Here is a 54,883-nt window from a genome sequence, read left to right on the forward strand (position 1 = left end):
ACGCGTGCCCGCTCGGACTCCAGCAGCACGGGGAGCAGTCCGGCCGTGAGCGCGACGTGGCCCAGGTGGTTCGTGCCGTACTGCAGCTCGAAGCCGTCCTGGGTCGACCGCCGCGTCGGCGGGGCCATGACCCCGGCGTTGTTCACCAGGAGGTCGAGCGGCCCGCCCCACCGGTCGACGAGCGCACACACGGAGTCCAGCGACGCCAGGTCGAGATGCTCCACGAGGGCACCGCGGCCGATCTCGTCCGCCGCTGCCTGCCCCGCTGCCACGTCGCGGCACGCCAGGACCACCTGAGCACCGGCGCCGGCCAGCTGCCGGGCGGCGTGGAACCCGATGCCGCTGTTGGCGCCGGTGACGAGCACCGTCGCACCGTCGACGACGCTCAGGTCCTGGTGGTGTCGCGCCATGCTCGACTCCTCGGGTCCGGCTCCTCCGGGCGGACGAGCCGGACCCATCGTGCCACCGTCGCCCTTCAGCCCTCGACGGCCGACGTCCGTCGCGCTGACGATCGTTCCGCCGCCCGCGTGCCCGGCGTCGGGAACCAGCGCCACACCACGAACGACTGACCCAGCGTCCACACCTGGCTGAAGACCCAGTAGACGAGGAGCCCCACCGGCACGAAGGCGCCCGCCGCCAGCAGCCCGACGGAGGACAGCGTGGGCATCAGGCGCGTGGCCTGCTGCACCGCCTCCGGCATGCCGTCCGTCGTCGTGTTGGGCATGGCGAAGAGGTGCTGCGTCGCGAACGACACGGCCGCGGCCACGACGGCGAGGGTCAGCACCACGGCGAGGTGCGAGCCGTCCTGGCCGAGGACGCCGCTGTCGGCCAGGCCTGCGCCGAACAGCTGGGCGCGGTCGAACAGCGCCACCTGGTCGGCGTCCATCGACCCCACGGCCGAGCCCGCCGCGACGTCGGAGATCAGGTGGTACAGCGCGAACCAGACGGGCAGCTGCACCAGCACGGGCAGGCACCCGAGCCTCGAGACCCCGTGCTCGGCTGACAGGGCGCGCCTCTCCTCCATCATGGCGCGCACGCTGTCGGGGTCGGTGCGTCCCTTGTAGCGCTGGGCGATCTCCTGCAGGTGGGGCCTGGCGACCGCCATGCGCCGCGCGTTGCGCACCTGGTGGACCGTGAGCGGCAGCAGCAACCCCCGCACCACCACCACGATCGCGGCGATGCTGAGGCACCAGCCGACGGCACCACCGGGGTCGGCCCCGAGGTTCTCGGCGAGGGCGTGGGCGGTGGACATGAGGGTGGACAGGACGTGCTTCAACGGGTCGAGCATGGACATCTCCTGGTCTGAGGATCGGATCGGGCGCGTCGCCCGAAGGCGACCTCAGACCAGTCCGGGAGCGCGCGGACGCACCGGCTGACGCACCGGGTCCGCGATGCGCGACGAGAGCACGGGCACCAGGGCCGCGACCTCGCCGCGGACCACCCCGACTCCGCCTGCGCGGTGAGCCACGACCACGCGCGAGCTCGCGGCGACGAGCAGGGCCGCAGCGATCGCGACCGCGACGCCCACCGTGGTGGTGGACTCGCCGGTCGCGGTGAGACAGAGGACGAACGCGAGCAGCCCGGCCACCCGGCTCAGCATCGCGGTCTCTCGCATGCCGTCAGCATAGTGCGCGGCGCACGGCACCCGCCCGGCCTAGACCTCCTCGCCCCACCGTCCGAGCGCCTCGATCGCGTCGCGCAGGGCGAGTCCGCGCTCGGTCAGCTGGTAGGCCCGGGTGTTGTGCTTGAGGGGCAGGCGCGTCAGGACGCCGGCCGCCTCCAGCTCGCGCAGACGTGTCGCGAGCATGTTCGTCGGCGCCTGGAGGTCGCGCTGCAGGTCGCCGTAGCGGCGGGGTCCGTCGAGCAGGGCCTCCACGACCAGCAGGGCCCACCGGGACCCGACGACGCCGAGCGCCGCGGCGAGGTCGCTCACGCCTCGGGATCGGCGTCCGGCTTCATCCAGAACGGCGAGTAGTGGTATCCGTCGAGGTCGTCGAACTGGCGCTGGTACATGAACGGGTAGTCGTCGATGTCCCCGATCCGGCCTCCCGCACCGGCGGCCCGCTCCACGAGCGCGTCGACCTCCTCGCGGCTGCCGAGGTCGAACGAGACGGTGACCTTCGAGAGGGTGTCGGCGCCGCCGACCAGCTCCTCGACACCGCCGACGGCCGCGTACATCTCGCGGCTGCCGAGCATCACGTACTGCGCGGACCCGATCTCGAAGCACGACACGTTGTGGTCGGACATCTCCTGGTTGAGGGACCAGCCGAGGGCGGCGTAGAAGGCCGTCGCACGCTCGACGCTCTCGACCGGGCACGTGATGAAGAGGCTCATGCCGTTTGATACTTGCAAAATGCAAGTGCGCCGTCAAGGCCTCCCCCAGCTCGAGGGCCGAGTCGCGGCGGTCGCCGCACGAGGCCACCATCGTGACGGTCACCGACAGGGACCCCCACGGGCCGAGGATGACTCGTACGCTGGTCCGATGACCACCGACGGCCGTCCCGCCGACCCCCGGGAGGAGCTCCGCGCCCAGATCCGCGAGTTCCTCTCGACGCGACGTGCCCGCATCACCCCCGCGCAGGCGGGCCTGCCCGCCTTCGGGGGCGAGCGTCGCCGCGTGGCCGGCCTGCGTCGCGAGGAGGTCGCCGTGCTGGCCGGCGTCTCGCCGCAGTACTACATCCGCTTCGAGCGCGGCGACGCCACCGGCGTCTCCGACAGCATCATAGACGGCGTGGCCCACGCGCTGCAGCTCGATGCAGCCGAGCGCGCCCACCTGCTCGACCTGCTGCGCGCGGCGAGTGCACCCCGGCGCGCGGCCGCACGCCGGAAACCCTCCGGCCCCGTGCAGGTGCGCCCCGCGATCCAACGCCTCCTGGACTCCATGAGCGACTCGCCCGCGATGGTGATGAACGGTCGCCTCGACGTCCTCGCCGCCAATGCCGCCGGACGGGCACTGTTCTCGCCCGTGTACGACTACGACGGCGAGATCCCCAACACCGCGCTGTACGTGTTCCTCGGGCCCGACGCCCGTCGCTACTTCCGCGACTGGGAGAAGGTCGCGAGCGACACCGTCTCGATCCTGCGCGCGGAGGCGGGCCGCGACCCGCACGACCGTGACGTCTCGGACCTGGTGGGGCGATTGTCGACCTGCAGCGACGAGTTCCGCGTCCGGTGGGCCGCACACGACGTGATGATCCATTCCCACGGCGTGAAGCGGTTCCACCACCCGATCGTCGGCGACCTCGACCTGCCCTTCGAGACGCTCCCCCTCGGCGACTCCGTGACGTCCGTGGTGGCCTACACCGCCGAGCCCGGCTCGCCGTCGCACGACGCCGTGGCACTCCTCTCCAGCTGGACCGCGGACGAGACCGACAAGGTCACTCGGCGGTCCTGAGACGAGCACCGCCGTCCGCGCACGAGGGAGTCACCGGCGGTGACCCTCACGAGCGGGACTGCCGCGCTGCGGATGACGGTGGTGTCGTGGTCACTGCGGCCGATCGGTCGGCCTGACCTCCCAGAAGGACCAGCACCATGACCTCTGTCCTCGGCATCATCGGCACCGGCGCGATCGGCGGAACTCTCGCCCGCCTCGCCATCGCTGCCGGCATCGACGTCGTCCTCGCCAACTCCCGCGGTCCCGAGACACTCACCGAGCTCGTGGAGCAGCTCGGTCCAGGAGCCCGGGCGGCGACCGTCGCCGATGTCGCTCACGACGCCGATGTCGTGGTCGCGGCGATCCCGCTGAATGCCCACACGGACCTGCCCACTGACGCGCTCGCCGGCAAGGTTGTCCTCGACACCACCAACTACTACCCCCAGCGCGACGGCCGGATCGAGGCGCTCGCCGACGGCTCCTCGACCGCGAGCGAGCTCGTGCAGTCCCACCTCGCGCACTCCCACGTGGTCAAGGCGTTCAACAACATCACCTTCGCGAGCCTGGGCAACGGCGCGCGCCCGTCCGGCGACGAGGACCGCGTGACCCTCCCCATCGCCGGTGAGGACGCAGCGGCCAAGGCGCGTGCCGCCGAGCTGCTCGACACGCTCGGCTACGACGCCCTCGACATCGGCGGCCTGGCCGACAGCTGGCGCACCGAGCCCGGCACCCCCGCCTACTGCGACCCCTACATGCCCGCCTGGCCCACCGAGAGGCTCACCCTCGACGAGCTCGTCGCCTGGCTCCTCGCAGCCCCGGTGATCCCGCAGTCCGCCGAGCAGGTCGACGCATTGGTGGCGAGCGCCGTACGCGGCCCCGCTGGTGGCTTCTTCCCCGACGTCGCCTGATCCCCCTCTCTCACGACACGAACACCAACACGAAGGACATCCCATGACCGACCAGCAGACTTGGCTCATCACCGGCGCCGGACGCGGCCTCGGCACCGACATCGCCCGCGCGGCCCTCGCTGCAGGACACGCCGTCGTTGCCACGGCACGCCGCGCCGAGAGCATCACCGAGGCACTCGGCGAGCACGACCACCTCCTGGCCGTCGCCCTCGACGTCACCGACCCGCAGGCCTCCGAACGAGCCGTCGCCGCCGCGGTCGAGCGCTTCGGCAGCCTCGACGTGCTCGTCAACAACGCCGGCAGCTTCCAGGCCGGCTTCTTCGAGGAGATGGCCCCCGAGGCGTTCCGTCTGCAGCTTGAGACCACGCTGTTCGGGCCGACCCACACCATCCGCGCCGCTCTGCCACAGATGCGCGCCCAGCGATCGGGGCTGATCGTGACCGTGTCGTCGACCGCGGCGATCGTCGTCAACGGCGTCTTCCAGACCGCCTACGCCGCGTCGAAGTTCGGGATCGAAGGGTTCATGGAGGCTCTGGCGTCGGAGGTCGCGCCCTTTGGGATCCGCACCCAGACCGTGGTCCCCGGGTTCTTCCGCACCGAGCTGCTCAGCCCGCAGTCGACCCAGTACGCCGAGCCCTCGATCGAGGACTACGCCGACACCACGCGTGCCACGGTCGAGGCGTGGAAGGGCATGGACGGCCAGCAGGGCGGCGACCCGGCCAAGCTCGGCCGGGCCATCGTCGACCTGGCGGCCCTCGAGGAGCCCCCCATGCGCTTCATCGCCGGAGCTGACGCCGTGGCCGCCACCGAGGCCAAGGCACAGACCCTCCTCGACCAGGCCGACGCCCACCGCAAGCTGTCGGCGTCGCTGGGTCACGACGGCTAGCCCTCCATTCCGCACCACGCTGGGCATGAGCCCGCACCACCTCCCAGGACGAAGGAACCATGAAGCACCTCTCCCTCAACGGCCTCGACGTCTCGCGCATCGGTCTCGGTGCCATGACCATGGCCGGCACGTACACCTCAGAGGGCGGCCTCGACGACGCCGAGTCGATCCGCACCATCCGCCGGGCGCTCGACCTCGGGGTCACCCACGTCGACACCGCCGAGATCTACGGCCCGTACCTCAGCGAGGAGATCGTCGGCCGGGCGGTCAAGGGCCGCCGCGACGACGTCAGGATCGCCACCAAGTTCGGCCTGGTCTCCCACGCAGGCGACGGCCCGGGCGTCATCGACAGCAGCCCGGCCAACGTCCGCAACGCCGTCGAGGGCTCCCTGCGACGCCTCGGCACCGACCACATCGACCTCTACTACCAGCACCGGGTCGACCCCGGCACCCCGATCGAGGAGACCGCCGGCGCCGTCGCCGAGCTCGTCGCCGAGGGCAAGGTGCTGCACTTCGGGCTCTCCGAGGCGTCACCGGACACCATCCGTCGCGCCCACGCCGTGCACCCCGTCTCGGCACTGCAGACCGAGTACTCGCTGTGGACGCGGGACGTGGAGGCAGAGATCCTGCCGCTCCTGCGCGAGCTCGGCATCGGCTTCGTGCCGTACTCGCCGCTCGGACACGGCCTGCTGACCGGGCAGATCACCTCGGTCGACGACTTCGCGGACGACGACTGGCGCAAGACCAACCCGCGGTTCGTCGGGGAGAACTTCCGGCGCAACCTCCGTCTCGTCGAGGAGGTCAAGGCCATCGGCGCCGAGGTCGGTGCCACGCCGGCCCAGACCGCTCTCGCCTGGATCCTCACCCGCGGCGACGACATCGCCCCGATGCCCGGGACCCGACGCGTCGCCCGCGTGGAGGAGAACACGGCGGCCGACCGGGTACAGCTCGCCGCCGACCAGATCCACCGGCTCGAGTCGCTCGAGGCACCGTCCGGAGCCCGGCACGACGACGCGAACATGGCGTCGATCGACCAATGAGCTCGTCTCGGTGAGGTCACGGCGAACCCCCGGACGGACGGGAGATCCAGTCCCAACCGGGGGTTCGTCGTCGGCAGTGGCGGTGGGAGCCGTCGCTCCTCCCACATCCCCAGCACCCGGGGACGACGAAGGCCCCGAGCACAGAACGCTCGGGGCCTTCGTCATCGGCGGGGTACTTACACAACTCCAAAACGCGCTAACCACGGGCCAGAATTCTGGATCGCCGAGAGTTGTCACACATTTTTTGCCGTTTGACCACACATTTCGCGTTCAATCTGGAATGCCAGACCCGACACCTTCGCGGGTGCGTGTCGCCGAGGTTGTCCTTGCGCGCCGCCAACCGAGCGTGGTGGGCGACGAAGTGTGGTCTGCCTGAGGGTGGAGCCACGCCGCCAGCCCTACGCTGCGCGACCCTCTAACGCACCACGCGCAGTTGTGGCCGAGGGTCGTCGACCGCGCCAAGAAGTTGCCGGACGCGTCGGGGCTTCCAACGAAGCTCAGCGGCGAGGGTCCCGGCGGTGACGCCTCGCGCTTCGGCGAGCTCGAACGCCGCACGCAGCATTGAAGGAACCTCGCCGTCGTACTCCCGGATAGGGCGTGCGGTCTGAGGGACCTGCGCCAATCGGATGTACCCGCGACGAGCCGTGCTTTCGGAGTAGATGCCTAGCTCCTTGCCCCTGAAGATGAGGCTCGTGACGGAGACTCCCCACCGTTCGCTGAGGTTGTACAGAGTCGGGAAGTGGAGACGGCCGGGCAGTTCTTCACGCAGCTTGACGGCCGGCGTCAGAAATTCAGCCGCGAAGGCATCGGCCTGACGCTCGAGCCAGGTCTCGCCAGAGGGAACCCCGTGGTGCAGAACTAGGTGTCCGAGTTCGTGCGCCGCGCTGAACCGGTGACGAAGAATGTCGTCGGCCCGATCAGCGGTGAGCACGACCACAGGACGAGGGAACTTCAGTGTCGAGTAGGCGTCGATACGCGCCACCCCGGCGGGTGTCTGCGGCGCAAGGCAGCAGATGACGCCCCGCGACTCCAGCTGCGCCACGAGGTGCCCGACGGGCTCGCTACCGAGCTCCCACGAGGCGCGCGTTGCGCGGGCCGCGGCCTCCGGTGTGTAGGTGATGTCCGCGGGACTGTGAGGGTTGGGCAGATCGATCTGCGGGAACCGCACATGAGTCTCGAGCGCGTGCGAGAGCTCCCATACCTGTTCAGCAAACGACGTGGCTGCGTTGCGCTGCTTGGCCGTGGTCGCGCGCAGGCTCTCGAAGTAGGTGTCGCTCGTGTCCAGAGCCTGGAGGGGGCGCCCCGGCTCGAAGAACTCGACGGGTACATCGAGTGCATCGGCCAGCCGGATCAGAGTGTCCGGGCGCGGGGTCGAGATGCCGGCCTCGTACTGCCCGATGGCGGCGGCCGAGACCCCACTAGCCTCAGCCACCTCCTTCTTGTTCAGCAGGGCGACTTCCCGGGCCTGCCGGAGGCGCCCGGGCTCGAAGAAGATGCTGTTCGACATCGCTCCTACTACTTCTGCTCGGAAACTTCTCCGCCGAGCGCGGGCTCCTCCTGGAGTTCGAGGCGCGGCATCGGACGAGGGGCCGTGTCGAACGTATCGCCCTTGACGGATGCGACGGTTGGGAAGGGGATGGGGGTGTCGAGTAGCGACAGCTTCTGACTGTCGGTGAAGTCGATGAACCCATCGGCGTCGAACGTTGCGATGCCTACCTGGACAGCCCTCAAGCCGGTGCTCGGGCCACACTGGAACGCCGCTACAACAAGCACGGACGCGATGGCCTCCACCGATGCCCGTTCCCTCTCCAGCTCCTCCAGCGCAGCCACGACCACCTCGCCTGCGGCATCGCTGTTGTCCTGATCAGCGTCGAAGAGAGACTGCTGCTCGACTCCAGGCTTGTTGACGCTGGCAAGACGAGCCCGCAGATCCGAGACGCTGGCACGCATTCGGCCGTCGCGTGTACCGCCCTCGATGACCTTCACCGGCAGGATGGCATAGCCGTCCTTGATGAGGATGGAGTACGGCGCTCCGGGCACTGGCACCACGTGCGCACCCTCCAGCTCCGACCCGACGCGATCGACGATTTCCTCAGCAAGCGCGAGCCAACAGGTACCTCCGTAGGCATGGTTCGTCTTCAGCTGGGACGCGACTTTCGCTTCCAAGGAGCGGTTGTGCGCCTCAACACCCGCCGCCACGAATGCGCGCTCGATCTTCGCCGCGTCTCCACCGAAGGCCGTCTCGAGAAAGGATCCCGTGCTGTTCATCTGCAGTCCGTTCGTCGTCTTCGCCACCTGACCTACGACTGTACATCACAACTTCAGTTTTTGGTCCACTTTCGTCACTTTGAGGATGTTCGACATAGCGCGACCTCCTCAAAACCCTAACCTTCGACTTCCCAGCATCCAAAGGATCGCCACGGCACCTTCGCTCCCTACCCAACCGAACGGTCCACGCGACGCGCCTGCCGCGCCTGACCTCCTCGAACACATCTCCAGGCGGTCGCCCATCTGCCTGGAGAAGATGACCTAGGTCTCGATGATGACCTGGCCGTCTTCACGACGGCGGTGTCGCGGAAACGTTTTAGCGCCGAACTTGGCCTCAACCATTCCCGTCATTGCGTGAGGCCGGTGCGCCGTCACCGTGCTGCGTGAGGGCTTCGGCCACTCCGCGCATGACCGAGGACATCCAGGTCCGAGGCAGCGCCCACGCCCCTGGAGGGCCACAAATGAAGACAAACGACTGGAGTCAGAACGTCCCCGATGGGGTCATCCGGTTGAGCGACGTCAAGGCGCGTCGACGCAGGGACGTCCTGCTGATGATGCGGCGCCGGGTCGCCATCACCGCGGCCGAGCACCGGTCGCACTCCCTCGACGACGCGACCGCCTTGTGGTCGCTGCAGCTGGAGCTCGAGCAGACGATCCAGGACGAGTTCCCGGACCTGCACGAGGAGCAGTTCGGACTCTGGGCCGTGGAGGAGCTCTCCTACGAGCACCCGCCGGGAGTCCTGACTCCCGGGTGCAGCCTGTGCGAGGCCATCGCGGCGGAGGTGCAGATCAACTTGGAGCTGCCCCAGGCAGCCTAAGACCGAACGACCAAGGGTGGGGTGAGCATTCGTGCTCACCCCACCCTTCTGGCGCTCACTGCGCCCACAGGCGGCACCGAGCGAGCCGGTAGTTCGCCCCAACCGTAGACCCACTTGACGGAACCTGTAGAGCTTCCGGCGTCTGCTTGCGGGCACCTCTGGTCGGCTCCTCGCGAGCTCTGCCCCTCGGCCACGGCTACGGCTCAGTTGCGCATCGAGTCGAGTTCGGTGTCGTCCTCGGCAGCGTGCGCGGACCGGTGCTCCCATGGGAACACCCAGCGAAACAGGCTCAGGCCGGGCTTGCGGCACCAGCAGTCCTCAGCGCAGCCGCAGCGCATCGCGCCGAGGTGCTCCGCGATCCTGTTGCCGGCTGCAATGAGGACGTAGGCCCCGATCAGGACGAGGACCGCGCGTCTCACGGCAGCACCGCGATCAGCTGGTCAGTGGTGGGTGTGCCACTGAGCCCTGTCGGTGTGGTGTAGACCCGGCAGGCGAGCCCCACGTGCTCGGTACCGGACGCGAACGGGTCGATGCCGTCGATGCGGATGCTTGGAGACCCCAAGAACCCCACCGCCTCTGCCTCCTCCACGGTCTCGACCCGGCGACGCTCCACGATGACGTCCTCGTGATCCGCGGCCCGAAGCGCTTCGGACAGCCGCCCGTCGGCGACCGTCCAGTTCGGGCATCCATCGAAGTACAACAACTCAACGCGCATCGGACGCTCCTCCTGGCCGGCGGGTTCGCTTCCTACTGTGCCACCGCCGTCACCAGTAGACGCCCCGATCGCGTCCAGGCAGTCGCCGTGGACGCGGTGATGTCTGGGCTGTCGGCGTGGTCCGCAGCGCCAGGTCCGCGTCCTTGCCGGGTGCATGCTCGGCGCGGCCCATCTCATGCGCGGTCGTCGTGGTGTCTACCGCGTGATGGCTGCTGTGGCGGCACCGTTGCGGCGTGCCAGGACCGCGGCGACCGGGTAGCCGGTGGCCAGGCCGAGAACGATGCCGATCTGCATGAGGAACCAGAACGACCCCTCCGAAGCGGGGGGCATGTACTCGTTGAAGTGCAGCAGCAGCATCCAGCCGGCCATGCCGATGTCGAACGCCAGCACGGTCAGCACCGCTGCGCCTGCTGCGGCGCCGACGCTCAACCCTGTCGCGGCGGTTCGCTCGAACGTGAACAGCAGCACGATGGCCAGTGCCCCGATGACCAGCAGCATGACCCACAGGTCGATGCCCGCGATGGTCAGGCCCGAGGCCAGGACCAGGGGCACTCCGACGAGGTGCGCAACGGCGCTGGCCGCCCCGCCGGGCAGGCTGACGCTCGCCGCCGACGCTGCGGAGTCGCGGTCGACGTGGCCGGTGCGGGCAGGAGCTCGACCGCTCTTGAAGTACAGCCATAGTGCTGCGGGTCCGAGGTAGAGACCAGAGCACACCCAGACGACCTCGGTGGCGACGGTGCGGTGCCGGCGTCCACGGCCGTAGATGTCGATGGCGATGAGAGCTGCGCTGAGCACCGCAAGGGCGATGAACGCCCAGGCGATGGGTGTGAGCCAGTCCGGGACGTTGTTGGTCATGTTCATATTCATCAGGGTTCCTTCGGTTGAGGGTTGGTGGCGGTTGGGGTGGGGTGTGGTCGGTTCTGCGCTCGAGCCCACAGCTCGTGCGGGTCGTCGCGAGCCCACACCGGTGGCGACGTGTGCCCCTCGAGGGCGAGCCCGATGGCTGTTGCTGCGGCCTGCTCGACTGAGCTAGGTCGGACGCTCCATGCCAGGCGCCGTGCGCCTGTGGTGTCCGCGAGATCTTGTAGTGCCTGGGCTACTCGGTGTGCGGTGTCGAGGTCCTTGAGGTCGGTCCAGACTTCGAGCGTTGATGACCCGTGGTCGTGCCGTATGTCCGCGACTCCGGCGGGCGAGCCGTCTATGGTGACGGTCCCGAAGCCGTCGTGGGGTAGACGCACCCCGTGCTCGTGGGCATGTGGAAGCTGGGCCGATGGTTTTGTGGAGCGGTGCAGGACCCGTCGGCCGCGTCGAACGGCCACTCGCGCGAACGGCAACAACATCGGGGCGAACGCAGAGAGCGTCGCCACCCGTGCCCGGCCGGCCACTCGCGTCGGCGGGCTAGGCGCCGTCTCGACCCATGTGGTGCGGGGGAGCCACCAGATGTCGTGGTCGGTCGGGACGCCGTCGTACGGGCGAAGCTGGTTGGCGGTCGCGCGTCGGGTGAAGCCGAGCTCGGTCAGCATCCGCCCCGGGGCTGGGTTGGTGACTGCTACGGGTGCGACGACGCCGTGGATGGTGGCCGGCAGCCCGACCACGTGGGTCAGGGCGGTGCGCCACGCCCACGCGCGTGCTGGTGCTGATGTGTTCGCGGACAACCAGATCGACAGCTCGGCGACACCGGTGCGGGGGTCGATGGCGAAGGAGATCTCGCCCAGGACATCTCCGCCACCGTTGACCAGGACGAGAGGGACCAGCCGCCCGGCGCGTGCCGCGGCCCGCTGAGCGGCAACCTTGTCGGCCCACGAGGTCAGCGACACCGACGCGTCCCAGTCCACGTCCGCAGACCCGATCGACGGCTGGAGGCGGTCGGCTTCGCGCAGACACGTGTGGCGCCAACTTGGGCCGTCCAGAAGCTGTGGCGGCCGCAGGACGAGATCGTGGTTCCCAAAGCGTCCTGTCGTGTGGACGGAGGCCGCTCGTGTGGACGCTGAGTCCAGGGTGAAGTCCTTCGGGGTCAGGGACCCGGGGCGTGGGTCGCAGGTCATGGCCATGGGTTCGCCGCGCATCCGTCCAGGCCCAGGGTCTGCTGGAGCATGACCGGTGCCTTGGCGCCAGGCGCAGGGCATGGTTGGTGGTTGAACCCGAGGGCGTGTCCGACCTCGTGGTTGATGACGTACTGGCGGTACTTGCCCAGGTTGTCGTAGGAGTCGACGCCCTGGACCCACCGTTTGCCGTTGATGACCACGTCGTTGCCGTTGCGACACGACACTTCACCCCGGGTGCGTAGCGGCGCGCACAGGCGATCGGTCGTCGCCGGGCTGGCCAGCACCACACGCAAAGCCGCGTCTGGGGTGCGACGGAACGAACGTTCGCCGGTGGCGGTCCAGCCCCGTCGGTCACCCAAGGTGGCGTCGACGGCGCGGGTGAACCGGCTGAGCTTCAGCCCAAGCCCGTCCTCAACTTCCACCCGGTACGTGATGACGGTGCCGGCCTCACCCACGCGCTCACCCGTGCTCGTGGCCGCGGTGAACGTGCCGTCGGCTGCCTTGGGGACGGTCGTGGGATCAGGGGCTGGCGTTGGCCTCGCCGCGGCTGGCTCTGGCGCCTTGGTGGCAGGTGTTGCGGGGGCTGGTGGTGTGCTGAGGGAGGGGGCGATCCGGGCGGCGGGGTCGGGACGTGGCGGTGCCGTCCGGCCTGCGACGCCGGCGGCCACCAGCAACGTCGCCGCAGCGAGTGCGGCCACGGCTACCGATAGCCGCCGAACCGTCAGCTCACTCTTGGTCGGGTGGCGCCGCCGAGCGCCGCTCACAGCATGGCCTTCCAGGTGGCCCCGTCGTCGGTGCTCTCGTAGATGCCGGTCGTGGTGGCGGCGTACCAGGCGTCGTCGTTGGCCGTCAGCGCTTGCGGCTGTCCGGGCAGCTCGCCGCGGCCCTTCCAGGTCTGACCGTCCACCGAGGACCACACGAGCCCGGCCGGCGAGATCCCGGCCAGCGTGGTGTCGCCGTCGATGTAGACCAGCGGCGGCGCAGTGCTGACTCGTTCGGTCTGACCGCCAATGACCTGCCCCAGTGTGTAGTTGGCGCCGGTGACCAAGACGCTGTCGTCTGGGCCGATTGCCACGTCAATGGCCGGCAGCTGCGCCAGCGGGGTGAAGGCGCGTCCGTTGTCGGTGGACTCGACAACGGTCTGAGTGACCGCGTCGTAGGCCACGACTCTGGTTCCGGTGGTGTCGATGGCGTGCAGGTCGGCCTGCCCGGTCAGGCTGATCGGGTCGAGGGTGCGGCCGGCGTCGCTGCTGGTGACCAGTCCCATCGGGTTGGTCGCGCCGGCGGTTGCGGGGTGTCCGCTGGCGGCGAACTGGTCGGGACCGGTGACGGTGAAGCCCATCAGGTCGTGCGGGGCCTGTTCGACCCGTTGGGGGTTGCCGTCGTCGAGGGTGAACAGGCCGTCGTGGGTCGCTATCCATAGCTCGCCGGTTGCTGGGTTGGGGCCGAGGCCGTGGACGTGCCCGAACGCTAGAGCGGTCGGGGCGTCTTGGGCTGGCTGCGAGCAGGCAGCTAGCAAGGTGAGCATCAGGGTCAGCGCTGTCGCGCCGACCCGAGCGGGAAGGTGTGTGTGAGTCATGGCGTCGTTGACCGTCCGACCCGCGCCCACACCCTGTTGCCAGGGTGAGCGCGGGCCGAGGTGTCGGCTCCTAGGAACCGAGCAGGTCCCGCATCGTGGCGATCTCGGCGGTTTGGTCCTTGCGGATCGTGCCCGCGAGCGCCTTCGCGTCGGCGTTCTTGCCGTCGCTCTGCTCAGCCTTGGCCATCTGGACCGCACCCTCGTGGTGCGCCAGCATCATGGTCAAGAACATCTGGTCGAACCCCGCGCCGGAGGACGCTTCGAGCTCGGCCAGCTGGTCGTCGCTCATCATGCCCGGCATCGAGCTGGAGTCGCCACCCATGTTCGAGTGGTCCATCCCGCCCATGTCGTCGCCCTCGGCGGGGACGTCCTTGCCCCACTTGTTCAACCAGCCGGTCATCGTGTCGATCTCCGGGCCTTGGGCGGCCTCGATGTCCGCGGCAAGCTCCAGCACTGCGGCGGTGTCGGTGCGGGTCTTGGCCAACGCTGCCATCTCGGTGGCCTGGCGGTGGTGCGGGATCATGTCCTGGGCGAACGAGACGTCCGCCTTGTTGAAGTCGGCATCGGCCGACGAGTCGTCACTGCTGGAACAGGCGGTCAGGGCTGCTGCCGCCACGGCGACCAGGGTCGCCACCTTCATTCGGGTACGCACGAGCTGTTCTCCTTGGGGTCTGCTCGACAGGGGTCGCTTGAACGGCGTGAACCCGCAGGATCACGCCGAAAGCTGCCTGTCAGCAGCGGATGACAGTGGTGCGTTGTCGCGCCGTCATGGCCTCGAACGCACTGCGTAGCGTTCCTAGCCGTACCGATGTCGGCGGCGGGCGCTGCCACAGCACCCACCGGAACACCCCACGGGGCCACCCGATCAACGCGACGAACGAGACCAGCAGAGCCAGGCACATCGCCATCAAGCCGCTGCAGTCGGCCATGCCGCCCTCGGTGCCTTGACCCATCGGATCGCCGCCGTCCGGAGCGGCCACCATGGCCACCTGTGCGACGTCGGAGTGATGCGCCGGCGTCGCCGACGAAGCCATCTGGGCGTGAGCGTCGTGCCCGCCACCGGACGCCGGCTCGAGCAGAAGGCTGTGCATCAACACGATGCCCAGGATCAGCGCAGGGGCCAGCAGCGCCATCAGCCACCGGGGGCCGACGGACGCTCTCACGCGTGCAACGGTGTACGACATCAGCCTCATCCTACGGACCCGCGCTCCAACCGGCCCGACAGAACGAGAACAGGCCATCGTGGTCTCGAACACTCGCCACCAGAGACCTATACCCCCCGGGGGTATGCTTGAGTGACCAGACAAAGGGCTCAGGAGGACGCGATGGACCAGCACGGCACACACCACCACCACGACATGGACCACACCGGCCACGGCGACGCGGGGCACAGCGGTCATGGGGGTGGCGTGAACTCGATGGCGGCCAGCGCGACACTGCACTGCCTGACCGGGTGCGCCATCGGAGAGATCCTTGGTCTGATGATCGGGACCGCGGCGGGCCTGTCCAACGGCGTCACCATCGTCATCTCGGTGGCGCTGGCGTTCGTGTTCGGCTTCTCGCTGTCCTCGCTGCCGCTGGTGAAGGCCGGCCTGGGAGTGGGTGCTGCGTTGAGCGTGGTGCTGGCCGCGGACACGCTGTCCATCGCGACGATGGAAGTCGTGGACAACCTGGTCATGGCTGTCATCCCCGGTGCCATGGACGCCGGGTTGGTCAACGTGCTGTTCTGGGTGGGGATGATGATCTCGCTCACGGTGGCGTTCTTCGCCGCCTACCCGGTCAACCGGTACCTGCTCCAGCGAGGCAAGGGCCACGCTCTGACGCACGAGTACCACCAGGCCGCCCCCGCGGCTACCGGGTTCCGGCGCTTCATCCCGTCCATCCCGACCAACGCCCTGGTCGCGGTCATCGTCGCCTTCATGCTCGGCGGACTCGTCGTGTCGATCGCTGACGACCTCGGAGCGGGAAATGACTCGCACTCGGCCGCAAGTGCCGGACTGCTCGACCGCTGAACCACCAAGGCGTCCGCCCGTCGGCGCCTTGACCTTACCCGGAGCTCACCAGACTGCGCTATCATCGCCGCATGACGATGACATTGGATACAGCCGCTGCGACAGCCGAAGAGCCTCTGACCGCTGCTGCGTGCCTCTTTCACGGGTTCAGTGACCGCTCGCGCCTGGTGATCTTGCAGCACCTGTTGTCCGGCGAGCACCGGGTAGTTGAGCTGACCGAGCACCTGGGCCTGGCCCAGTCGACCGTCTCCAAGCACCTTGCTTGCCTGAAGGAGTGCGGTCTTGTCACCTCCCGACCGCAAGGCCGAGCGTCGGTGTTCAGCGTCACCCACCCAGAAGCGACGACCCAGCTGCTGGCAGCGGCCGAGACGTTGCTGGACCTGACCGGCTTCGCCGTCACCCTGTGCCCGACCTACGGAGTCAACCGATGAGCACCCTCGATCTGGCAACCAAGCAGCGCCTCGGACGTCGCGCCAAGATGCTTGCCGGCCTGTCTGTGACGTACAACGTCGTCGAGGCCGTCATTGCCATCACCGCTGGCGTCGTGGCCGGTTCCGTGGCGCTGGTCGGGTTCGGCCTGGACTCGGTCGTGGAGGTCTCAAGCGGCTTGATCATCTTGTGGCAGTTCTCCCACCGCATCCCGGAGTCCCGCGAGCAGCAGGCGCTGCGACTGTTGGCGTTCTCGTTCTTCGCCCTGGCCGCCTACGTCGGGTTCGAGTCCATCCGCAGCCTGCTGACCGGCGCCGAGTCCGACCCATCGACCGTGGGCATCGTCCTGGCAGCGGTGTCGCTGGTCGTGATGCCGTTCATCTCTTACGCGCAGCGCCGCACCGGCAAGGCCCTCGGCTCGAACGCGGTCGTCGCCGACGGCACCCAGACCCTGCTGTGCACGTACCTGTCCGCGGTGCTCCTGGTCGGTCTGGTCCTCAACGCCACGCTGGGCTGGTCGTGGGCTGATCCCATCGCCGGGCTCATCATCGCCGGCGTCGCCGTGCGTGAAGGACTCGAGGCATGGCGCGGCGACGGCTGCTGCTCACCCATCAGCCGAGACAGCGACGACAACGCCGGATGCGGCTGCACCGACTGCCAGGACCACTGCTGCGCACCGGCCGCCGAACCCCAGGTCCTGCAGCTCGGCACAGACAGCAAGCCCTGATGGGATCCGGGCATAGCCACGGGCCCCCGGCAGGACACGCCGGAGCCCGCTACCGCGGCAAGCTGGCCATCGCCTTCGGCCTCATCGCAACGTTCTTCGTCGTCGAGCTCGTCTACGGCCTGCTCGCGGACTCACTGGCCCTGATCTCCGATGCCGGCCACATGGCAGCCGACGTCGTCGCCCTAGGCGCGGCATTGGCCGCGACCAAGATCGCGACCCGCAAGGACACGACCGGCCGCCGCTCGTTCGGGTCCTACCGGGCCGAGGTCTTCGCGTCCGGCCTGACCGTCCTGCTGATGCTGGCAGTGTCGGTCTACGTGGTCATCGAGGCCATCAGCCGCATCGGCAGCGACCCCGACGTTTCCTCGGGGCCCATGGTCGTGGTCGGCGGGCTCGGTTTAGTCGTCAACATCGTCGTGATGCTCCTGCTGCGGGCCGGGTCCAAGGAGAGCCTGAACGTCAAGGGCGCCTACTTCGAGGTCGTCGCCGACACCGCCGGGTCCGTCGGCGTCGTCGCCGCCGGCATCCTCATCGCGACCACCGGGCAGGCATGGTGGGACACGGTCGTCGCCGTGGCCATCGGCGCGTTCGTCGCCGTCCGCGCCGTCATCCTCGGCCGGCAGGTCCTGGCCGTCCTGGGCCAGCACGTCCCAGAAGGGATGGCCATCGACGCCGTCGCTGACGACCTGGCCGCCATCCCCGGAGTCACCAACGTCCACGACCTGCACATCTGGGTCCTCACGTCGGGCATGAACGTGGCCACCGCCCACCTCGTCGCCGACGACACCGACGAGTTCCCCCGCATCCTCGAACACGCCCGCACCACGTTGAAGACCACCTACGCCATCGAGCACGCCACCCTCCAGGTCGAACGCACCGCAGCACGCGAGTGCCACGAGATCGACTGGTGACCCACACCCAGGAACGAGACGACCGATGAAGAGCATGACCAGACAGACCAAGATCGCGATCCTGTTCGGGCTCATCGCAGTAGCCCTGTTCGGCGGGGCGTTCGTGTACCAGAGCCTCGCCGGCACCGAACCCGCCGACGCCACTGAACGCGAGAACATCACCGTTCGCGCTGACAGTCACCGTCTCGACACCGCCGACGACGGCAAGGTCACGCTCGTGGAGTTCCTCGATTTCGAGTGCGAGGCCTGCCGTGCCGCGTACCCGTTCGTCGAGCAGCTTCGCGAGCAGTACGACGGCCAGGTCACGTTCGTCCTGCGCTACTTCCCGATCCCAAGTCACACGAACGCGAACAACGCCGCGTATGCGGTAGAGTCCGCCGCCCGTCAGGGCAAGCTCGAGGACATGTACAAGCGGATGTACGACACCCAGGCCGAGTGGGGCGAGTCCCAAGACTCCAAGGCCGACCTGTTCCGCAGCTACGCCCAGGAGCTCGGCCTCGACATGGCTCAGTACGACGCCGACGTCGCCAGCCGCGATGTCGCAGCGCGCGTTGCCAAGGACGTGGCAGACGGGGAGCGGCTCGGCGTCACCGGTACACCGTCGTTCTTCCTCAACGGCGAACCCCTGACCCCGTCCACGACCGACGAGTTCATCGACGCCATCGACGGCGCCCTCGCGAAGTAGGACACCGGTGAACCTTCTTACAGGTCGCACCGCTGCCCCGGCGCACGTCGGTTCATGCGTGAACGCATGAGCATGAGCCGTCCGGACGCGACCGCGTCATCGCTCGAGCGCGCGGTCCATGCCGCCGAGAAGCACCAGATCGCCCTGTACCTGGTTGCCATCGCAGCAGCAGTCGCCTTTGGACTCGCCGCACCCGAAGGTGCGGGGGCGTCCTTGGAGCACGCGATCGAACCGGTGCTTGCTGCGCTGCTGTTCGCGACGTTCCTGCAGGTCCCGTTCCTGGACATGGCTGCCAGCTTCCGCGACGTCCGCTTCCTCGGGGCCGTGCTCGGTCTGAACTTCCTCGCCGGGCCTCTGGTCGTGTGGGGTCTGATCCAGTTCCTGGGCGACGACCAGGCCGTGCTGGTCGGGGTCCTGCTGGTCCTGCTGACCCCGTGCATCGACTACGTCATCGTGTTCTCCGGCTTGGCCGGGGGAGCGGAGGACCGCCTTGTCGCCGCGGCACCGCTGCTGATGCTCCTGCAGCTGGTGCTGCTGCCTGTCTACCTGTACCTGTTCGTCGGGTCCGACCTGGCCGACATCGTCGAGCCCGGACCGTTCCTGCACGCGTTCATCGTGCTGATCGCCATCCCACTGGGGCTGGCGGCGCTCACCCAAGCGCTGTCCAGGCGGTTCGCAGCTGCCAAGGCCGTGGAAGCACTGATGGCTGTGGCGTTGACCGGGTTCGAGCAGACGCGCTCGGTCGCAGCAGCCATCGCAGGCGACCACGAAGCCGCCGCCCGAGTCGAGCTCACCCTGCCCGACACCGGCGTCTGCGGTGGTGCAGGGACGTTCGACGACCAAGCTGCGGCCGACGGCGGCTGCTGCGGTGCGCCGGCCGCACCCGAACTCATCACGCTGGGTCGACCCAGCCTGTGACACCCACAGCCCGCAGCTCGGCGACATCGCGCGACCACGAGCACTTCGGACGCATCGCCGGCCTCATGACCTCGTCACGGCGGGCGGTGCTCGAGGCGTTGGCCGAGTGCGGGCCGATGACCGCCGCGCAGATAGCGGACTGCTGGAAGGACCGGGACCCTTCCTTGCGACCGCTGGTCGTCCAGGCGTTGCCGTCCATGGTGTCGCAAAGCCTGTGGAAGCTGGACAACCTGGACCTGGTGCGTGCGGTCGACAAGGTCGTTGCCATCACCGCACTGGGACGCCAGCATCTGGGCGAGGAAGGTGGACACGATGGCACCAGCGGCTGAAGACGTTGTGGTGGTGCCGATGACCGTGCAGGACTGGCCACACGTCGAGCGCATCTACTCTGCTGGCATCGAAGCGGGCCATGCGACGTTCGAGTCGACAGCACCCACATGGGAGCAGTTCGACAGCTCCCGGCTGGTCGACCACCGCCTCGTCGCCGTGGCACCTGACGGGACGGTCGTGGGCTGGGCCGCGTGCGTGGCTGTGTCCGCACGTGCGGTGTACGCCGGCGTGGTCGAGCACTCGGTCTACGTCGCACTTGGTGTCCGCGGTACCGGCATCGGAGGGCTGCTGCTCGGCGCGCTCATGACCTCGACCGAACAAGCCGGCATCTGGACGATCCAGTCCAGTATCTTCACCGAGAACACCGCCAGCCTCAAGCTCCACGAACGCCATGGGTTCCGGACCATCGGCATCCGCGAACGCGTCGCCAAAGCCACCGTCGGCCCGGCGGCCGGACGCTGGCGCGACACGGTCCTGGTCGAACGCCGAAGCTCAGTCACGGGCAGCGACTGAACGTAGTGCCGCGTGCATCCAGCGCGAAGCTGCTGCCGAGACGTGAGGTGCGTCAACTGCAGGCCTCTGGATCCGCGAGCGGCACAGGAGCAGACTGAACGCATGAGCGTTGTCCCGCGCAGAAGTGGCGCAGAACTGGCCAAGAACGACGCCATCGGCGAGGCGATCGTCCGTGCGGTGGAAAAGGCCCACTTCGGCGACATCCTCGCTGCGAGGGGCATCACGACCGTCGCGTTAGACGAGGACGGACGCATGGTCGAGTACCGGCCCGATGGCGGCACCACCGTCCTGAGCTGAGTCCGTGTCCACTGAGTCTGTCGGTGGCCGGAGCCACGATGGAACGGTGACCGACCCGACTGAGAAGTGGCACCAAGCGTTTCGTGACTTCCAGGCGCGTCTGCTTGAGTCCGGTGCACTGGACCTCGAAGCGCTGCGGTCCCGTCGGGACGACTCCAGCATCGCCACCACCGCAGCCTGGGCGCGGAGCCAAGGAAGCGCCGTCTTGGTCCTCGTTGACGCCGGTGGTCCCGTCTACCCGGCTTTCCAGTTCACGGATACCGGCGACCTACGACCCGAACTGTCTCCACACGTAGCCCTCCTCCGGGACGCTGGACTGTCGCCATGGATGACCTGGGCTTGGCTCACTGAACCCGCCGCTCTGCTGTCCGGCCACATCCCGGAGCAGGTGCTGGTCTCCGACCCGCGCGGTGGCGGTCGAGCGGTCCAGCGGCGCGCAGATCGACATCGCGCCGTGGGGTGAGCGGTACCTACCCTCGCGACGGTCCGCACTTGAGGGCTCCCCCTTCCAGACCTGGGCGTGGACGAGCCACCGTCGCTCGGTCGAGGCACGACATTGAAGCGACGGATTCCCGTGGCTTACAAGAGGTTCTTCACATCCCCGGCAACGGCAAGCTCCAAGCCCCGTGCAGCAGCGGGTGCCGCCCTGACGGCTTGTCGGACTGGACCTAGCAACTCTTCCTACTCCAGTAGCTCAGCGGCGGACAGCAAGCCGTCGTCCGACCGGTGGGCGCAGTGACTCGGCCGCACAAACTCGGCTGATGCTCCAGCGCAGAGTTCGTCCGCTTTCGGCCGTGCGCGATTGAGAAGCGTCAGACGTCCGGGACGAGTCCGGTCATGAACGAATTCCCCGGAGAGCTCACACCCACCCCTGGCGCAGGCCCCGTTCCGTCTGGAGGGAGGGTTCCGAACGAAGTAAGCCGGATGGTGACGGCGTACAAGCCGCGACTGCTTGACGCAGCAGCCTGGGCCCTCGCAGGCGAGATCGTCCGCGACTGTGTCCTGGCCGCGAACCCGCAGACGGTCAACGCGGCTCGTCTTCAGCTGCAGAACCTCGTCGGGTATCTGGCGGGCCCATCTGAATGGGACCGATCCACGACTCCAGACCTGTCCGTGCTGCTGACGGAGGGCCGTATCCGTGACGCGTACTCCGACCCCAGCCTCGGCGCGAAGTCCACCCGACGCGCGCGCATCGAGTCCCTGGGCACGTCTGCGCGCGCCATCGGCGTGCGTGAGAAGCTCGCTCCGAAGCGAGCCGTCCTAGACCTGACAGCGACCAGCCCGACCTTCGATTTCCCACCGGTCCCGAACGCGCCTCAGGCACAGGCCGCCACCAAGGTCCGCCAGCGCATCAAGCAGTACACGCCTCGTCGGCTCGACGGGGCGAAGTGGAAGCTGGCCGGACCGGCGGTATGGACTCTGGTGACCGCTTCGATGCCGACGACCATCGACGCCGTTGATCAACGTGTCAGCGCGTTGGTGGGTTTCCTATGCGACGTCCGCGTTTGGAGCGGCACGACTACCCCGGTCCTGGACGAGCTGGTGACGGTCAAGAACATCACAGCCCACATCCAACGGACGCCGTTCAAGAGCCAGCACGCGAAAGCCCACCACCAGAAGACTTTGCTCGCGCTAGGGCGCGCCCAAGGAACCGTCCCGGTCGACGCCCCGCTTCGCAGCCGGTCGAAGGTCTACGACCCGTTCCTGGCATCGCTCGTGATGCTCCCGGTGCCGGTCAGTTCCCTCGCAGCGGCGCGGCGCCTGGCCGAGCCACCGCTGGTCGGGAAGTTCACGTTGGACTACATCGCGCAGAACATCGCCGAAGCCCGAGATGTCACTGCACAGGGCATGGCGGGCAGCACGGTCTGGGGTGCCGACGCTCTGGTGGCGTTGGCCGAGGTAAGCGACCATCCCCTGGGGGTAACCGTGACCACCTCCTCCGCAGCCGGATCCTCTCCGGTCTCGAAGGCACCCAAGTCCCGCCGTGCACTTCTCGCCGCGGCCACCGACGCCCACGCACGTGCCACGCGGGCAGCGACCGTCGAGGAAGAAGGAACGCGCGCCGTTCTTCCCGATTCGTCTGCCGTCAGCGACGACGTACGTGCGGCGGTCGCCAGGTACGTCCCGCTCTTCAAGGCACAGCGCGGCGTGTGGGACACCAACCGCGACGTGGCCGAGCGCCTCGTCTACGCCTACCAGCCCAGCAGCTCCCGCAACGCCCAGAACATCTGCGCGAACGTGAGCCCGTTCCTCTACTGGCACGCCACCCGCGGCAGCCGCGACCCGAAGCGCCCACTCGACCTGAACGGCATGTTCGAGTCCGACACCATCGAGGCCTACCTGGCTGCGTCGTCGTGGTCCGACGCGTCCCGGAGCGGCGCCCGGTCAGTGCTTCGACGCATCAACAAGAAGCTTCACCCGCACCGCGCACCCGTCTCGTTGTCCCACCAGGAGGTTGGCGCCCCCTACACGCAGGCCGAGTGCGAGGAGTTCGTCCGGTTGGCATGGCACCAGCCAAGCCTGCAGTCCCAACGCAGGCTCGCGTTCGTCTTCGCGCTCGCACTCGGCGCCGGGCTGGACGCCCAGGACCTGCGCGGGGTGCGTCGCTGCCACATCAGCACCGTCATGGTGGCCGGCACCCAGATCACCGTCGTCACCGTCGCCGGTAGCGGCAACCGGTCACGCACCGTTCCCGTGCGGACCGCCTACGTGCCGCTGCTGGAACGCGCTCTCGCAGCCCACGATGCGCATGGCCTCAGCGGCGACGCGCTGGTGGTGTCGGACGTCGCCACCACCATCAACATGGTCTCGCGAGTGGTGGGTCGCGCGAAGGCCGAGGGCAAGACCTACACGATCAAGACCGCCAGGCTCCGGCACACCTGGCTGGTCGCTGTCATGAGCTCACCTGTCGCACTCGCCGACCTTCTCCAAGCCGCGGGCCTGCGCTCGGCACGCACGCTCACCGACCTGCTCCAGTACTGCCCACCGGCCGATCACGATGATGTGGCGCTCGCGCTGGGATCCTACGAGCGGGGCCAGCGATGATCCCCCGCCGCGAGTTCGAGATGTACCTCGAGCTGGTCCGGCGCAGCGAGGTCCACACCACCATCGAGGAGGAACTGCGCAAGGGAACCGGCGGGGCACCACGCCAGCTCGACGTCGACGTGTTCCTCGCCGCGGGGATACTCACCGCTACGCACCACAGGACCGCGAAGCTGACCCGGGTGCGCAAGCTCATGACCAGGGAGCTGTCCCTGAGCGTCCAGCACTCCTACGGCATCCGCTCGCAGGAGCATCAACTGGTCACCATGCGTCAGATCTACTACCTGGTCGACCGTATCGCCAACATGTACGAGTTCTCCGACAAGCGCCTCCCCGACCTGACGGTCAACGAGCGCACCCGGCGCGAGGAAGCCTTCACGTCCCTCATCGACCGGCTCATCAGCTCTCCCAGCATGTACCTCGACCCCGCGGACAGGTACGCCGTGGACGCGACGTCGATCGAGTCAGCTGCTCGAGGCAAGTTCAGCAGCAAGAAGCTCGCCCAACTGGACAAACCCACGTTGGACAAACGCAAATGCCCCGTCCGCGGCGTCTGCGCGGACATGGATGCCCGCTGGGGCTACCAGACCGAGACGTACGACAACAAGACCAGCATGTACTTCGGATACCACATGATGGCCTTTACCCGGGTCGGAGCCGCCGGCGAGAAGGACGTGCCCGTGCTCATCGAACACATGCGCATGGTCCCGGCCAACTCCGACGGCCTGCAGGAGACCGTCGACGTCATCGAGGCGCGCCACCTCACACCCAACCCCATCGCCGAGATCCTTTCGGACCGAGCGTTCTCCTTCTCCGTCGTCGAGAACTGGGCCAAGGTCCTGTCGGACCTAGGCGTCATGCAGGTCATGGACATGCACGACAACGACCGTGGCGCTCGCCCCCACCCGACGGACGGCTACGTCATGATCGACGGCTGGCCGCACGCCGCGTCCATCCCTGACCACCTGGTACGAATCGCCCGACCGACCAACCTCTCCGTGGGACCGGCACGGAAGAACGCCACGAAGCGCAAGAAGGCCAAGCGCGCGGCGCTCGTCGCTGAGGTCACGAAGTTCCGCGCACTCATTGCCGAGCGCGCCACCTACCGCTTCGAGCGCCACGGCAAGACTGCCGGCGGCAACTACCGGTACGAGTCGCCCGCCAGAGCGGGAAAGCTCCGCTGCGCCGGCTACCCCGAGTCGCTCCACCTGCCCGCCGACACACCCGAGTGCGTCCACCCCGCCGGGCAGCCCATTCCCAAGGCCTGTCGTCAGAGGACCATCACGGTCTCGGAGAACGTCGGTCTCAAGCTTCGCCAGGAGCTGTACTGGGGCTCCGACGAGTGGATCGAGTCCTACGCCCGGCGCAGCCGCGTGGAGTCGAGCTTCGGCCTGCTCAAGGCATCAGACGGCGGCGGCATCAAGCGCGGCTGGACCCTCCACACCGGACTCATCCGCACCACGCTGCTCCTCGCCCTCCAAGTCACGGCCTCCAACCTCAGGGTCCTGCTGAGCTGGGCCAAGCGCAACGGATGGACGGCCGACCCACTCACCAAGGTGGACCTCACGGACCACGGCTTCATCGAAGCCGGAGCTGACGGCCTGCCCCTCACCGAAGCGACCACCGGCCCTCCCCGCGAGGACCAAACAGCCGCCTGAACGCGGCGACCACCTGCACAACCTGACGACCCGCACGACCCAGCCCGACGGCCCTTGGCCCGAGGGCTACACGTGTTGCTGAGCAAAGGCTAGGGACCGAGACGAGCCCGCTCTCGACGCAATCGCACGGGCCAACACAGCGACTGCCGGCGCCAACCAGTGCCAAGAAGCTCCCGAAAGCACGAAACTCCGCCCAGATCAACATCTGGGCGGAGTTTCGTCACTTACTAGGGCACAGTTGTGTAAGTACCCCTCGGCGGTGGCGGTGGGATTTGAACCCACGGTGGGTTTGACCCCACACATCATTTCGAGTGATGCACCTTCGGCCGCTCGGACACGCCACCGCGGGGTACCTTACCGGACCACCGCAGGGCGACCGCAGCGAGGTCAGCGGGCGATCGGGGCCGCGCCCGAGGTCAGCGGGGTCGCCTTGTGGGCCTTCCACGCGGCGTCGCCGACCTCGGCGACGATGGTCACGAGCGCACCCACCACGATGCCGAGGTTCACGTACTCGAGCACCTGCGAGCTCATGCCCACGGCGTCGACGAAGGCGGGGTTGAACAGCGACTCGTCCCACGCCAGCCAGGCGACCGGCAGGGCGAACGCGGCGGACACGACGGCCATCGCACCCACGAGCGGCCACGTCCAGCGGCCGACCCGGTAGCGCCACACCTCGAGCGCGATGTTCAGCACGAGCACCCCGATGAGGGACGGCAGCCAGCCGGACCACAGGTCGGGGTCGAGCACCGCGACGTCGTCGCCGTCAGGCCCCTGCACCCAGCTGCGGAAGTTCTGGCCGATCAGCACCATGATGAAGAAGGCGATGAACACGATCGACGCCATTGTGTCGACCAGGGACACGTCGCGCTCCCGCGGCGCCTCGGGCAAGGAGTCGACGGTCCAGCCCGGCAGGCCGGGGTCGACATCGACCCGCTCGAGGATCGCGAACACGAGGGTGGTCCAGAAGGCCACGTGCAGTGCCGTCTCGATCCCGGCCGCGATGCCGTCGCCGATCGCGGACGCCGCGTCGGGCTCGGTGATCAGGCTGACCGCCGCCACCACGACCGCGACCGTCGCCGGGATCCAGGCCAGCAGCCTGAGCAGCAGCCGCCAGTAGGTGAGGAAGTAGCGGGGGCCGATCAGGTGCAGCGGTCGGTCGGCGTACTGCGCGGCGAGCAGGCCCGGGTCGCCGAGCTCGGTGAGCACGCCACGCTCCGCGTCGGCCTCGGGCTCGCCGGCATCCGTGCGCGCCTCGACCATGTCGGCGATCGAGGCACGCAGCTCGCGGCCGATGTCGTCGCGTCGGTCCTCGGGCACCGAGCGCAGCACGGCGTGCACGTAGCGGTCGGTCAGGGTGGTCGTCTGGGTGGTCATGGCAGATGCCCTTCCGTGAGGGACTCGATGGAGGTGCGTACGGCGTCGAGGTCGGCCAGCAGCGCGGCGAGGAGCTGCTCGCCGTCGCGGCTCGTCCGGTAGACCTTGCGGGGCCGGGACTCGGTGGTGTCCCACTCGCTCGTCAGCAGGCCCTGGTCCTCGAGGCGCCGCAGCAGCGGGTAGAGCGTGTTCGCGTCGACGCTGAAGCCGGCGTCGGCGAGGGTCTGCAGCAAGCCGTAGCCGTAGCCGGGCTCGCGCAGGGCAGCGAGGCTGGCCACCACGACGGTGCCGCGGCGCAGCTCCTGCAGGTGGGTGCGGAGGTGGTCGTCCCAGGTCATGTCGTCACATTACTGTGTGACACACAGTATGTCTAGGCCACACATCATCGTGCCCCGGACGCCTGCCGGTGCGCGATGCGGGAGAATGCCGGACGTGGACCTCGACGACCTCGCCGCGCGCGTCACCCGACTGGCCGACGCCGCTGCGGGACGCCGTGTGCTGGTCGGCGTCGTCGGCGCCCCGGGCAGCGGCAAGTCCACGCTCGCGAAGCGGCTGGCCAACCGGCTCACCGCCGACGGCTGGCCGGCCGTGCGCGTGCCGATGGACGGCTTCCACCTGGCCGACGTCGCCCTCGTAGAACGCCGCCTGCTCGACCGGAAGGGCGCCCCGGAGACGTTCGACGCGCACGGCTACCTGAACCTGCTGCGACGCCTGCGCGCCGAATCCGGCCACGACGTGCTGGCCCCCGGCTTCGAGCGGGACCTCGAGCAGCCGATCGCCGCCTCGATCACCGTGGCACCGTCGCACCGCGTCGTCGTGACCGAGGGCAACTACCTGCTCGACGACGCCGACCCGTGGCCCGAGGTGCACGCCGAGCTCGACGAGGTCTGGTTCGTCGAGCTCGACGACGGTCGTCGTCGATCACGCCTCGTGGACCGCCACGTCAAGCACGGCAAGACCCGCGAGGCGGCACAGGCGTGGGTCGACGAGGTGGACGAGCCCAACGCGCGGCGGGTGCTGGCCCGGAGCGGGACCGCCGACCTCGTCGTCCCTTCGCCCTGACCGCTCAGCCGGGTGCGGTCCGACCAGGGAGCCCCGCCACGGCCGCCGCCCACTCGAGCGACCGAATCGTCCCGAGCGCGTGGCGTTGCGCGGGCCGGGTGGCGTGGTCGATCAGCAGGCGGCGCAGCACGTCGGTGCGGTCGCCCAGGTAGGCGGACGGGATCGGGATCGCGCGGCCGCTGCGGTCGGTCGTGTCCACGCACCACCACTCCCCCCGACGAACTCGTTCGAGGCCGGGCGTCCGCTCCAGGCCGAGCGGGCCGACGATCTCGAGCGACTCCCACGAGACCCGCGTGGACGCCGGCCCCCACACGTGCTCGACACCCTCGGCCGTCAGGTACAGCCCACCCGCCTGCACCCCGCGCCGCGCCATCCAGAGGTTCGGCACGAGCAGGAGGACCACGAACCCCGCGCCCAGGAGCGTCCAGGCACTGCTGTCCCCGAGCACCCAGGCCACGCCCTCGCCGACCACCACGATCGAAAACGCCGCGACGACGGCCCACGGTCGCGCCAGGGCCCACCCCGGCCGGAGCCATGCGGTGGCGGGACGTCCGGAGGGAGCCGTGGCGAGCACCGGTCCGTCGTCGGCGTGCGGCGCACGGATCCACCGCCCCACCACGTCGACGGCCACCACCCAGCCGCTCCAGCACGCGAGGCCGAAGACCAGCGAGAGCAGCGGGCGTCCCATGGCCACGGTGACCGCCCAGACGACGGTGAAGAGCGACGAGAACAGCGTCGTGCCCAGCATCAGCAGCACCGCCCGCCAGGTGCGCCCGGCGTCGAGGGCGCGGCGGACGATGCCTGGCCCGTTGCGCGCACCCCAGGCGGCGGGCGCGACGAAGTGCGCCACGAGTCGATCCCCGCCCTCAGTCGAGCACGGCGCCGAGCCGGGCCAACGCCTCGCGCAGCACGTCGGGCGGGGTCGCGTAGGTCAGTCGCGCGCGCCCATCACCGACGCCGGACGAGCCACCGAATGCGAGTCCCGGTGCCAGCGCGACGCGGGCCGACTCGAGGAGCGTGGCCGCCGGATCCGCGCCGAGGTCGTACGGGCGCAGGTCGAGCCAGGCGGTGTAGGTGCCAGGACCGGCGAGCAGGCCGGCTCGCGGGAGGTGCTCGGCCACCAGCTCGCCGAGCAGCGCGCGGTTGCCCGCGATGTCGGACTGCAGCGCGTCGAGCCAGTCGCGGCCCTCGGTGAGCGCCGCGACGTGGGCGATGGTGCCGAGGTGGCTCGGCCCGTGGCTCACGATCTCCGGCACCGAGGCGATCTCGTCGGCGGTGGCCGCGCCACCGGCCACCACGGCCGCCTTGGCGCCCGCCAGGTTGAAGGCCTTCGACGCCGACAGCACGGCGTACGCGTCGTCCGTGCCGTCGACGGACAGGTAGGGCACGAAGGCGTCGTCGTCGGTGGAGACCGGTGCGAGAGGCGCGTGGATCTCGTCGACGACCACCCGGACCCGGTGCTCGTGCGCCAGCCGGGCCACGGCGCCCAGCTCCTCGGCCGTGTGCACGACGGCAGTGGGGTTGTGGGGGCTGCACAGCAGGTACGTGGCGCCAGGGTGCTGGGCGAACGCGGCGGCCAGGGCGTCGAGGTCGAGGCGACCGTCGTCGCCGAGCGGCACCTCCACGAGCGGACGGCCCACATGGCCGACCGCGTCGAAGAACGGCTGGTAGACCGGCGGGTTCACGATGACCGGCACGTCGGCGGCGCCGGTGAGCCGCAGCACCTCCTCGATGCCGACCATCACGTCGGCGACGGCGAGCGTGCGTGCCGGGTCGAGCCCGGTCCAGCCCCAGCGGTCGGCGGCGAAGTCGGCGAGGGCCTCCGCGTACACGCGCGGCTGCGGGTAGCCGGTGTCGCCGCGGGTCACGGCGTCGCTCAGCGCACGCGCCACGGGCTCGGCGAGCGGCACGTCCATCTCGGCCACGAACATCGGGATGACGTCGGGGTCGTGCATCGTCCACTTGATGCTCGTGCGGCGGCGCAAGTCAGTCAGGGTCAGCTCGTGCAGCGGGTGCATGCGGCCAGCCTGCCATCGCTCGGCTCACTCCGCGTCGGGCACTCACCCTGGTTCTCCCTCACTCACCTCGGAGGGCACGCCATGGTGAGTGGGGGATTCCGCCGGGGAGCTCGTGATTCCCATCAGCTGATGGGAATCACGGTCACGGGGCCGCCGGCGGGGGTGTCTACGGTGGGGGCATGGAGACGTTCGGGGACCTGCTGACCGAGGCGGCGGCGCGGGAGGCCGTGGCCGCCGCACCGCTGATCGACGGGCACGACGACCTCGCCTGGGAGATGCGCGAGAGCGCCGGCTACTCCGTCGACGGGCTCGACGTGGACCGCGCTGCCGCCGGCGAGGACCCGGCGTTCCAGACCGACCTGGTCCGGCTGCGTCGCTCGGGGGTCGGCGGCCAGTTCTGGTCCGTCTACGCGCCCTGCTCGCAGCGCGGGGCCGACGCCGTCACGTACACGCTCGAGCAGGTCGACTGGGTGCACCGGCTCGTCGCGCGGTACCCCGACCGGCTCGCGCTCTGCCGCACCGGCGACGACGTGCGCGACGCGTGGGCCTCCGACCGGCTGGCGTCCCTGCTCGGCGCCGAGGGCGGCCACAGCATCGACGGCTCGCTCGCCGTGCTGCGTCAGCTCGCGAGCCTCGGCGTCCGCTACATGACCCTCACCCACAACGAGAACACCCCGTGGGCCGACTCCGCCACCGACGAGCCCGAGCACGGTGGCCTGACCGACTTCGGCCGCGACGTGGTGCGCGAGATGAACGCGCTCGGCATGCTCGTCGACCTGTCCCACGTGGCGGCCACGACGATGCACGACGCCCTCGACGTGACCACCGCGCCGGTGGTCTTCAGCCACTCCTCGTGCCGGGCCGTCACCGACCACCCGCGCAACGTCCCCGACGACGTCCTCGAGCGGCTCCCCGGCAACGGCGGCGTCCTCATGGTCACCTACGTGCCGCCGTTCGTGAACGCCGACTTCGGCGCCTGGTTCGCCCACCGGGAGGTCGACCCCACCGGTGCCGGGCCCATGCCGCGGGTCACCGTCGACGACGTCGTCGCGCACGTGGAGCACGCCCGCGAGGTCGTCGGCATCGACCACGTGGGGCTCGGCGGCGACTACGACGGGTTCGAGCTCTTCCCCGAGGCGATGGGGGACGTGACCGGGCACGCGACGCTGCTCGACACGCTCGCCCGGCGCGGGTGGTCGGCCGACGACCTCGCCCGCCTCACCGGGAAGAACGTGCTGCGGGTGCTCGACGCGACGTCCTGAGTCGTCCCACCGAGCGCGTGGCAGACTCGGCGTGAGCCAGGACACACCGGGCTCGGACGTCACGTCGGCCGGCACGTGGGGGGACACGATGGACCAGCGACTCAGCCAGACCGCAGGCAGCGCCGAGGTGCCGCTGCTGGAGACCACGATCGGCGCCGACCTCGCCGCCACCGTCGCGCGGGTGCCCGACGCCGAGGCACTCGTCGAGTGCGCCACCGGCCGACGCTGGACCTACCGCGAGCTGGCCGCCGACGTCGAGGTGGTGGCCCGCGGCCTCGCGTCGCTCGGCATCGAGAAGGGCGACCGGGTCGGCATCTGGGCACCGAACTGCGCGGAGTGGACCCTGGTGCAGTACGCCACGGCCCGGCTCGGCGTGGTGCTCGTGAACGTCAACCCCGCGTACCGGGCGCACGAGCTGGGCTACGTCGTGGGCCAGTCGGGCATGCGCGCGATCGTGGCCGTCCCCGAGCTCAAGGGCAGCTCGTTCGCCGCCATGATCGACGAGGTCCGTCCCGACCACCCCACGCTCACCGACGTGCTGCTCATCGGCTCCCCTTCGTGGGAGGGTCTGCTCGACGCCGGCCGCGCGAGCGACCTCGACGTCGACGCGGTCGAGGCCACGCTCGACCCCACGGACCCGATCAACATCCAGTACACGTCGGGCACCACCGGCTTCCCCAAGGGCGCCACGCTCTCGCACCGCAACATCCTCAACAACGGCTTCGCCGTGGGCGAGCTGCTGCACTACACGTCCGACGACCGCATCGCCATCCCTGTGCCCTTCTACCACTGCTTCGGCATGGTGATGGGCAACCTGGCGGCCACCTCGCACGGCGCGACGATGGTGGTCCCGGCGCCGATGTTCGACCCCGCCGCGACCCTGCGCGCGGCCGCCGAGGAGCGGTGCACGTCGCTCTACGGCGTGCCCACGATGTTCATCGCGATGCTCGCCGACCCGTCCTTCGACGACCACGACCTGTCGGCCCTGCGCACCGGCATCATGGCCGGCTCGCCGTGCCCCGTGGAGGTCATGAAGCAGGTCATCGAGCGGATGGGAGCCGAGGAGGTCTCGATCTGCTACGGCATGACCGAGACGTCTCCGGTCTCCACGCAGACCCGCACCGACGACAGCATCGAACGACGCGTGAGCACCGTCGGTCGGGTCCACCCGAACCTCGAGACGAAGGTGGTCGACCCGGCCACGAGCGAGGTCGTGCCGCGCGACACGGCCGGCGAGCTCTGCACACGCGGGTACTCGGTGATGATCGGCTACTGGCAGGAGCCGGAGAAGACGGCCGAGGCCATCGACGCCGACGGGTGGATGCACACCGGGGACCTGGCCGTCATGGACGACGACGGCTACCTGAGCATCACCGGGCGCATCAAGGACATGGTGATCCGTGGCGGCGAGAACATCTACCCGCGCGAGATCGAGGAGTTCCTGATCACGCATCCCGACGTCCTCGACGCCCAGGTCGTCGGCGTGCCCGACGCGAGGTACGGCGAGGAGCTCATGGCGTGGCTACGCATGCGCGACGGCGCCGAGCCGCTCACCGTCGAGGCCGTCCGGGACTTCTGCACCGGACGCCTCGCGCACTACAAGGTTCCGCGCTACGTGCACGTGGTCGAGGAGTTCCCGATGACCGTCACCGGCAAGGTGCGCAAGGTGCAGATGCGCGAGGACGCCCGCGCGCTGCTGGGCCTCTGACCCGTCACTCCTGCGACGTCGGCCGCACCCAGGTGTCGGCGTCGATGCCGTAGACCCAGCGACGGCCGGGCCACTCCGTGAGCGACCACAGCTGCCCACGCTGCGGCCACCACGTGATGTCCTCGGGCCCGGTGGGCAGCACGCCGCGGCGGCGCGTGAGGGCGCCGGGCCGCCCGATCCACAGGTCGCCCGGGTTGTCCTCGCCCGCGCTCGCGGTGATCACCCACGTGCCGTCGACCAGGACGGCACCCTGCATGCGTGGCGCGACCGCGTCGTGCACCTCGATCGGCACGGCCGGCTCGGTCTCGCCCGAGCGCAGCAGGTGGGTGTCGCGGTCGAGCTCGTAGCGGACCATGCGATGGCTGCCGCCCTTGCGGCCGTACTCGCCGGCGACGAGGTGGTCGACGTCGCCCCGGCGGTCGAGCGACATGAACGAGTAGGTCATCGGTCGGACACCGGCGTCGGTGTCGGCGGCGTAGTGGGTCCGCTGGGGCAGCACGTACCGGTAGCCGCGGGTGCGCCAACGGTTGCGCACGCGGATCACGTCGTCGAGGGCGAACACGCGGACGCCACCGGAGCTGCCCGCCACGAAGAGGTGGTCGCCGTACCAGACGATGCCCCCCGCGTGGACCCGCACGGGACGCAGCAGGTGCAGGCCGAGCACCCGACGCGGTGCCACGAGCAGCACGTGCCGATAGCGGGGCGCGGCGTCGTCGGCGTGGTCGATGACGGAGATGCGCGAGCCCAGCGTCAACCAGCCGAGGACGCCGTGCGCGTACCAGCTGACGACGACGACCGGGCGACCCTCGAAGGTGCCCGACTGCGGGTCGGGGCCGTAGGCGTCGGCCGACGTCGTGATGCCCTGCGGCCACCACCGCTGCGACGTCGCGTCGCGCTCCTCCCACTGCATGCCGCCGACCGCGGCCTCCCCCGGGACCTCGGCGCGGCTGCCCCGACGGTCGAGGTCGGCCAGGACGCCGCGGAGTCCGACGCGCCGGAACCGTCCGAAGAAGCGCTCGGAGAGACGCCGCGACGGCGGTGCCGGCACGAGCCGGTACGGGACGGGAGCCACCTCCTCACCGTAGGCGCTCGCGGCGACGTCGGCCGAGAACAGCGGTAGCGTCGAGACCCGGGACGGACGACGAGAGGACGACGTGCAGAAGGCCAGCTCACGCCTGCGTGCGGTTCTGCACACCCTCGGCCGAGTCGTCCTCGCCCTGCTCCTCGCGGTGGCGGCCCTGGGCCAGCTGGTGGCGTGGACGTCACCGTCGTGGTGGGTCCCGCTGCTGCAGTACTGGCCGGTGCAGTACGTCGTCCTCGCCACAGGCGTGTGGCGCGACGCGCTCGGCGTGTGGAACGTCGTCCTCGTCGCGATCCTGCTCGGCCTGCTCCTGGCCATCGGTCGGGCCCGCGGCAGCGGCCTGCTGCGACCGGCCACCGTGGTGGCCGCGGCGGTGCTCGCGTCGTCGCTCGGCCTGTGGTCGTACCAGGTGGTCGACGCTAAACAGGCGGGCGCGGACGTCGGGGTCTTCGCTCCTGTCGTCCCGTTCCTGAAGGGGACGGTCGCCCCCGATCGCAGCGTCACCGTCGGCACGGTCGACGGCACGGACCTCGACGCGGACCTCTATCTCCCCGACGGGGCCGACGACGGCGACGGCGTCCCGGTGGTCGTCTACGTGCACGGAGGCGGCTTCACGGGTGGCGCCCCGGCACCCAGCCCGTACTACCCGCCGCTGCTCGAGCGGGGCTATGCGGTGCTCGACGTCAGCTATCGCCTGGCCAGCCCCGAACGTCAGACGTGGGACACCGCCGTCGCCGACGTCGGCTGTGCACTCACGTGGGTCACCACCGAGGGTCCCGGCGTCGGCCTGGACCCCGAGCGGGTGGGCACCATGGGCGACTCCGCCGGGGGGCAGCTGGCGATCAACGCCGCCAACCTCGGAGCCCTCGAGGAGCTCGACCCGTCGTGCCGGACCCGCGGCGAGCTCCCGGAGGTCTCCGCGGTCGTCGCCGGCTACCCCGCGGTGGACGGTTCGGCCGCCTACGACCAGTCCGGGCTCGGCCGCGCCTACGGCGACCAGTACGTCGGCGGCCCGCCCGAGGAGTACCCCGAGCGCTACGCGCTCACCGACTCGGTCAACCACCTGTCCGGCGACGGCCCGCCACTGCTGATCTACCAGGGCAGCGCGGACCACCTGATCCTCCCGGGGCCGGTGCGCGACTTCGCCCGCGCGTCGCAGGAGGCCGGCACCACCACGCGCTACGTCGAGCTGCCCGGCCAGGAGCACACGACCGGGGGCGGCCTCGGCACCCTGTCGTTCGGCGACCTCGTCGGCCGCGACCTGACGACGCAGTGGTTCGTCGAGCACCTCTGAGGTAGACGGGCCTCGAGAGCGTCGCGCCCTGCCCGCTGCCGGGCTTCGTCGGGCTGCGCCGGCGCGGCTCCCCGTGGGCGCGGGGCTGCGCCGGCACGGGTGGGCGTGGGGCTCGGTCTCCGAGAGGGCCTCGACCGGGTGACTCCCAGCGCGTCGGCCGGGCCTGCGGGCCTCCGTCGCGCTGGTCCACCCCGAGCGGTGGATCCTCAACCGCAGCAACCCTTCTGGCGTTGAGGATCCACCACCCCACCCCGTCCGGCCCCCCTCGGTGGAACTTCAACCGCAGCGCCGCTCCTGAGGTTGAGGATCCACCGATGGGGGCGCGGCCGGCGGGCTCGGTCGCGCCGACGGCCCCTGCACCGTCGAGGCCTTTCGGAGAGCACATCGACGACGAGCTGCGGCAGCGCAGCCCCACCCCGAGCCCGACCCACAGCAGCGCAGCCCCACCCCAGGCCCGACCGTCAGCAGCGCAGCCTCGCCACCGAGCGCCTAGCGCCTAGCGCCGAGTGTCCGTACGACGCGCCCTACGCCGACTCGACGGCCGTGCGGATCCGCACCTCACGCTCCATGCGCTTCTCGTGGCGCGCGCGACCCTTGAGCGCCTCGGCCTCACGGCTCTTCGGCGGCGCCTTGGTCACGAGGCCGTCGAGGAGCGTGCGCGTGGCGGCCGCGATCTCGTCGATGGCCTGCTCGAACGCCTCGGCGTTCGCCTGCGAGGGTCTCGTCGACCCGCTCACCTTGCGCACGAACTGCAGGGCGGCCTCGCGCACCTCGTCGTCAGTGGTCGGCGGCTCGAAGTTGTGGAGCACGCGGATGTTGCGGCACATCCTCCGACGGTAGCCCCGGTGGGCGGGACGCGGAAGGTCCTCAGGCGCCGCGGCTCGGATCGGAGATGCTCAGCATGGTCTCGCTGAACAGGTCGATCTCGTCGTCACGCGTGCGTCCGGTACCCGCACCGCCCAGCAGCGACATCAGCTCGCCGACGGCGCGGTCGACGCGCGACGTGAGCGCACCCTCGCCCTCGGCGCTCCAGTCGTGCGGCGACGCGAACACGCCGGTCGGCACGGGCACGGCCTGCAGGTAGGCCATGAGCGGACGCATGGCGTGCTCGACGGCCAGCGAGTGGCGCGCGGTGCCACCGGTGGCGCCGAGCAGCACCGGCTTGCCGATCAGCTGGTCGGGCTCGAGCACGTCGGCGAACGACTTGAAGAGTCCGCTGTAGGACGCCTGGAAGATCGGCGTGACGAAGCCGAGGGCATCGGCCGCGCCCAACTGGTCGATCACGTGCTGCAGACGCGGCGACGCGAACCCGGTGAGCGTCGCGTCGACGACGTCATGGGCGAGCGGTCGAAGCTCGACGACCTCCACGGACGCGCCCGGCTCGGCTCGACGGACGCCCGCGGCCATCTGGTCGGCGAGCAGCCGCGTGGTCGACGGCGAGCCGAGCCCGGCCGAGACGATGACGACGCGGGTCATGCGTGGGCTCCCGCGTCGAGGTCCCGCTCGGCCTCCGCCGCGTCTCGCGCCGCCACGCGCGACGCGTGGGTGGGAGCATCGGGGACGCCGGCCGGACGTCGCGCCTCGAACTCCGCCCGCAGGGTGGGCAGCACCTCGCCGATCATGTCGATCTGGTGCAGCACCTCCTTCAGCGGCAGACCGGCGTGGTCGACGAGGAACAGCTGGCGCTGGTAGTCACCGAAGTAGTCGGCGAACGTCAGCGTCTTCTCGATGAACTCCTGCGGGCTGCCGACGGTGAGCGGCGTCTGCGCGGTGAAGTCCTCCAGGCTCGGGCCGTGGCCGTAGACCGGCGCCTTGTCGAAGTAGGGGCGGAACTCCCGCATCGCGTCCTGGCTGTTCTTGCGCATGAACACCTGACCGCCGAGCCCGACGATCGCCTGCTCGGGCTCGCCGTGGCCGTAGTGGGCGAAGCGCTGCCGGTAGAAGTTGATCAGCCGGATGTAGTGCTCCTTGGGCCAGAAGATGTTGTTGGCGAAGTAGCCGTCGCCGTAGTACGCGGCCAGCTCGGCCACCTCGGGCGTGCGGATGGACGCGTGCCACACCATCGGCGGCACGCCGTCCAGCGGGCGGGGCGTGGCCGTGAAGCCGCGCAACGGCGTGCGGAACTGGCCCTCCCAGTCCACGACGTCCTCGTCCCACAGCCGTCGCAGCAGCTGGTAGTTCTCGACCGTCAGCTCCACCGCGCGCGTCGGGTCCTGCCCGAACCAGGAGTAGACGGGGGCGGAGTTGCCGCGCCCGAGCATGAGGTCGACGCGCCCGTCGGACAGGTGCTGCAGGACCGCGTAGTCCTCGGCCAGCTTGACCGGGTCGTTCGTGGTGATCTGCGCGATGGCCGTGGAGAAGACGATCCGCTCGGTCTGCGCGGCCATGTAGGCCATGAGCGTCGTCGGCGAGGTGGTGACGAACGGCGGGTTGTGCTGCTGCCCGCTCGCGAAGACGTCGAGCCCGACCTCCTCGGTCTTCCTCGCGATCTCCACCAGCGCCTTGAGGCGCGCGTTCTCGGTGGGCGTCGTGCCGTCGGTCGGGTCCTGCGTGACGTCACCGACGGTGAAGATGCCGAACTGCATGCTGCTCATGGGAGCCTCCTTGCCTCGATACTCCCACCAACTAGTTCAACCTTCAACTTGTTCCCGGTCACGCCGTGCCTGAGATCCCCAAGTCGACCTGGGAATCTCAGGCACGCGGCGGCGGCGGTGGCGTCACCCAGCGCGGGTCAGGCGGGCGCGGGGGCCTCGACCACGGGCGGCTCGGGCACCTCGGCGCAGTCCTCGGCGATCTGCTTCTGCGTCGCGAGGTCGGCCTTCGCGGTGTTCCAGGCCGCCTTGAGCGTCGCGCGGTCGGCCTTGACCTGGCGCTGGAGCGTCGCGAAGGACGCCCGGTGCGCGCGTGCGGCCTCCTTGGCCTCCACCCGCGCCGTCGCCCGCGCCGCCTTCGCTGCATCACGCAGCGCGGGGTCCTTCGCGGCGGCCGCCGTCAGACGGCCGGCCTTCCTGGCCGCCGCACGCGCCTCGGCGGTCTCGTCGACCTTGACCTTCTTGACGAGCGCCGTCATGGCGGTCCGCGTGTGGGTGACGTACGCCTTCTGCGCTGCGCGCGCGTCGGCCTCGGCCTTCGTGAGCGCGGCCTGGACGACGGCCGGGTCGCAGCTCGGAGCTGCGTCGTCGGCACTGGCCGGCGCCGTCGCGCCGGCCACGCCGATGAGCGTGATGACGGCCGCCGCACACGTGCGGCCGATGATGGTGGTGTTCACGGTTCTCCCTCCCGTGGTGGACATGACCACGTCACTGTGACACCGGTCGCACCCCTTCGGACCGGGAACGACGGAAGTAGGAATCACCTCCGAGGACGGCGCCTCGGCGAGGTCCGTCCGACCCGCCCATTCCCATCACCTGATGGGAATCGCGAGCTCACCCTGGTCCTCCCCCACTCACCATGGAGGGTCCTCCATGGTGAGTGGGGGATTCCCATCAGGTGATGGGAATCGAGGGACGGGTGGGGCGGAGGCGCACCGCTACGCGCGGCCGTGCTCGGCGAGGAGCAGCTGGTACCGACCGCCGGCGGCGATCATGTCCTGCGTCCGGTCGTTGAGGACCTCTCCCTGCAGCACGAGGTCCTTCGCCCGGACGGTGACCGTGGCCGCCCGCCAGTCGACCTCCATCTCGTCCCAGCGCTCGACCGACGTCGAGATGCCCGGCACGGTCAGCAGCGGCATTCCGTTGCTGACCTCGCCGCGCCAGAAGCCCGGCGAGAAGGACTCCGCGACCACGCCGACGATGCCCTCGTTGCGCATCGCCGTCATCGCCACGTAGTGCGGGTGCCCGTAGCCGAAGTTCCGTCCTCCCACGAGCCAGTCGCCCTCGCGCACCTTGTCGGTGAAGTCCTCCTCGTACGCCTTCATGCAGACGCTGTGCAGGTGCTCCGGGTCGGTGTACTTGATGTTCTGCACGCCGATCATCAGGTCGATGTCGTGGTCGTCGCCGAAGATCCAGGCCACGCGACCGGTCAGCACGTCGGGCAGCACCTGCGGCGCGGCCGTCGTCGCGGTCACGGGTTCACCACCTCGCGCGGGTCGGTCAGCCGACCGGTCAAGGCGCTCGCCGCGACGGTCGTCGCCGAGCCCATGTAGATGTCGGCGTCGGGGCTGCCCATGCGACCGGAGATGTTCAGCACCCCGGTCGACACGCAGGCCTCGCCGGCCTCGAGCGGCTTCGCGTAGCCGAAGCAGAAGTCGCAGGTGGACTCCACGACGTGGGCGCCGGCGGAGCGCAGCGTGTCCAGCAGACCCTCGGACTCGGCCTGCTCGTAGATGCGACGCGACGTCGGCACGACGTTGAGCTCCACACCGTGCGCCACCTTCTCGCCCTTGAGGATCCCGGCCGCGGCCCGGATGTCCTCGATGCGGCCGCTCGCGCAGGAGCCGATGAAGGCGCGCTGGATCTTCTGCCCGTGCACCTCCGCCACGTCGCGGGTGTTCGACGCACGCGCCGACCCCGGCATGACGATCTGCGGGCTCAGGGCGTCGAGGTCGATGTCGTAGCGGGCGGTGTACTCGGCGTCGGGGTCGCTGTAGAGCGGCTCGAAGTCGCGCTGGGCGACCTTGCGGCTGTACTCGAGGCTCATCTCGTCGGGGTTGAAGATCGCCGACACCCCGCCGGCGAACATCGCCATGCCGCACAGGGCCTGGCGCTGGCCGAGGGCCATCGACTCCGCACCCGGGCCGGTGTACTCCATGACCTGGAAGGCCACGCCGTCCGCGCCGATGTCGGAGATGATCCGGTGGATCAGGTCGCGGCTCTCCACGCCGGGCGCGAAGGACCCGGTCAGGTGGAAGCGCGTGCTGGCCGGGACGTCCAGGTGGATGCCGCCGGTGACCCAGCCCTCGAGCAGGTCGCGGCGCACCCCCATGCCGAGCGCGCCGAACGCGCCGAGGCTGGAGATGTGGCCGTCGAAGTGGATGAGGAACGACCCGGGCATCGCGTAGCCCAGCTCGGCGGCGACCTGGTGGCCGATGCCCTCGCCCTCGTGGAAGTGCACGCCGTTCTCGTGCGCCCAGTCGCGGGTGACCTGGTGGACCTCGGCCTCGCGCTCGTTCTTGTTGGTGAGCATGTGGTCGATGAACAGGACGTACCGGTCGGGCTCGGCGACCTTCGTGACCCCGAAGTCCTCGCGCATCTGCTTGAAGAAGCGGTCGGTGTACCCCGGGAAGTCGTACGCGATCATGTAGTCGGGGCGGACGGGGTAGTTCTCGCCGGGGGTCACCGCGTCGCGGTCGCCGACGCGGGCCAGGATCTTCTGCGTGATGGTCTGTCCCATGGTCACGCCTCCTCGAGGGTCTCGGGCATGTACAGGGACTGCTTGTGCAGGACCTCGTTGAAGCCGATGAGCTTCAGGAAGTCGGCGTGCTCCATGTAGTCGCGGCTGACGTCGGCCGGCGGCTCGCCCGCCGACAGGCGCTCGAGCGACGCGCGGGTGGCGGTCGTGGCCGCGAGCAGGATCTGCGTCGGGAGCAGCGCGAGGCCGACGCCGATCTCGCGCAGTACCTCGCTCGTGAACTGCTCGGCCGTCCACGTCCACGCGGTGAGCGAGCACATGAGCGGCACACCCACCTCGGCGTGCAGACGGGCCCACGACTCGGCGTCGGGGAAGCCCTTGGAGATGGGCATGATCATCTCGGCGCCGGCCTCCACGTAGGCGACGGCGCGACGGATGGCGTCGTCACCGATGCCGTCGGTGCGCCCGATGAGGACGAGCTCGTCGCCCACCTCGTCGCGCACGGCGCGGACCTTGCCCGCCGCCTCCTTGGCGGGGAGCAGCGTCGGTGCGCCGCTCGTGGCCGCGGGGCAGCGCTTGGGCGCCAGCTGGTCCTCCATGAAGACCGCGGACACGCCCGCGTCCGCGAACATGCGTGCGGTGCGGGCGGCGTTGACGGCGTTGCCGTAGCCGGTGTCGATGTCGGCGACGACCGGGAGGCGCGAGGCCCCCCGGATGCGGCGGACGGCGTCGAGGTTCTCCGACATCGAGTACATCTCGGCGTCGGGCAGACCGAGGGACGCCGAGATGGCGAACCCCGACGCGCAGAGCGCCGTGAAGCCGCTCTGCTCGGCGATCCGGGCGGTCAGGCCGTCCCAGACACCGGGGGCGTAGACCAGCCCGTCGGCGAGCTGGCTCCTGAAGTGGTTCGTCATCGTGCTTCCTTCCTTCGTGTCACCGAGGCGCGGGCGCCCCGAGGCGCTCGGAGAGCGCCGCGCAGGCTTCGCGCACGGCGGTGACGATGTGGTCGAGGCGGTCCGGGCCGAAGCCCTGGGCGGCGCCTCCGAGGCTGAGGGTGCAGCTGAGGGCACCGGTGGGACCGAACACGGGCGCGCTCACGACGGCGACGCCGTTGTTGAGGTCCTCGTCGGCGAAGACGTAGCCCTGCTCGCGGATGCGGGCGAACTTCGTCTCCAGGGCGTCGCGCGTGACGTCGGTCTTGTCGGTGTAGCGCTTGCGTGGTGCGGAGAGCACCCGCTCGCGGATGGTGTCGTCCCAGGCCGCCATGACGGTCGGCCCGCCGGCCACGTGGTACGGCAGCACGGTGCCGAGGGTGACCGTGTTGACCTTCAGGGGACTCTCGCCCTCAACCATCTCGACGACCACGGCCCCCTCGTCCGAGGGCACCAGCAGGAACGCGGTGTCGCCGAAGTGGCCCGCGAGCGACCGCAGGTGGGGCAGCGCCTCGTTGCGGATGCTGAACTGGCGCTGCGACGCGTGCGCGAGCTTGAGCATGCGGATGCTGAGCCGGTAGCCGTCGCGAGGACCGCGCTCGACCCAGCCGGCCATCTGCAGCGACGACAGGAGCCGGTGCACGGTCGTCTTGCCGATGCCGGTCGCCGCGGCGATCTCCCCGAGGCTGTACTCGCTGTCGCCGCCGCCGAGCACCTCGACGACGTTGCACGACTTGATGACCGACGCGACGTAGTTGCGAGGGTCCACCTCGTCGGCGCTGCCCGCCGGTCCCGTGACGTCCTTCATCCGAGGTACGCCTTCTGGATGTCCTCGCTGTGCGCCAGCTTCTCCGGCGTGCCGGACATGTGCACCTCGCCGCGCTGCAGCAGGTACGCGTGGTCGGCCACCTCGAGCGCCCGCGTGGCGTCCTGCTCGATGAGCAGGATGCTCTGGCCCTCGGCGTGCAGGGCCGCGATGGCGCCGTAGATGACGTCGATGACCGACGGGGCCAGACCCATGGACGGCTCGTCGAGCAGGAGCACCTGCGGGTCGGTCATGAGCGCACGGCCCATGGCGAGCATCTGCTGCTCGCCGCCGCTCATGGAGCCGGCCTGCTGCGTCCGGCGCTCGGCCAGCCGCGGGAAGAGCTCGTAGACGCGGTCGAGCAGCTCGGGCCGGGACCGTCCGGAGAAGGTGCTGAGCGCGAGGTTCTCGGCCACGGTGAGCGGCGAGACGACGTGCCGACCCTCGGGGACGAGCGCCAGGCCCAGCCGCGTGATGCGGTGCAGCGGCAGCTTCTGGACGGGCTTGCCGTCGAGGACGATGTCGCCGGTCTTCTCGCGGTGCACACCCGCGATGGACCGGACCAACGTCGACTTGCCGGCGCCGTTGGCGCCGAGGACGGCCACGAGGTTCCCCTCGGGGACCTCCAGGCTGACGTCACGGACGGCGCGGATCGCTCCGTAGCTCGCGCAGAGCCGGGATACCTGAAGCATCGTTCTCCTTTCCGAAGTAGGCCTTCTGGACGGCGGGGTCGTCGACGCACTCCTGCGGGGTGCCGTGCGACAGCACCTCGCCGAAGCTCATGACGTAGGCGGCGTCGCAGTAGTCGAGGATCAACCGCATGTTGTGCTCGACGACGAGCACCGTGAGGCCCTGGTCGCGGACCGAGCGGATGAGCTCACCGACCGCCACGGACTCCTCGCGGTTCATGCCCGCCGTCGGCTCGTCGAGGAGCACCAGACGCGGGTCGGTGGCGAGAGCACGAGCGATCTCCACCCGTCGCTGCGTGCCGTAGGGCAGCGTCTCGGCCAGCTCACGCCGTTCCGTCACGCCCACCCGGGTGAGGAGTGCGTCGGCGCGCTCGAGGCACTCGCGCCGCTCCCGCCGCTCGCCCGGCCACATCACGAGGCTGGACAGCGACGACGCCTTCCGCGACGCGTACATGCCCGCCACCACCTGCTCCAGGACGCTGAAGCCGCTGAGCAGCCGCACGTTCTGGTAGGTGCGGGTGATGCCGCGTCGGCTGATCTGGTGCGGCGCCAGGCCCGCCATCTCGTCGCCCTCGAAGAGGACCGAACCCTCGTCCGGCGTGTAGAAGCCGGTCACCAGGTTCACGAGGCTGGTCTTGCCGGCGCCGTTGGGACCCATGAGCCCCATGACGGTGCCCTGCGGCACGACCATGTCGACACCGTTGACGGCGGTCACGCCGCCGAACCGCTTGGTCAGTCCCTCGATGGTCAGCAGTGCGTCGCTCATCGGGCCACCTCCGGCTCGGGCTCGGCCACGGGCGTGTCGTCGGTCCGACGCAGCCGCCGGACCCACTGGCGTCGCGGGTCGATGAGACCGCGCGGCATGAACACCATGATCAGCACCAGCAGGGCACCGGTCATGAGCTCGTCGACCCCGTCGACGTAGGAGCGCACCACCTCGGGCAGGCCGACGAAGACGATCGCGCCCACGATGGGTCCGGCCCAGTGGTAGGTGCCGCCGAGGACCATCGCCGCGACCATGGTGAAGGCGAGCGTGATGAAGAAGGTGTCCGGGCCGATGTACTGGAGCAGGTTGGCCAGCACCACCCCGGCCATGCCCGCCACGAGTCCGCTCGCCGCGAACGCGACCGCGCGGACGGTGAACGGGTTGACGCCGAGGGCCGCGGCGACCGCTGCGTCCTCGCGGACCGCGTGGGCGGCCATGCCGTACCGCGAGCGGCGCAGGCGGGCGAGGGCGTAGCAGACGATCGCGACCAGGACGACGACCGTGATCAGGTCGATCTTGCGGGTCACGCCCGTGCCGACGCTGCCGCCGGTGTACTCCTCGGCCGAGAGCACCACGACGCGGGTGATGAGCACCAGCGCCACCGTGGCCATCGCCATCCAGTGGCTCTCCAGCTTGAGCAGGAGCACCGACAGGATCGCGGCGACGGCGAGGCCGAGGCCGGCGCCGACGAGGAGCTGGACGACGATGCCCGCGCCCATGTGCAGGTCGAGGTACGCGGCGCTGAAGCCGCCGACCGCGCCGAACGAGGCGCCGGCGAGGCTGAACACGCCCGCCCACATCGCGATCCAGCTGCCGAGCGCGAACAGCGCGTTGGCCATCGCGAACTCGACGACGGTCCGGTACTGGTCCCAGAGGCCGCCCATCATGCCCTCACGGTCTGCATCGCGGTGGCGGAGCCGAACAGGCCCCGCGGCCGGAACACCAGGAAGGCGAGCAGCAGCCCGAAGGTCACCGCGTCGCGCAGGCTGCCCGACACGTACTGCGCGGTCAGCACCTCGGCGACGCCGATCAGCAGCCCGCCGAGCACCGTGCCGCGCACGTCGCCGAAGCCACCGATGATGACCGCCGCGAAGCCCTTGAGGAGCAGCGCCTCGCCCAGCATGAAGTTCACGGTGCTCGTGTTGAGACCCATCGTGATGCCGGCCAGGCCGGCGACCGCTCCGGAGAGGAAGGCGGTCGTGGCCACGATGAGCACGGGGTTGACCCCACCCAGCGAGGCCGCCATGGGCGAGTGGCCCACGGCCCGCATCGCAGCGCCGACCTTCGTGCGGTGCAGCAGGGCGTAGAGGCCGATGCCGACGACCGCGACGGCCACCAGGCTCACCAGCTGGGTGCGCCCCAGGGTGAGGCCGAGGAAGCTGATCGAGCCGCTCGGCGCCGCGTCGGGCGAGAAGCGCGACGTCGTGGCGCCCGTGACCATCCGGGCGAGCGCGAGGAGGAAGATCCACACGCCGATGCTCGTGATGAGCGCCGGCAGCAGGTCCCCTCCTCGCCGTCGGATGGGTTGGAAGGCGACGAAGTCGACCACCACGGCCAGGAGGCCCGAGACGAGCACCCCGGCGATGAGCGCCGGCCAGAAGCCGATGCCCGCGTCGTTGACGAGGAAGAGCACCGTGAGGGCTCCCCAGGTCGCGAAGGTCCCGTGGGCGGCGTTGAGCACGCCGAGGGTGGCGAGCATGAGGCCGAAGCCGACGCCGAAGACGGCGTACACGGAGCCGAGCGCCAGCCCGTTCAGGATCTGCTGTGCCAGGACGTCCATGTCATCGCCTCCTCTCCTGGTCGTGGTGGTCGTGGATCACGCGCCCGCGCCCTTCCAGAGCTGCGGGACGCCGGCGTCGTCGATCTGCACGATCTGGAAGTCCTCGCTCGTGCCCTGCCCGTTCTCGAAGGTCAGCGGGCCCCACGGGGACTCCAGCTCGGAGATGGCGGCCAGCGACTTCGCGACGGCAGCGGCGTCGGCGCCGTCACCGGCGTCGGCCGCGCCCTTGGCGGCGTACTTGACCGCGACGTAGCCCTGCGAGGCGAACAGGTCCGGCGTCTCGTCGTACTTCTCCTCGTAGGCCTTCGTGAACTCCTGCGCAGAAGCGTTCTCGCTCGCCGGCGTGTACTCCACGGAGTAGTAGGTGTCGGCCAGGGTCTCGCCGAAGGACTTGAGCAGCGGGCCCGTCGCGACGGCGTTGTTGGCGAGGATGACGCCCTCGTAGCCCTTCTCGCGCAGGGCCTTGGTGATCGTGGCCGCGGCCTCGCCGAGCGTGTACACGGTCACCATGTCGGCGTCCTTGGACAGGATCTCGGTCACGGCACCGCTGAAGTCGGTGTCGGCGACGAGCGTCTTGACCGTGCCGAGGTCCTCGGCGCCGGCCTCCTCCGTCGAGCTGCGGGCGGCCTCGCTCTGCGCGACCAGGCCGTCGTTGTCGCTGGCGGTCACGTGCACGGCGCTCTCGATGCCGAGCTCCTCGACGAGCCGGGCCGCGACCGGCGCGATGCCCTGCTGCGGCAGCAGCGCGGGACGGAGAACGTAGGGCGGGTCCTCCAGGTCTGGGGTGGTGGCGCCGTAGACGACCAGCGGCACCTTCTTCTGCGTGGCGAGCGGCTTCATCGCGCCGGCCACGGCGCTGGAGATGCAGCAGACGACCTCGCTGACACCCTCCTGGCCGGTGAGCTTGTTGAACGCGGTGATGCTCTTGGCCGGGTCCTCCGAGCCCTCCTCGACGACGAGCTCGACCCCCTCCAGCTCGGCGGCGAGCTCGGCACCCTTGAGGTAGGACGAGCCGGCGAAGGCGAACGGGCCCTGCTCGGCGGCGATGAGCCCGATCTTCACGTCGGAGTCGGAGCCGGCGCCGTCGGAGGAGCCGCAGGCGGTGAGGGCTGTCGCTGTGACCAGCGTCAGGGACAGTGCCGCCAGTCGGCGAGCGAGGGGGGTGATCGTCATGGCCATCCTTCTGTAGGTTCCGTATTGCGGAACGCGTACCGCTATCCGGATGACGTTATGGATGTGACCTGGCTCATGTCAAGACCTTCCTCGACATTGGTCGGACGTCCTTGCATCGGCCGTCCCGCCGCTCCTCCCGGCTTCGCGATTCCCATCACCTGATGGGAATCGCGAACTCACCCGGGTTCTTCCCCAATCCCCATGGAGGGCCCTCCATGGGGATTGGGAGGTTCCCATCACCTGATGGGAATCGAGGGACGGGTGGGGCGCGGCCGGGCGCGCAGATGCCCCGGTCGACCGGAGGATCCGTCAGCGGCGGGCGGCGAAGAAGTCGCGCAGGAGGGCGGAGGACTCGTCGGCCAGCAGCCCCGACGCGACCTCGGGGCGATGGTTGAGCCGACGGTCGCGCACGACGTCCCACAAGGAGCCGACGGCTCCCGCCTTGTCGTCCCACGCGCCGAGGACGAGCCGGGCGACACGGGAGGAGACGACCGCACCCGCGCACATGGCGCACGGCTCGAGCGTGACGACGAGCGTGCAGCCGTCGAGGCGCCAGGTGCCCAGCGTCGCTGCGGCCGAGCGCAGGGCCACGAGCTCCGCGTGGCCGAGCGGGTCCTCGTCGCGCTCGCGCGTGTTGAGGCCCTCACCCACCACACGCCCGTCCGGGTCGAGCACCACGGCCCCGACCGGGACGTCACCCGACGTGAGCGCCTCCCGCGCGAGCTCGAGCGCGCGACGCATCGCGGTCTCGTCGTCCCACGACGTCCCAGGCGTGCTCACGGCCCGATCGTGCCACGCGGCGTGGCCCGGTCGCGCTCCGCGAGCGCGATCAGCGCGTCCACGACCTCCGACCGTCGACGCTCCGGGTGCCAGAGGGCGGTGAGCGGACGCTCGAGTCGGAGCACCGTCGGCACGACCACCAGACGACCCTCGGCGACGTCGGCTCGCACGGCCCGCTCGGACACCGCCGCCGGTCCGACACCGGCGAGGGCCGCGCCGATCAGTGCCGCCGTCGAGCTCGCCTCGAGTGCCGCCTCCAGAGTCGCCCCCACCGCGCGCTCGATCGTCTCCCGCGTCCCGCTGCCCTTCTCACGCAGCACCCACGCTGCTGCGCGGGCCTCGTCAGCCTCGAGCGGCGCGGTCCGTCGCGCCCATGGATGCGTCGGCGACACCACGACCGCGACCTCGTCCGTGCCGATCACCGTGGACCCGAGGTCGTCCGGGCACCCGTCGACCTCGACGAAGCCGACGTCGACACCCTGCTGGCGCACGAGCTCGACCACCGTCGCGCTGTTGACGACCGTCAACGTGGGGTGGAGCCCCGGCCGACGCCGGTGCAGCTCGCCCAACCAGACGGGGAGCACGTGCTCGGCGTTCGTGAGGCTGGCCGCGATGGAGATGCCCGCACGCCGGTCCTCGCTCAGGGACGCCACCGCGGCCCGCATCGTGTCGACGGACTGGAGGGTCGTCCTCGCCCAGGCCACGACCGCCTGGCCGTCGCGCGTGAAGCTCGAGCCGCGCGCCGAACGCTGGAGCACGGTGAGGCGCCACCGCGCCTCGAAGGCCCGGACCCGGGCACTCGCCGCGGGCTGTCCGATGCCGAGGTGGGCGGCCGCCGCGTTCAGGCTGCCGTGCTCCGCGATCGACACGAGCAGGCGCAGCGTGGCGAGGTCGAGGTCCGGAGTCATCGGCTCCGCCGATAGCCCATGTCGATCCTGCTCCCTACCGGACATCGGCGTCCCGCCCGACGGTGGAGACATGACCTCGATCGCCACACCTCGCACGGAGCTCCGCACGGCCGCCCTGACGCTCGCGGTCGCTGCGATCGCCGTCGCGGCGAGTGCCGTGGTGCCGCTGCTGGGCCCGCTGCTGCTGGCGCTCGCGGCCGGCGCGATGGTGGCGAACTCCCCCGTGGCAGGCGTCGTGGCCGACCACGCCCGCGTGACGAAGCTGCTGCTCCGGTGCGGCGTGGTGCTGCTCGGCCTGCGCATCGCCGGGGCCGACCTCGTCGCCGTCGGTCCCGAGGGGGCGGTGGTCGTGGTCGCGACCGTGGTCTGCACCTACGTCGCCACGCAGCGGCTCGGACGTCGGCTCGGGCTCGACCGCGACCTCGTGACGCTCATCGCCGCCGGCTTCTCGATCTGCGGCGCGGCGGCGGTGGCCGCCGTCAACGACGCCGTGCGCGCACGGGAGCGCGACGTCGGGGTCGCGGTCGCCCTCGTGACCCTCTTCGGCAGCGCGATGATCGCCCTGGTGCCGGTCCTGGGCCGGACCCTCGGCCTGACGGAGCGCCAGACGGCGGTGTGGGCGGGGGCCAGCATCCACGAGGTCGCGCAGGTCGCGGCCGCCGCGTCGCTCGTCGGCACCGGCGCCGTGGCTCTCGCGATGACCGTCAAGCTCGGCAGGGTCCTGCTGCTCGCCCCGGTGTACGTCGCGGCCTCCCGCGGCGGGGACACGCCGGGCCTGCACCGCGCCGTGCCGTGGTTCGTCGTCGGCTTCGCCCTGGCGGTGGCCGTGCGATCCACCGGACTGCTGCCGACGGGGGTCGTGGAGGTGTCGCAGGACCTGGCGACGCTCCTGCTCGCAGCCGGCATGTTCGGCCTCGGTCTGGGCATCCGCGCCCGCGACCTGCGCCAGGTGCCCCGGACAGCCCTGCTCCTCGCGACGGCCTCGACGTGCGTCGCGGCCGGGGTCTCCCTCACCCTCGTCGCGGCGCTGGTGCGATGAGGCCTCCTGCATCACCGGACGCCCCCGTCGGCGAGCACGGAGCGGCCCGCGCGCCGGGCGGCCGCGAACGAGCCCGCACCGGGACGCAGAGCGGCCGACAGCAAGGCACCGTCGTACAGCACCATGAGCTCCTCGGCCACGTCGTCGGCGTCGGCGCGGGCGCCCAGCGACTCGACCAGCATCCGTTTGAGGGTGGTCTTGTGCGTGGCGGCCCAGCGGCGCGCGACGCCGCCCTCGTCGGGGATCTCGGCCACCGCGAGGGAAAACGCGCACCCGCGGAAGCCGTCGGCGCTCGAGCGCCGCTCGCCGACGGCCAGGAAGGCCTCGAAGACCTCCTGCGGCGCGGTGGCGTCGCCCACCTGCTCGACGATCGCCGCGAGGGTGCCCTCGTGACGCTGGGCGAGGTAGGCCTCCACGAGCTCGTCCTTGCTCGCGAAGTTGCCGTACAGCGTGCCACGCGCGACATCGGCCTCCTCGAGGATCCGCTGCACGCCGGTGCGGGCGATCCCCTCGGCGTAGAGCAGCTCGTCGGCGGCCTTCATGAGCCGCTCGAGGCCCGGTCGGCGTCGGCGTCGTGGCGTGGTCACGCCTCGAGCATACGGCGACTCGTTGACTTTAACTAGACCTCGTGGTCTAGTTAAGAAATCCGGTCGCCGTGACCGGCATCACCCCGAAGGAGACCCCCACGATGTGCTTCCACGAGCCCACCGACCGCAAGTACGCCGCCCACCTGCGACGCGCAGCGCCCGACATGCAGAAGGCCTACGCAGCCCTCGGCGAGGCGGTCTTCAAGGGCGACGGGACCGTCCCTGCGAAGTACCGTGAGCTCATCGCCATCGGCGTCGCCGTCACCACCCAGTGCCCCTTCTGCATCGACTCCCACACCCGCGCCGCCGTCGACGCGGGCGCCACCCCCGAGGAGCTGGGCGAGGCCGTCATGGTCGCCGCGGCCCTGCGCGCCGGAGGTGCCGTCACCCACGGCTTCCAGGTCATGAAGACCGCCCAGGACGCCGCCGCGGCCACCGCCAGCTGATCCCCACCCGCCACGTCCGACAGGAGCACGACATGACCACCACCCTCGACGCACCGACCGCCCCCGCGGACGTCGTCGTCATCAGTCCCACCACCGGCGAGACGGTGGCGACCCTACCGTCGGCCACCCCCGCCGAGGTCGACGAGGCCGTCGAGCGGGCCCGCGCCGCGCAGCGCGAGTGGTGGAGCATGACGTCGGACGCCCGCAGCCGCGTGCTCTGGCGCTGGTCGGAGCTGCTCGACGCCCACGCCGAGGAGCTCGCCACGCTCGACGCGCGGTGCACGGGCAAGGTCATCCGTGACGGCCTCAGCGAGGTCCGCACCGCGGCGCGCTACGCCCGGTACTGGGCCGGCCAGACCGACAAGCTCTTCGGCGACCAGCTCGCCGACGTGCCGGGTCGCCTGTCCTACACGATCCGCGAGCCGCTCGGCGTGTTCGGCGTCATCATCCCCTGGAACGCGCCGTCGCTCGGCTCGGTGTCGCGCACGCTGCCGCCGCTCGGCTGCGGCAACGCGGTCATCGTGAAGCCGTCGGAGTTTTCCCCCCTGTCGGCACTGCGCAACGCCGAGCTCGCCCGCGAGGCCGGCTTCCCCGAGAACCTCTACCAGGTGCTGGTCGGCGCCGGCGAGGTCGGTGCGCAGCTGTCGGGCCACCCGGGCGTCGACGGCATCTCCTTCACGGGCTCGGTCACCACCGGACGCAAGGTGAACATCGCCGCCGCCGAGGGCTTCAAGCGCACCACGCTCGAGCTGGGCGGCAAGAGCCCGGTCGTCGTCTTCCCCGACGCCGACCTCGACGACGCGGCCCTCGGCATCCTCATCGGCATCCTGATGAACGCCGGCCAGATCTGCGCCGCGAACAGTCGCCTGCTGGTGCACGAGAGCATCGCCGACGAGTTCGTCGAGCGGCTCCTCGAGCGGGCACAGCGGGTCAAGGTCGGCGATCCGCTCGACCCCGAGACCCAGGTCGGTCCGGTCGTCTGCCAGCGGCAGTACGACAAGGTCATGGACTTCATCGCCTCGGCCGAGGCCGAGGGTGCGACCGTCGCCGTCGGTGGCGGACGCCCGGTGCACCTGGCCGACGACCGCGGCCTGTACATCGCGCCGACGATCATCACCAACGTCCAGCCCGACATGCACGTGAGCCGCGAGGAGGTCTTCGGACCGGTGCTCGGCGTCTCGACCTTCTCGACCGAGGAGGAGGCCGTGGCCCTCGCGAACGACAGCGAGTTCGGCCTCTCGTCCTACGTCTGGACGTCGGACGCGGCGCGGCTGCACCGCATGGCCGAGCTGATCGAGGCCGGCGTCGTGCACGGCAACACGTACCTGGTCATGGACGTCCAGCTGCCGTTCGGTGGCTTCAAGAGCAGCGGCGTGAGCAACGCCTTCGGCAACGAGGCGATCGAGGCCTGCACGCAGGTCAAGCGCATCACGCTCCGCACGGGCCAAGGACCGCTCCCGAGCCCCTGGCCCGGGGTCTGAGGAGGAGAGGACATGCCCACCACCACACGCGCGTACTACCAGCGCGAGCAGGACGGCCCCCTCGAGCTGGGCACCGTCACGCTCACCGACCCGAAGCCGCACTCCGTCCGCGTGCGGATCACCGCGACCGGCGTGTGCCAGAGCCAGATCTACTACCTCGGCCAGCCGCGACCCGAGCCGCTCCTGTTCGGCCACGAGGGTCTCGCGGTCGTCGAGGAGGTCGGCTCGGCCGTCACCCGCGTAGCCGTGGGCGACGCGGTCATGGTCACCTGGTTGCCCAGTCCCGAGAGCGAGGGACGCACGCCCGACCGCACCGAGGCGATCCTCGACGACGGCACGGTCGCCGCCTGGCGCAACGTGACCACGTGGGCCGAGCAGGCCGTCCTCGACGAGCAGTTCCTGCTGCCGCTGTCCGACGAGCTCACCGACCCGGCGGCCAGCTTCATCGGCTGCGCGGTCCCCACGGGTGCCGGCGCCGTGATGAACGCCGCCGACGTGCAGGCCGGTGACGCCGTCGCCGTCATCGGCCTCGGGGGCGTCGGCCTCTCCGCCGTCGCGGCGGCGGCGGCCCGGGGCGCCTCCGTCGTGTACGCCCTCGACATCACCGACGAGAAGCTGGCGTTCGCGAAGCACTTCGGCGCGACGCACACGATCGACGCCCGGTCGGGCACGTTCGTCAGCACGGCGCTCGAGGACGTCGTGAGCCGCACGGGGGTGCCCGGGTTCGACGCCGTCATCGACTGCGTCGGGAGCGCGACGACGATCAACGAGTCGATCGCAGCCGTGCACGCCGGACGGGTCTCGCTGCACCGCGGCGGCACCGTGGTCGTGGTCGGCGTGCCGAAGGGCGACGTGCCGATCGACGCGATCCAGCTCCTCACCCAGGAGAAGTCGCTCGTCGGCACCCTGGGCGGCAGCTGCACGCACGAGCAGCTCGACGAGCTGTGCGCGTGGAGCCTGGACGGCCGGATCGACCTGGACCGGATGGCCACCGACCGCTACTCCTTCGAGGACCTGCCGCACGCGGTCGAGGCCCTTCGGACGGGCGCGATCCTGGGACGACCGCTCGTCACCCTGTGACACGCGCGTCCTGACGGACCGAGGCCGGGCACCCACCACGGGGGGCCCGGCCTCTTCCGTGCTGGTCCGACCCGCGCCGGACACGACGAAGGGGCCCCACCTGGCAGGGTGGGGCCCCTTCGGCCGAGGGCGCGCGCCTCAGACGGTCGGCGCGGCCCAGGCTGACACGAACGTCCGCGTGGATCCGTCGTCCTCGCTGTAGGCGCGACGCGGCAGGGTGCCGATGTCGGCGCCGTAGACGTGGATGCCCACGCACGGCTCGTCGGACGCGGCGGAGACCGCGTGCACGTCCTGGTCGGTCGTGCAGCACACCTCGACGTCACCGGGGCGCAGGAAGTCCTCGCCCAAGAAGCTCAGTCCGTTGGCGGAGGCCACGTCGGGAACGAAGCGCTTCTCCTTCTCGAGCCCGGAGACGATGCCGATCACGCCCCACGTGCCGTGGTCGTGGACCGGCGTCTCCTGACCGACGTTCCAGACCGCCGAGGCGATGCTGAACGAGCCGTCCTCGGCCACGTGCAACGGGTACATGACGTAGTGATCGTCGTGGGGCGCGCGCAGCGGCTCCGGGATCACGACGCCGCGCTCGAGCCATGTCTGCAGGTGCCCGGCGATCGCGGCGGTCACCGCCTGCTCGTCGTCGCCGACCGAGCGCACCTCCTGCTCGACGGCAGCGACGAACTCGTCGAAGGCGGTGTCCATGGTGAGGCCGGGGGTCTCGTGGGTGCTCATGCTGTTCCTCTCCTGGTGGGTCGCGCACCATGCGCGAACCGGACCACCGCACTCGCGAGGTCCGTTTGGGTGACGAGCGACCGGGCCAGGTCGGCCAGGCCGGACGGGTCCTGCTGTGAGGCCGACGCCTTCAGGGCGCCGAGCGTGGCGGGCCTGCGGGTGGTCGCGGAGCGGGCGATGCGACCGATCTCCCGGTCGACGGCCTCCCCCTCGACGACGAGGTCGAGCAGACCGGTCCTCACCGCCTCGTCGGCATCGAGACGGTCCCCCGTCGATGCAAGTCGGACTGCCGCAGCAGGACCGACGAGCGCCGAGAGGCGACGCGTGCCGAGCACGATGCCGAAGGCCGAGCCGGGGAACCGTAGCGACGCTCGCGGGGTGCCGAGACGCACGTCGCACGCCATGGCCAGGTCGGCACCGGCGCCGACGGCGGGACCGTCGACCACCGCGATCGTGAGCATGGCGGTGGACTGGAGCCGCTCGAGCAGCAGCCCGATGCGCAGGAACCTCCACCCGAGCTCCGCGGACGACGCCCCCGAAGCCGACTCCAGGTCGAACCCGCCGCAGAACTGCGCGAGGCCCGACCGGACGACGAGCAGCCTGCACTGCTCGGCCTCGGCTTCCTCGACCGCATCGAGCAGGGCGTCGACGGTCGGCTCGTCGAGCGCGTTGGCACGACCGTCCCTCGCCAGCACGATCGTGGCGACGTCGTCGGTGACGGCCAGGTCCACCCCGGTCGTCGCGGTCAGCGCACCCACTCGGCCACGACCTCCTCGGTGTGCTCGCCCAGCACGGGCGGCCTGCGGGAGGCGCGCGGCTCGTCGCCGGAGATCCGCGCCGGGAAGGCGAGGTCGGGGACCTCGCCGATCACGGGTGCGGTGATCGTCGTCAGCAAGCCCGTCTCGACGACGTGCGGGTCGGCCAGCACCTCCTCGAACGTGTTGATGGGCCCGCACGGCACGCCGTGGTCGCTCAGCACCCGGACCCAGTGGTCGGCCGGCCGCGTCTCGAAGGTCTTCTCCAGCAGATGGGCGAGGTCGAGCTGGTGCTCCACGCGGCCGGCCTGCGTGACGAAGCGAGGGTCGTCCAGCAGGTCCGACCGCTCGATCGCGGCGCACACGGCGTGCCACAGCCGGTCGTTGCCCGCGGCCAGCGTGAAGTACCGGTCCTGCGCCTGGAAGGCTTGGTACGGCGCGTTGCGAGGGTGGGCGCTCCCCAGGGCCGCGGGCGTGCGCCCGGTGCCCCAGAACTCGCTGACCTGGAGGGCCGAGGTCGCGAGCAGGCAGTCGAGCATCGGCACGTCGACGTGCCGCGAACGTCGACCGGACAGGGGGTCGGCGAGCAGCGCGCTCACCGTCATCGCGGCGTAGAGGCCGGTGATGAAGTCGGCCACCGGAACGCCGGCCTTGACCGGCGGGCCACCGTCGGACCCCGTGACGCTCATGA

The 54,883-nt window shown here is 70.3% G+C and carries 63 protein-coding genes and 1 tRNA gene (2 of these 64 cut by a window edge); 24 read left to right on the top strand and 40 right to left on the bottom strand.

The features are described from left to right. The 5 genes from ASF35_RS00525 to ASF35_RS00545 form a co-directional block, all read right to left on the bottom strand. Positions 1-410: the 5' portion of an SDR family NAD(P)-dependent oxidoreductase gene (locus tag ASF35_RS00525; protein WP_082495424.1), read on the bottom strand. Its footprint begins 487 nt before the window's first position; the window shows 410 of its 897 coding nt (coding positions 1-410); its start codon is at positions 408-410; its stop codon lies off the left edge, out of view. A 65-nt stretch (positions 411-475) separates the two neighbouring features. Continuing rightward, positions 476-1,288 (bottom strand): membrane protein insertase YidC, encoded by an 813-nt coding sequence (yidC, locus tag ASF35_RS00530; protein ID WP_055961261.1) that lies wholly within the window; start codon positions 1,286-1,288, stop codon positions 476-478. 51 nt (positions 1,289-1,339) lie between these two features. Continuing rightward, positions 1,340-1,615: a hypothetical protein gene (locus tag ASF35_RS00535; RefSeq protein WP_055961264.1), complete on the bottom strand. Its 276-nt coding sequence runs from the start codon at positions 1,613-1,615 to the stop codon at positions 1,340-1,342. Between the two features lie 39 nt (positions 1,616-1,654). Further along, positions 1,655-1,933 (bottom strand): helix-turn-helix domain-containing protein, encoded by a 279-nt coding sequence (locus ASF35_RS00540; RefSeq protein ID WP_055961268.1) that lies wholly within the window; start codon positions 1,931-1,933, stop codon positions 1,655-1,657. Further along, the gene (locus ASF35_RS00545; protein ID WP_055961271.1) at positions 1,930-2,334 is read right to left on the bottom strand and encodes a VOC family protein; all 405 of its coding nucleotides are present in this window, start codon (positions 2,332-2,334) and stop codon (positions 1,930-1,932) included. Before ASF35_RS00545 ends, ASF35_RS00540 begins: the two co-directional genes overlap by 4 nt. Positions 2,335-2,482: 148 nt before the next feature. On the opposite strand from ASF35_RS00545, the gene ASF35_RS00550 reads away from it, so the two are divergent. The 4 genes from ASF35_RS00550 (at position 2,483) to ASF35_RS00565 (ending at position 6,207) form a co-directional block, all read left to right on the top strand. Then, entirely contained in the window at positions 2,483-3,394 is a 912-nt protein-coding gene (locus ASF35_RS00550; protein WP_055961274.1) for a helix-turn-helix transcriptional regulator, read from the top strand. Between the two features lie 137 nt (positions 3,395-3,531). Then, a complete protein-coding gene (locus tag ASF35_RS00555) occupies positions 3,532-4,281 on the top strand; it encodes an NADPH-dependent F420 reductase (protein WP_055961277.1) in 750 nt (249 codons plus the stop codon). A 43-nt stretch (positions 4,282-4,324) separates the two neighbouring features. Further along, positions 4,325-5,167 carry an SDR family oxidoreductase gene (locus tag ASF35_RS00560; protein WP_055961280.1) on the top strand — a complete coding sequence of 281 codons (843 nt, stop codon included), beginning with the start codon at positions 4,325-4,327 and terminating at the stop codon, positions 5,165-5,167. Positions 5,168-5,226: 59 nt separating this feature from the next. Continuing rightward, complete coding sequence (locus tag ASF35_RS00565) at positions 5,227-6,207, top strand: aldo/keto reductase (protein WP_055961283.1); 981 nt, start codon at positions 5,227-5,229, stop codon at positions 6,205-6,207. 415 nt (positions 6,208-6,622) lie between these two features. Here ASF35_RS00565 and ASF35_RS00570 read toward each other — a convergent pair whose 3' ends face one another. Continuing rightward, positions 6,623-7,714, bottom strand: coding sequence for an ImmA/IrrE family metallo-endopeptidase (locus ASF35_RS00570; protein ID WP_055961286.1), 1,092 nt, complete (start codon positions 7,712-7,714; stop codon positions 6,623-6,625). Between the two features lie 8 nt (positions 7,715-7,722). Next, complete coding sequence (locus tag ASF35_RS00575) at positions 7,723-8,502, bottom strand: hypothetical protein (protein ID WP_156364624.1); 780 nt, start codon at positions 8,500-8,502, stop codon at positions 7,723-7,725. 434 nt (positions 8,503-8,936) lie between these two features. Here ASF35_RS00575 and ASF35_RS00580 point away from each other — a divergent pair, with 434 nt between their 5' ends. Then, positions 8,937-9,293, top strand: a complete 357-nt coding sequence (locus ASF35_RS00580; protein ID WP_055961292.1) for a hypothetical protein — start codon at positions 8,937-8,939, stop codon at positions 9,291-9,293. Positions 9,294-9,496: 203 nt separating this feature from the next. On the opposite strand, the gene ASF35_RS00585 is transcribed toward ASF35_RS00580, so the two are convergent. The 8 genes from ASF35_RS00585 to ASF35_RS00615 all read right to left on the bottom strand — a co-directional run bounded on the left by ASF35_RS00585 (position 9,497) and on the right by ASF35_RS00615 (position 14,816). Then, on the bottom strand, positions 9,497-9,712 hold the full coding sequence (locus tag ASF35_RS00585; protein ID WP_055961295.1) for a hypothetical protein: 216 nt from the start codon (positions 9,710-9,712) through the stop codon (positions 9,497-9,499). Next, entirely contained in the window at positions 9,709-10,008 is a 300-nt protein-coding gene (locus ASF35_RS00590) for a hypothetical protein (protein WP_055961297.1), read from the bottom strand. The genes ASF35_RS00585 and ASF35_RS00590 overlap by 4 nt, the downstream gene beginning before the upstream one ends. A gap of 195 nt (positions 10,009-10,203) precedes the next feature. Continuing rightward, on the bottom strand, positions 10,204-10,875 hold the full coding sequence (locus ASF35_RS00595) for a DUF4396 domain-containing protein (RefSeq protein WP_082480866.1): 672 nt from the start codon (positions 10,873-10,875) through the stop codon (positions 10,204-10,206). After that, on the bottom strand, positions 10,875-11,843 hold the full coding sequence (locus tag ASF35_RS17530) for a GNAT family N-acetyltransferase (protein ID WP_156364626.1): 969 nt from the start codon (positions 11,841-11,843) through the stop codon (positions 10,875-10,877). The genes ASF35_RS00595 and ASF35_RS17530 overlap by 1 nt, the downstream gene beginning before the upstream one ends. A 206-nt stretch (positions 11,844-12,049) precedes the next feature. Next, a complete protein-coding gene (locus tag ASF35_RS17535) occupies positions 12,050-12,817 on the bottom strand; it encodes a DUF3152 domain-containing protein (protein WP_308200642.1) in 768 nt (255 codons plus the stop codon). Next, positions 12,814-13,632: an exo-alpha-sialidase gene (locus ASF35_RS17850; protein ID WP_156364627.1), complete on the bottom strand. Its 819-nt coding sequence runs from the start codon at positions 13,630-13,632 to the stop codon at positions 12,814-12,816. The genes ASF35_RS17535 and ASF35_RS17850 overlap by 4 nt, the downstream gene beginning before the upstream one ends. A gap of 70 nt (positions 13,633-13,702) precedes the next feature. Continuing rightward, positions 13,703-14,284, bottom strand: coding sequence for a DUF305 domain-containing protein (locus ASF35_RS00610; RefSeq protein WP_235499084.1), 582 nt, complete (start codon positions 14,282-14,284; stop codon positions 13,703-13,705). 79 nt (positions 14,285-14,363) lie between these two features. Next, positions 14,364-14,816, bottom strand: coding sequence for a hypothetical protein (locus ASF35_RS00615; protein WP_156364628.1), 453 nt, complete (start codon positions 14,814-14,816; stop codon positions 14,364-14,366). Between the two features lie 141 nt (positions 14,817-14,957). Between ASF35_RS00615 and ASF35_RS00620 the strand changes: the two genes are divergently transcribed. The 11 genes from ASF35_RS00620 to ASF35_RS00675 all read left to right on the top strand — a co-directional run bounded on the left by ASF35_RS00620 (position 14,958) and on the right by ASF35_RS00675 (position 25,154). Continuing rightward, on the top strand, positions 14,958-15,644 hold the full coding sequence (locus ASF35_RS00620) for a DUF4396 domain-containing protein (protein ID WP_235492840.1): 687 nt from the start codon (positions 14,958-14,960) through the stop codon (positions 15,642-15,644). Positions 15,645-15,715: 71 nt separating this feature from the next. Then, on the top strand, positions 15,716-16,075 hold the full coding sequence (locus tag ASF35_RS00625) for a helix-turn-helix transcriptional regulator (protein WP_055961309.1): 360 nt from the start codon (positions 15,716-15,718) through the stop codon (positions 16,073-16,075). Then, a complete protein-coding gene (locus ASF35_RS00630; RefSeq protein WP_055961312.1) occupies positions 16,072-16,800 on the top strand; it encodes a cation diffusion facilitator family transporter in 729 nt (242 codons plus the stop codon). The genes ASF35_RS00625 and ASF35_RS00630 overlap by 4 nt, the downstream gene beginning before the upstream one ends. Beyond that, positions 16,800-17,711, top strand: coding sequence for a cation diffusion facilitator family transporter (locus ASF35_RS00635; protein WP_055961315.1), 912 nt, complete (start codon positions 16,800-16,802; stop codon positions 17,709-17,711). Before ASF35_RS00630 ends, ASF35_RS00635 begins: the two co-directional genes overlap by 1 nt. Positions 17,712-17,745: 34 nt before the next feature. Further along, positions 17,746-18,396: a thioredoxin domain-containing protein gene (locus tag ASF35_RS00640; protein WP_055965989.1), complete on the top strand. Its 651-nt coding sequence runs from the start codon at positions 17,746-17,748 to the stop codon at positions 18,394-18,396. A 72-nt stretch (positions 18,397-18,468) separates the two neighbouring features. Continuing rightward, positions 18,469-19,314 carry a hypothetical protein gene (locus tag ASF35_RS00645; RefSeq protein WP_082495425.1) on the top strand — a complete coding sequence of 282 codons (846 nt, stop codon included), beginning with the start codon at positions 18,469-18,471 and terminating at the stop codon, positions 19,312-19,314. After that, the gene (locus tag ASF35_RS00650) at positions 19,311-19,643 is read left to right on the top strand and encodes a hypothetical protein (protein WP_055961322.1); all 333 of its coding nucleotides are present in this window, start codon (positions 19,311-19,313) and stop codon (positions 19,641-19,643) included. Before ASF35_RS00645 ends, ASF35_RS00650 begins: the two co-directional genes overlap by 4 nt. A gap of 19 nt (positions 19,644-19,662) precedes the next feature. Further along, complete coding sequence (locus tag ASF35_RS00655) at positions 19,663-20,157, top strand: GNAT family N-acetyltransferase (RefSeq protein WP_055965991.1); 495 nt, start codon at positions 19,663-19,665, stop codon at positions 20,155-20,157. 102 nt (positions 20,158-20,259) lie between these two features. Beyond that, positions 20,260-20,454: a hypothetical protein gene (locus ASF35_RS00660; protein WP_055961325.1), complete on the top strand. Its 195-nt coding sequence runs from the start codon at positions 20,260-20,262 to the stop codon at positions 20,452-20,454. Positions 20,455-21,378: 924 nt separating this feature from the next. After that, positions 21,379-23,499, top strand: coding sequence for a site-specific integrase (locus tag ASF35_RS00670; RefSeq protein WP_055961331.1), 2,121 nt, complete (start codon positions 21,379-21,381; stop codon positions 23,497-23,499). Next, on the top strand, positions 23,496-25,154 hold the full coding sequence (locus ASF35_RS00675) for a hypothetical protein (RefSeq protein ID WP_055961334.1): 1,659 nt from the start codon (positions 23,496-23,498) through the stop codon (positions 25,152-25,154). The genes ASF35_RS00670 and ASF35_RS00675 overlap by 4 nt, the downstream gene beginning before the upstream one ends. A 257-nt stretch (positions 25,155-25,411) precedes the next feature. Here the strand turns inward: ASF35_RS00675 and ASF35_RS00680 are convergent. The 3 genes from ASF35_RS00680 to ASF35_RS00690 all read right to left on the bottom strand — a co-directional run bounded on the left by ASF35_RS00680 (position 25,412) and on the right by ASF35_RS00690 (position 26,866). Further along, positions 25,412-25,498, bottom strand: a tRNA-Ser gene (locus ASF35_RS00680). Positions 25,499-25,541: 43 nt separating this feature from the next. Continuing rightward, a complete protein-coding gene (locus ASF35_RS00685) occupies positions 25,542-26,528 on the bottom strand; it encodes a permease prefix domain 1-containing protein (RefSeq protein WP_055961338.1) in 987 nt (328 codons plus the stop codon). Beyond that, a complete protein-coding gene (locus ASF35_RS00690) occupies positions 26,525-26,866 on the bottom strand; it encodes a PadR family transcriptional regulator (protein WP_055961341.1) in 342 nt (113 codons plus the stop codon). Before ASF35_RS00690 ends, ASF35_RS00685 begins: the two co-directional genes overlap by 4 nt. Before the next feature lie 94 nt (positions 26,867-26,960). Here ASF35_RS00690 and ASF35_RS00695 point away from each other — a divergent pair, with 94 nt between their 5' ends. Then, positions 26,961-27,590: a nucleoside/nucleotide kinase family protein gene (locus ASF35_RS00695; RefSeq protein WP_235499085.1), complete on the top strand. Its 630-nt coding sequence runs from the start codon at positions 26,961-26,963 to the stop codon at positions 27,588-27,590. A gap of 4 nt (positions 27,591-27,594) precedes the next feature. On the opposite strand, the gene ASF35_RS00700 is transcribed toward ASF35_RS00695, so the two are convergent. Further along, entirely contained in the window at positions 27,595-28,440 is an 846-nt protein-coding gene (locus tag ASF35_RS00700) for a hypothetical protein (protein WP_055961350.1), read from the bottom strand. 16 nt (positions 28,441-28,456) lie between these two features. Further along, complete coding sequence (locus ASF35_RS00705) at positions 28,457-29,608, bottom strand: aminotransferase class I/II-fold pyridoxal phosphate-dependent enzyme (protein WP_055961353.1); 1,152 nt, start codon at positions 29,606-29,608, stop codon at positions 28,457-28,459. A 179-nt stretch (positions 29,609-29,787) separates the two neighbouring features. Here ASF35_RS00705 and ASF35_RS00710 point away from each other — a divergent pair, with 179 nt between their 5' ends. Both ASF35_RS00710 and ASF35_RS00715 read left to right on the top strand, forming a co-directional pair. Next, complete coding sequence (locus tag ASF35_RS00710) at positions 29,788-30,870, top strand: dipeptidase (protein WP_055961357.1); 1,083 nt, start codon at positions 29,788-29,790, stop codon at positions 30,868-30,870. 31 nt (positions 30,871-30,901) lie between these two features. Next, positions 30,902-32,578, top strand: coding sequence for an AMP-binding protein (locus tag ASF35_RS00715; protein ID WP_304438765.1), 1,677 nt, complete (start codon positions 30,902-30,904; stop codon positions 32,576-32,578). A 4-nt stretch (positions 32,579-32,582) separates the two neighbouring features. On the opposite strand, the gene ASF35_RS00720 is transcribed toward ASF35_RS00715, so the two are convergent. Next, positions 32,583-33,650 carry a hypothetical protein gene (locus ASF35_RS00720; protein WP_055961360.1) on the bottom strand — a complete coding sequence of 356 codons (1,068 nt, stop codon included), beginning with the start codon at positions 33,648-33,650 and terminating at the stop codon, positions 32,583-32,585. An 82-nt stretch (positions 33,651-33,732) separates the two neighbouring features. Here ASF35_RS00720 and ASF35_RS00725 point away from each other — a divergent pair, with 82 nt between their 5' ends. Further along, a complete protein-coding gene (locus ASF35_RS00725) occupies positions 33,733-34,953 on the top strand; it encodes a S9 family peptidase (protein WP_055961363.1) in 1,221 nt (406 codons plus the stop codon). Between the two features lie 524 nt (positions 34,954-35,477). On the opposite strand, the gene ASF35_RS00730 is transcribed toward ASF35_RS00725, so the two are convergent. The 15 genes from ASF35_RS00730 to ASF35_RS17855 form a co-directional block, all read right to left on the bottom strand. Further along, entirely contained in the window at positions 35,478-35,780 is a 303-nt protein-coding gene (locus tag ASF35_RS00730) for a DUF2277 domain-containing protein (RefSeq protein WP_055961366.1), read from the bottom strand. A gap of 40 nt (positions 35,781-35,820) precedes the next feature. Beyond that, positions 35,821-36,429: a CE1759 family FMN reductase gene (locus tag ASF35_RS00735; protein WP_055961368.1), complete on the bottom strand. Its 609-nt coding sequence runs from the start codon at positions 36,427-36,429 to the stop codon at positions 35,821-35,823. Then, the gene (locus tag ASF35_RS00740; protein WP_055965995.1) at positions 36,426-37,538 is read right to left on the bottom strand and encodes an LLM class flavin-dependent oxidoreductase; all 1,113 of its coding nucleotides are present in this window, start codon (positions 37,536-37,538) and stop codon (positions 36,426-36,428) included. Before ASF35_RS00740 ends, ASF35_RS00735 begins: the two co-directional genes overlap by 4 nt. A gap of 146 nt (positions 37,539-37,684) precedes the next feature. Beyond that, positions 37,685-38,221 carry a hypothetical protein gene (locus ASF35_RS00745; protein WP_055961371.1) on the bottom strand — a complete coding sequence of 179 codons (537 nt, stop codon included), beginning with the start codon at positions 38,219-38,221 and terminating at the stop codon, positions 37,685-37,687. Positions 38,222-38,482: 261 nt separating this feature from the next. Then, positions 38,483-39,019: a hypothetical protein gene (locus ASF35_RS00750; protein WP_200931707.1), complete on the bottom strand. Its 537-nt coding sequence runs from the start codon at positions 39,017-39,019 to the stop codon at positions 38,483-38,485. Further along, complete coding sequence (locus ASF35_RS00755) at positions 39,016-40,284, bottom strand: aconitase family protein (protein ID WP_200931180.1); 1,269 nt, start codon at positions 40,282-40,284, stop codon at positions 39,016-39,018. The genes ASF35_RS00750 and ASF35_RS00755 overlap by 4 nt, the downstream gene beginning before the upstream one ends. 2 nt (positions 40,285-40,286) lie before the next feature. Beyond that, positions 40,287-41,156, bottom strand: coding sequence for an oxaloacetate decarboxylase (locus ASF35_RS00760; protein WP_055961374.1), 870 nt, complete (start codon positions 41,154-41,156; stop codon positions 40,287-40,289). A gap of 19 nt (positions 41,157-41,175) precedes the next feature. After that, positions 41,176-41,982, bottom strand: a complete 807-nt coding sequence (locus ASF35_RS00765; protein WP_055961378.1) for an IclR family transcriptional regulator — start codon at positions 41,980-41,982, stop codon at positions 41,176-41,178. Next, a complete protein-coding gene (locus ASF35_RS00770; protein WP_055961381.1) occupies positions 41,979-42,671 on the bottom strand; it encodes an ABC transporter ATP-binding protein in 693 nt (230 codons plus the stop codon). The genes ASF35_RS00765 and ASF35_RS00770 overlap by 4 nt, the downstream gene beginning before the upstream one ends. Next, positions 42,616-43,434: an ABC transporter ATP-binding protein gene (locus tag ASF35_RS00775; protein ID WP_055961384.1), complete on the bottom strand. Its 819-nt coding sequence runs from the start codon at positions 43,432-43,434 to the stop codon at positions 42,616-42,618. Before ASF35_RS00775 ends, ASF35_RS00770 begins: the two co-directional genes overlap by 56 nt. Continuing rightward, the gene (locus tag ASF35_RS00780; RefSeq protein ID WP_082481031.1) at positions 43,431-44,321 is read right to left on the bottom strand and encodes a branched-chain amino acid ABC transporter permease; all 891 of its coding nucleotides are present in this window, start codon (positions 44,319-44,321) and stop codon (positions 43,431-43,433) included. The genes ASF35_RS00775 and ASF35_RS00780 overlap by 4 nt, the downstream gene beginning before the upstream one ends. Then, positions 44,318-45,214, bottom strand: a complete 897-nt coding sequence (locus tag ASF35_RS00785) for a branched-chain amino acid ABC transporter permease (protein WP_055961390.1) — start codon at positions 45,212-45,214, stop codon at positions 44,318-44,320. The genes ASF35_RS00780 and ASF35_RS00785 overlap by 4 nt, the downstream gene beginning before the upstream one ends. A gap of 36 nt (positions 45,215-45,250) precedes the next feature. Continuing rightward, positions 45,251-46,387 carry an ABC transporter substrate-binding protein gene (locus tag ASF35_RS00790; RefSeq protein ID WP_055961395.1) on the bottom strand — a complete coding sequence of 379 codons (1,137 nt, stop codon included), beginning with the start codon at positions 46,385-46,387 and terminating at the stop codon, positions 45,251-45,253. 309 nt (positions 46,388-46,696) lie between these two features. Then, positions 46,697-47,167 (bottom strand): tRNA adenosine(34) deaminase TadA, encoded by a 471-nt coding sequence (gene tadA / locus ASF35_RS00795; protein WP_255354040.1) that lies wholly within the window; start codon positions 47,165-47,167, stop codon positions 46,697-46,699. Next, positions 47,164-48,075 (bottom strand): LysR family transcriptional regulator, encoded by a 912-nt coding sequence (locus ASF35_RS17855; protein ID WP_055961400.1) that lies wholly within the window; start codon positions 48,073-48,075, stop codon positions 47,164-47,166. Before ASF35_RS17855 ends, tadA begins: the two co-directional genes overlap by 4 nt. A 70-nt stretch (positions 48,076-48,145) precedes the next feature. Between ASF35_RS17855 and ASF35_RS17860 the strand changes: the two genes are divergently transcribed. Further along, positions 48,146-49,114, top strand: coding sequence for a YeiH family protein (locus ASF35_RS17860; protein WP_055961403.1), 969 nt, complete (start codon positions 48,146-48,148; stop codon positions 49,112-49,114). Between the two features lie 11 nt (positions 49,115-49,125). Here the strand turns inward: ASF35_RS17860 and ASF35_RS00810 are convergent, their stop codons facing one another. Continuing rightward, positions 49,126-49,701 (bottom strand): TetR/AcrR family transcriptional regulator, encoded by a 576-nt coding sequence (locus tag ASF35_RS00810; protein ID WP_156367908.1) that lies wholly within the window; start codon positions 49,699-49,701, stop codon positions 49,126-49,128. A gap of 68 nt (positions 49,702-49,769) precedes the next feature. Between ASF35_RS00810 and ASF35_RS00815 the strand changes: the two genes are divergently transcribed. Genes ASF35_RS00815 through ASF35_RS00825 form a run of 3 tightly spaced genes read left to right on the top strand, consistent with a single transcriptional unit; the run spans position 49,770 to position 52,708 of the window. Next, on the top strand, positions 49,770-50,147 hold the full coding sequence (locus tag ASF35_RS00815; RefSeq protein ID WP_235499086.1) for a carboxymuconolactone decarboxylase family protein: 378 nt from the start codon (positions 49,770-49,772) through the stop codon (positions 50,145-50,147). A 32-nt stretch (positions 50,148-50,179) separates the two neighbouring features. Then, positions 50,180-51,628, top strand: a complete 1,449-nt coding sequence (locus ASF35_RS00820; RefSeq protein WP_055961409.1) for an aldehyde dehydrogenase — start codon at positions 50,180-50,182, stop codon at positions 51,626-51,628. A 12-nt stretch (positions 51,629-51,640) separates the two neighbouring features. Next, entirely contained in the window at positions 51,641-52,708 is a 1,068-nt protein-coding gene (locus tag ASF35_RS00825; protein ID WP_055961413.1) for a zinc-binding dehydrogenase, read from the top strand. A 138-nt stretch (positions 52,709-52,846) separates the two neighbouring features. On the opposite strand, the gene ASF35_RS00830 is transcribed toward ASF35_RS00825, so the two are convergent. The 3 genes in view from ASF35_RS00830 to ASF35_RS00840 are tightly spaced (each overlapping or abutting the next) and all read right to left on the bottom strand, a layout consistent with a single transcriptional unit that may run on beyond the window. Further along, positions 52,847-53,437 carry a cysteine dioxygenase family protein gene (locus tag ASF35_RS00830; protein ID WP_082495281.1) on the bottom strand — a complete coding sequence of 197 codons (591 nt, stop codon included), beginning with the start codon at positions 53,435-53,437 and terminating at the stop codon, positions 52,847-52,849. Then, positions 53,434-54,195 carry an enoyl-CoA hydratase/isomerase family protein gene (locus ASF35_RS00835; RefSeq protein ID WP_055961417.1) on the bottom strand — a complete coding sequence of 254 codons (762 nt, stop codon included), beginning with the start codon at positions 54,193-54,195 and terminating at the stop codon, positions 53,434-53,436. The genes ASF35_RS00830 and ASF35_RS00835 overlap by 4 nt, the downstream gene beginning before the upstream one ends. Continuing rightward, positions 54,183-54,883: the 3' portion of a CaiB/BaiF CoA-transferase family protein gene (locus tag ASF35_RS00840; RefSeq protein WP_055961420.1), read on the bottom strand. The gene runs 502 nt beyond the window's last position; only the last 701 of its 1,203 coding nucleotides appear in the window; its start codon lies beyond the right edge, outside the window; the stop codon is at positions 54,183-54,185. The genes ASF35_RS00835 and ASF35_RS00840 overlap by 13 nt, the downstream gene beginning before the upstream one ends.

The sequence above is a fragment of the Aeromicrobium sp. Leaf291 genome (assembly GCF_001423365.1).
Taxonomy (GTDB): domain Bacteria; phylum Actinomycetota; class Actinomycetes; order Propionibacteriales; family Nocardioidaceae; genus Aeromicrobium.

Coding starts and splice junctions, on each gene's coding strand:
- ASF35_RS00670 (WP_055961331.1), top strand. CDS start 21,379: ATGGTGACGGCGTACAAGCCGCGACTGCTTGACGCAGCAGCCTGGGCC.
- ASF35_RS00635 (WP_055961315.1), top strand. CDS start 16,800: ATGGGATCCGGGCATAGCCACGGGCCCCCGGCAGGACACGCCGGAGCC.
- ASF35_RS00830 (WP_082495281.1), bottom strand. CDS start 53,437: ATGAGCACCCACGAGACCCCCGGCCTCACCATGGACACCGCCTTCGAC.
- ASF35_RS00545 (WP_055961271.1), bottom strand. CDS start 2,334: ATGAGCCTCTTCATCACGTGCCCGGTCGAGAGCGTCGAGCGTGCGACG.
- ASF35_RS00730 (WP_055961366.1), bottom strand. CDS start 35,780: ATGTGCCGCAACATCCGCGTGCTCCACAACTTCGAGCCGCCGACCACT.
- ASF35_RS00685 (WP_055961338.1), bottom strand. CDS start 26,528: ATGACCACCCAGACGACCACCCTGACCGACCGCTACGTGCACGCCGTG.
- ASF35_RS00645 (WP_082495425.1), top strand. CDS start 18,469: ATGAGCCGTCCGGACGCGACCGCGTCATCGCTCGAGCGCGCGGTCCAT.
- ASF35_RS00780 (WP_082481031.1), bottom strand. CDS start 44,321: ATGATGGGCGGCCTCTGGGACCAGTACCGGACCGTCGTCGAGTTCGCG.
- ASF35_RS00560 (WP_055961280.1), top strand. CDS start 4,325: ATGACCGACCAGCAGACTTGGCTCATCACCGGCGCCGGACGCGGCCTC.
- ASF35_RS00625 (WP_055961309.1), top strand. CDS start 15,716: ATGACGATGACATTGGATACAGCCGCTGCGACAGCCGAAGAGCCTCTG.
- ASF35_RS00710 (WP_055961357.1), top strand. CDS start 29,788: ATGGAGACGTTCGGGGACCTGCTGACCGAGGCGGCGGCGCGGGAGGCC.
- ASF35_RS17855 (WP_055961400.1), bottom strand. CDS start 48,075: ATGACTCCGGACCTCGACCTCGCCACGCTGCGCCTGCTCGTGTCGATC.
- yidC (WP_055961261.1), bottom strand. CDS start 1,288: ATGCTCGACCCGTTGAAGCACGTCCTGTCCACCCTCATGTCCACCGCC.
- ASF35_RS00675 (WP_055961334.1), top strand. CDS start 23,496: ATGATCCCCCGCCGCGAGTTCGAGATGTACCTCGAGCTGGTCCGGCGC.
- ASF35_RS00655 (WP_055965991.1), top strand. CDS start 19,663: ATGACCGTGCAGGACTGGCCACACGTCGAGCGCATCTACTCTGCTGGC.
- ASF35_RS00760 (WP_055961374.1), bottom strand. CDS start 41,156: ATGACGAACCACTTCAGGAGCCAGCTCGCCGACGGGCTGGTCTACGCC.
- ASF35_RS00535 (WP_055961264.1), bottom strand. CDS start 1,615: ATGCGAGAGACCGCGATGCTGAGCCGGGTGGCCGGGCTGCTCGCGTTC.
- ASF35_RS00570 (WP_055961286.1), bottom strand. CDS start 7,714: ATGTCGAACAGCATCTTCTTCGAGCCCGGGCGCCTCCGGCAGGCCCGG.
- ASF35_RS00565 (WP_055961283.1), top strand. CDS start 5,227: ATGAAGCACCTCTCCCTCAACGGCCTCGACGTCTCGCGCATCGGTCTC.
- ASF35_RS00615 (WP_156364628.1), bottom strand. CDS start 14,816: ATGTCGTACACCGTTGCACGCGTGAGAGCGTCCGTCGGCCCCCGGTGG.
- ASF35_RS00825 (WP_055961413.1), top strand. CDS start 51,641: ATGCCCACCACCACACGCGCGTACTACCAGCGCGAGCAGGACGGCCCC.
- ASF35_RS17850 (WP_156364627.1), bottom strand. CDS start 13,632: ATGACTCACACACACCTTCCCGCTCGGGTCGGCGCGACAGCGCTGACC.
- ASF35_RS00690 (WP_055961341.1), bottom strand. CDS start 26,866: ATGACCTGGGACGACCACCTCCGCACCCACCTGCAGGAGCTGCGCCGC.
- ASF35_RS17860 (WP_055961403.1), top strand. CDS start 48,146: ATGACCTCGATCGCCACACCTCGCACGGAGCTCCGCACGGCCGCCCTG.
- ASF35_RS00620 (WP_235492840.1), top strand. CDS start 14,958: ATGGACCAGCACGGCACACACCACCACCACGACATGGACCACACCGGC.
- ASF35_RS00790 (WP_055961395.1), bottom strand. CDS start 46,387: ATGACGATCACCCCCCTCGCTCGCCGACTGGCGGCACTGTCCCTGACG.
- ASF35_RS00640 (WP_055965989.1), top strand. CDS start 17,746: ATGACCAGACAGACCAAGATCGCGATCCTGTTCGGGCTCATCGCAGTA.
- ASF35_RS00580 (WP_055961292.1), top strand. CDS start 8,937: ATGAAGACAAACGACTGGAGTCAGAACGTCCCCGATGGGGTCATCCGG.
- ASF35_RS00590 (WP_055961297.1), bottom strand. CDS start 10,008: ATGCGCGTTGAGTTGTTGTACTTCGATGGATGCCCGAACTGGACGGTC.
- ASF35_RS00550 (WP_055961274.1), top strand. CDS start 2,483: ATGACCACCGACGGCCGTCCCGCCGACCCCCGGGAGGAGCTCCGCGCC.
- ASF35_RS00735 (WP_055961368.1), bottom strand. CDS start 36,429: ATGACCCGCGTCGTCATCGTCTCGGCCGGGCTCGGCTCGCCGTCGACC.
- ASF35_RS00785 (WP_055961390.1), bottom strand. CDS start 45,214: ATGGACGTCCTGGCACAGCAGATCCTGAACGGGCTGGCGCTCGGCTCC.
- ASF35_RS00595 (WP_082480866.1), bottom strand. CDS start 10,875: ATGAATATGAACATGACCAACAACGTCCCGGACTGGCTCACACCCATC.
- ASF35_RS00660 (WP_055961325.1), top strand. CDS start 20,260: ATGAGCGTTGTCCCGCGCAGAAGTGGCGCAGAACTGGCCAAGAACGAC.
- ASF35_RS00740 (WP_055965995.1), bottom strand. CDS start 37,538: ATGCAGTTCGGCATCTTCACCGTCGGTGACGTCACGCAGGACCCGACC.
- ASF35_RS00555 (WP_055961277.1), top strand. CDS start 3,532: ATGACCTCTGTCCTCGGCATCATCGGCACCGGCGCGATCGGCGGAACT.
- ASF35_RS00705 (WP_055961353.1), bottom strand. CDS start 29,608: ATGCACCCGCTGCACGAGCTGACCCTGACTGACTTGCGCCGCCGCACG.
- ASF35_RS00770 (WP_055961381.1), bottom strand. CDS start 42,671: ATGCTTCAGGTATCCCGGCTCTGCGCGAGCTACGGAGCGATCCGCGCC.
- ASF35_RS00630 (WP_055961312.1), top strand. CDS start 16,072: ATGAGCACCCTCGATCTGGCAACCAAGCAGCGCCTCGGACGTCGCGCC.
- ASF35_RS00755 (WP_200931180.1), bottom strand. CDS start 40,284: ATGGGACAGACCATCACGCAGAAGATCCTGGCCCGCGTCGGCGACCGC.
- ASF35_RS00775 (WP_055961384.1), bottom strand. CDS start 43,434: ATGAGCGACGCACTGCTGACCATCGAGGGACTGACCAAGCGGTTCGGC.
- ASF35_RS00765 (WP_055961378.1), bottom strand. CDS start 41,982: ATGAAGGACGTCACGGGACCGGCGGGCAGCGCCGACGAGGTGGACCCT.
- ASF35_RS00820 (WP_055961409.1), top strand. CDS start 50,180: ATGACCACCACCCTCGACGCACCGACCGCCCCCGCGGACGTCGTCGTC.